We start from the raw sequence: 57,671 nt of genomic DNA, 5'->3' as shown, positions 1-57,671 counted from the left end.
TTATCAAAAAGATGGCAGAATCGTTCCGCATCCGGATCGAAATGCGGCAGATCGGCATGCGCCAGGAAGCCGGCCGCCTTGGCGGCATCGGATCATGTGGCCGCGAGCTTTGCTGTTCTACCTGGTTAACAAATTTTAAAACCGTCTCTACCGCTGCTGCGCGGTATCAGAACCTGTCTTTAAATACCCTGAAGCTGGCCGGTCAATGCGGAAAACTAAAGTGTTGCCTCAACTATGAGCTCGACACCTACCTTGACGCGCTGAAAGATATTCCCGATAAAGTAGAGCCCCTGCAAACTGAGATCGGTGTAGCCAGGCATCAGAAGACCGATATTTTCAAAAAAATTATGTGGTTCAGTTATCCCAATGATGAAAACTGGATCCCGCTAAAGGTAAGCCGTGTTCGTGAGATCATGGATCTGAATAAAAAAGGCCAGAAACCGGCAAACCTGAAGGAAGAGGCGGTGCAGTTGGCCGCACCGGCAGTGGTTGAGAAAACCTTCGATTACGAGAATGTAGTGGGCCAGGACAGCCTGACGCGGCTGGATGAAAAAAACCGCAACAAAAAGAAAAAAGGCAAGGCGCCTCAGGCAGGCCGCGACCAGCGCGGCAACCGGGGGCAGCAACAGCCCGGCCAGAAGCCGCAGGCGATCGCGAAGGGACAGGAACAGCCAGCAAAAGGAACTCAGCAGCCAAAGGCAGCCAGACCTCAGGCACGTAACCAGCAAAAGCCTAAAAATGAAGGTGCCGCACCGCAGCCGCTAAAAGACGCAACGGCGGCAGAAGGCCAACCACAAAAACCATCGAACAACAATCGCAACCGGAACAACAGGCGCCGTGGAAACAACCGAAAGCCCAATGCAGGAAACGACCAGCCGCCGCAAAGCGTTTAGCGGGACCGCAGCCATGGTGCTGCTCCTGTTTTGTTTATTGGCCGGCTGCAAGCCCGTGGTCAGAACAGATACCAACGAGGTGTTACCGGGCCGAAAATGGAGCTATACAAATAAGCTTAAGGTTAGTTTCAGCGTAACTGACGCATCGGTCCCCTACAACATGTGGTTCAGGTTCAGACATACCGCTTCGTACGCATACAGTGACCTGTATATACTCGTACACTATTATTACCCCGGCCAAGCGAAAAAAACCAAAAGGTACCATGTGGGGGTGGCGGGCGCTGACGGCATGTGGCTGGGCAGCGGGTCGGGAAATTTTTACACGCGCATGTTTACCCTGATGCGTGCAGGCCGTTTTCCGGCAAAGGGTAATTATACCATCGAGGTTGAACAGAATATGAAAGACAATCCATTGCGGGAAATAACCGACGCAGGGATCGTGATCGAACCGGCATCAGGGTCCTGATTAGCGGTTAATGAGGTGGTTGCGAATGGCAAACTCATATAATGATACCGTTGAATCCTGCAGGCCAAGTTTCCTCACAATGTTTTTGCGGTGGGTACGCACCGTCAGTTCAGAAAGAAAAAGTTTATCGGCAATCTCCTTTGACCGCATGTTGCTGCAAATCATGCTGATAATCTGAACCTCGCGTTTTGTAAGGTTGTAGCGTTTCAAAAATTCATCGACAAAAAACACCTGGCTGGCATCGTCCGGTTCCCGTTGCTCATCTTCAAAAAAGGTTTGGCCCTGTGCTACGGTCATTAATGCGGCTTTCAGGGTCGAGGGCGGCGAATTTTTAATAAGGTAGCCGTTCGCGCCAAGCGCCTTCACTTCGGCGATCAGTTCTGGGTTCTGGTAGTTGGAAAAAATCAGGGTTTTGACCGGCGGGTGAGCGTCGCGAATGGTGCGCAGCACGGTCAGTCCGTCCATTTCGGGCATGTTCAGGTCAAGCAGCACCACGTCAGGACGAACGCGGTCAAGAAGCACCAGCAGCTCTTTCCCGTTATTCACCGAGCCGATAATGTGCATGGACGACTCTTTTGCGAAGACGGATAATAAACCCTCGATGATCATCTGGTGGTCATCGGCAACGATCAGTGTAATGGCGGAGCTCATTTTTTTATATTCGGAATCTCAATGTTTACAATGATACCTCCCGGCGGCGGAGACAATATTTCGCATTGCCCGTTGTAGAACGATATCCTCGAAATGATACTGTCGAGGCCCTTGCCGTTTTTACGCGAATCAAGATGAAAACCACGGCCGTCATCCTCATAAAACAGCGTAATGGAATCTTCAAGTTCTACCAGTTGCAGCAGCGCATGTTTTGCCTGTGCGTGTTTCAGGGTGTTGTTCAGCAGTTCCTGTGAGATTCGGTACAAAGTAATTAAAATTTGCGATGATATGCTTGTGTTGGCGGCGAAACCAATAATGATGCACTCTACTTCGAGTTTACGGCTCAGGTTAATGGTACTAACCAGGTCTTCGATCGTTTTCGCAAAGCCGTACTTGTCTATGGCTACCGGTGTCAGCACATGGCTCAGGTTGCGGATGGTGTGCGCAACATCTTTGAGCACCTCTGAGGCTTTACCGAGCCTCGCACTGCTCATCGTGTCCAGCTCCTTGCTTTCCATCACAGTGCCAAGCTGGAGCGTAACTACAGAAAGCTGTGCCCCGACCTCGTCATGCAGCTGATCGGCAATGAGTCTCCGTTCGTTCTCCTGCGTTTCAATGATGCTTGCAGACAGGTTGCGTTGCTGCTCGTTGACAGAGATGAGCAACCTTTCGCGATCTGCACGGTACCGGTTCAACTGGAAAGCGAGACCGAACAGCAGAATCAGTGCCTCAAAGACGAAGCCGGTCTGCATACCGAAGTTTTGCCAGAAATTGCTCGTGATCATCGTGATGCCGGCGTGAACAAAAAATTCTGTCAGCACGAAAAAGAACAGTACGATAATGGACAGCAGAAAAAAAAGGGCTTGCCGGTTCCCTTCCCTGATTTTTTCGCCGATACTCAATACCGTCAGGAGAATGATAAGACCGATCAGCAATTGCAGGGCAATCAAAAATACGGTGCCGAACTCCAGGAAGCGGGGAACGAGCAGCGGGACGGCAAAAAGCAGGGCGAACGACAGAGAGATGATTTTGAGGCGATTGTTGAGGCGAAAATACCTGCTTTTCTCGTCCTGACCAATGAAATGCTGCATAAAAACAAGCAGAAAAGTACAGCAGAGCGCATTAAATAAAGGCCTGGCCAGGCTTGCAAATGCCGGGAAATCCGGCCAGAAATATTGAAAGCCATAACCTTTATTGGCCATAACCCAGGCATAAGAGCTGATGATGTAAAGAATGTAAAACAGATAGAGGCGGTCGCCAATGGTTATGTAGAGGAATAATGCGAACAGGACCATGAGCAGAATTGCGCCTACATAAATGCCGTTCAGCATGTTTTCGAGCGCGTGGTCCTCGTAATAGACCTGGGCAGGAACGAGCGCAGAAAAAATTTGCAGGGACTCTCCATGTTTGTCCAGGCGGGCGAGGTAGGTACCTGGGGTGTTGGCGTCAAAAACAAACTGCCGGTCTGGCGCCGGGCGCTGGCTGAAGGGAAAATAGTCGCCCGTAACCTTCCACTGTTTGAAAACGCCGTTCTGAGCGCAGTAAAAATCCAGGCGGTTGATGTGCGCGTTTCCGATGATCCAACGCTGGTCAACGTCTGCTTCTTGCACGTGGATGGCCAGCCAAAACACCGAATTTGTATAACCGGCATTGTAGTTTTTACCCTCTAGCAATTGGAACTGGCCCTGCTTGAACCTTTTCAGCGCTTCGGAGGGGCGCAGTTGACGGGCCTTGTCTTCCATCATAAAGACCTGCCTCGCCTGAGACAAGTTGGCGAGCAGCAGCAGGGCAAGGAAAATTAGCCATCGGCCAGCGGGCCTGGATACCTGGTTTTTCATGTTGAGGGCGTTACGCGGAACCGGGCCCGCAGTTCCCCGCAAATGACCGTTTGCCGGGAATTGCGCTCAAGTTACAATTTTGGCAGCAGCTGTTCAAGTTTCATGCCGCGCGAGCCCTTAAGCAGCACCAGTGACCCTTGAGGCGGCTCCTGCTCCAGGTAGGTTGCCGCTGCGGCAGGTTCATTGAAAAAAAGTCCTGCGAGTTCGCCCTGGTGTGCAGAAAACGCCGGCCCGATAAAGATGAGCTGCTCAAAACCAGCCTGTGCTGCCAGCCGCCCGATTTCGAGGTGTTTTTCAGCTGTGCTGTCACCAAGCTCGAACATATCGCCAAGAATGGCTGTCTTGTGCGGTGCCGAAAGGGCAGACAGATTGTCGATCGCGGCACGCATGCTGCTGGGATTTGCGTTGTAAAAATCGCAGATCACCGTGTTTCTGTCTGTTCTGGTAAGCTGAGAGCGGTTGTTTGTAGGTTCATAAGATGCCAGCCCCCGGTTAATGGCTTCGGGTTCCATTCCGAAATGCAGCCCAATGCAAACAGCCGCCAGGATGTTTTCGAAATTGTATGCGCCGGTAAGGCGCGTCTGGAGCTCGAATGCTGCACCCCCGTTTTTCCAGCGTACTTTCAGAAAAGGGTCGGCCGTGATCAATTCGCCGCTGGTAAAGGCATCGTTGTTTTTGCCATAAAAAACCAGGTTTTTAAGGCCGCTTTTTTCGGCCATTTGTATCAGATCAGGGTTATCCTGGTTAATAAAAGCACGGCCGCCGCTGGCTGCCAGGTAATCGTAGAGTTCTGCTTTCCCCTTTTTTACCCCTTCAAAACCACCGAAGCCTTCCAGGTGTGCCATGCCGACATTCGAGATCAGACCCGCCGTTGGCTGTGCAATGCTGCAGAGGGCGGCAATTTCCCGCTGGTGGTTTGCTCCCATTTCAATGATCGCGATCTCCGTTCCGGCAGGGATGGCTAGAATCGTAAGCGGAACCCCGATATGGTTGTTCAGGTTGCCTTCTGTAGCAAATACCGGGAATTTTTCTGCAAGTACAGCCCGCACCAGTTCTTTGGTGGTTGTTTTGCCGTTGCTTCCAGTCAGGCCGATAACAGTTATGCCGAGTTGTTGCCGGTGAAAGGCCGCCAGTTCCTGCAATGCGTTCAGCGTATCGGGTACGCGGATCAGTTGCGGATGTTCGGGAAGATCCTGTTTGTCGACCACAGCGAACGCAGCACCGCGGTTCAGGGCCTCTGTTGCAAAATCATTTGCATCGAAGTTTTCTCCGCGAAGCGCGAAAAAGAGGCTGCCATTTCCGATCTTTCTTGTATCAGTAGAAATCTTGGGGTATTCCAGGAAGCGTGCGTAAAGCGATTGAATGTCTGACATGGCGTTCTGTTATCCGGTAAAATTACGACGAAGCAAACGAAACAAAAAGCGGAAAAGCAGCAAGTCCTGCCGGGCGGTCTTATCGCCTGTGCCTGTTTTTGAAAATTGTTGATATCTTGTAGCGTTAATAGCCTTCATGAAAAAGCTTCTCTTCTTTTTTGCCCTCCTGCCGGCCTTGGCTTCAGCACAGCTGGTCAGTCCGGACACTTTCTTAGGATACGAACTCGGTACGCAGTTTACAGCGCATGCGCGGGTGGCTGCGTATTTCAGGCAGGTGTCTGCCGCGGCAAAAAATGTCAGGCTGGTCAGTTACGGCAAAAGTTACGAAGGCCGGGAACTGATAGCGGCGTTCATATCTTCGGAAGAGAACATAGCAAAGCTTGAAAAGATCAGGGAAAACAATTTGGCCATGACCGGGCTGGGCGAACAAACAGCACTCATGGCAGAGGCCCCTGCCATTTTATGGATGAGTTATAATGTGCATGGAAACGAGGCCAATTCGACCGAAACGGCCATGAAGGTCTTGTATGACCTGGCTTCCGGCAGGGAGAATATTTCGAAATGGCTCAGAAATACCGTGGTGGTGATCGACCCATGTCTGAATCCTGATGGCCGTGAACGTTATATTTCCTGGTACACCAGTGTAGCCGGGGCCCGGCCAAATCCTGATCCGGCAGCGCGGGAACATGCTGAACCCTGGCCGGGCGGACGAACCAACCATTATTATTTCGACCTGAACCGCGACTGGGCCTGGCAGACCCAGCAGGAAACGGCAGCACGATTAAGGTTGTACAACCAGTGGATGCCGCAGGTGCATGTCGATTTTCATGAGCAGAGTTACAATGAGCCGTACTATTTTGCTCCCGCTGCGGAGCCCGTGCACCGCGACATTACGCCCTGGCAACGCAGTTTCCAGGTAGTTGCGGGTAAAAACAATGCCAGGTATTTTGATGCCAACGGGTGGCAGTACTTTACCAAAGAACGTTTTGACCTCCTGTACCCCTCTTATGGCGATACCTACCCGTTGTATAATGGGGCGATCGGCATGACATACGAACAGGGTGGTATTGGCGCCGGGCTTACCGTGGTAACGGCAGACGGCGATACGCTGACGCTGAAAGACCGGATTGCCCATCACCATACCACGAGCCTGGCTACCCTGGAAACTGTTTCGCAGCACGCCCCCCGGCTGATCTCAGAGTTCAAAAAATATTTTGAGGCGGCTATGGCCCCTAAGACGGAATACCGCAGTTACCTCGTTAAAGGCGACGATCAGGTGCGGATCAGCGCGTTAACAGCGTTGCTGGACAAAAACCAGATCCGTTACAAATTTGGCGGGGACGCGTTTGTTCCGGGCTTCAGTTATGAGACAATGAAAATGGAGCGGGTTCGTGTGGGCCGAAATGACCTGATCATCAACTCCCGGCAGCCCAAGTCCGTTCTTGTGAATGTGTTGTTCGAACCGCAGACGTATGTTGCAGATTCCAATACCTATGACATTACTGCCTGGGCATTGCCCTATGCCTACGGAATGAAGGCCTATGCGCTGAAAGAACCGCTGACCGGGACCTTTGATGCTATGGAAGATGTTGCTGCCGGTGGCGCGGCGCCAGATGCGAGGGCCTATGCCTGGGTATTGAAGTGCCGGGGTTACGAGGACATGCGCCTGGTCGAAGCGCTGCAGCGGCAGGGCGTTAAATTCCGCATTGCCGATGATGATTTTGCCATCGCCGACCAATCGTTCGCCCGGGGTAGTCTCCTGGTTTACCGGAACGAAAACGAACGGTCTGTTTCGGGGCTCGTTAAAAGGCTTGAAGATGCGGCAAGGCAATACAAACGGGATTTTGTGAGCATTAGTTCAGGATTCGCTGCCCGCGGCCGTGACCTTGGTTCTTCGCCCTACCGCGTCATGCGCAGGCCGCGTATCGGCGTGGTTTCGGGGCCCGAGACCGCTGCGCAGGGCCTTGGCGAGATCTGGCATTTCCTGGAGCAGGAACTGGGCCTGCAGGCTACACTGGTAAACGGCAGCGTGCTGGCAGGCAATCTCGATCTGCACAAATTTAACACCCTGGTTATACCTGACGGCAATTACCGGAGCCTGCCGGCAGAAGCTTTGGGAAACTGGGTCGCTACCGGCGGGCGGCTCATTGTTATTGGCGGTGCAGCAGAAGCCCTGACAGGAAAAAAGCCTTTCGATCTGAAAATGAAGATGAGACCCGAAGAGAAAAACGCAGTCAGTCAGAGAAAATATAACGAAAAGGAAAATTTCTCTGAATCAATCCCCGGGGCGATTTACCGGGTACATATGGACAAAACGCATCCCCTGTCTTTCGGTATGACCGGCGGGCTGTACTACTCGGTCAAGACAGATGATATGATTTTTGAATACCTCAAAGAGGGATACAATGTCGGTTCGGTTGATGAAACCAGTTTCAGAGCCGGAATGGCCGGATCGAAGGTGAGGGCGCGCCTAAAAGACGGCGCATTGCTGAGCGTGCAGCCGCTCGGCAAGGGACAGGTTGTTTATATGGCAGATGACCCGGTATTCCGGTCTTTTTGGTATAGCGGGAAGCAGCTGCTGGTGAACGCGCTTTTTTTTTAATAGTCTGAACGCGAGGCTTTAAATTAAGCCAGCCTGTCAGGGAAGTTTTAGATAGTTAAACCGTCCATCGGTGCAAAATTTTTTCAAATCATTTTGAACCTGTTGTATAATTAGCTAAATTTACGCTTCTATTTTTGCCTCTCATTTTTCTGGTTGCCGCTCTTGCAATCTGATTTCGCTCCAGTTCGTGTTACTAACTTAGATTACTGCAAATGGGAGAATATATACTTTGCTCGCGTGATTCGGCTTTAATTGCTTGCTGCTTTGTGAGCATTCGGTCCAGGGCATGCAGGAGCATTGAGAGTGTTGACGGGTGACGTCGATTTCTCGTCTTAAACGGTCGACATCTTAAGGCCTGATCGTTAAAGCTGTAAACTGACTGCAAATTGTATTTGTCAGTATCCATGCGGCCAGGTACAAATATTATTATTTCATAAAAACTGTCCGTTTAAAAACTGGAAAGCCGTATGTCTTTAGTAAGCAGTTACTAAAATCTATTTGTCAGTTATTATCACGCTTAATAGGGTCAAAATCTTCATCTGTTTATCGCTCCTCATTAAACCCAATTAATTTCAATTTTCTATGAAAAAACTTTTACAAAGTTTGTTCTTGCTTTTGTTTCTGGGCTCAGCAGCACTTGCACAAGAACGGACCATCACAGGAACGGTTGTGTCAAGTGAAGACAATATGCCTGTTCCGGGCGTTACTGTTCGCCTTAAAGATGCAAAGACGGGCACATCGACCGGGGCATCAGGAAATTTTTCGCTGCGCGTACCGGCGGGATCTGTTACCCTGGAGTTCACTTCTATCGGTTTTGTAACGCAGACGGTGACAACGGCCGGTAATTCAGTTTCAGTTTCTTTGAAACTCGATGCCCAGACACTGAGCGATGTGGTTGTTACGACCGCCCTAGGTATTAAAAGGTCGGCGGCTTCTACAAGCTATTCGAATCAAACCGTTGATAACAAGACGCTGACCGAAGGAAAGGTTGTGAACCTGGCCACCGGTCTTCAGTCTAAAGTTGCGGGCTTGCAGATCAACCTGGTAAATAATGGCGTAAACCCATCGACCAGGGTTGTGTTGAGGGGTAACCGGTCTATTACCGGAAACAACCAGGCCTTAATTGTGGTGGATGGAGTTCCTGTGCCCAACAGTGTATTGTCTTCATTGAATCCAAATGATGTTGCTGAGGTGAACGTCCTGAAAGGCGCGAACGCGGCCTCCCTTTACGGCTCTGAAGGTGTGAATGGGGTGTTGATTATCACTACAAAAAAAGGAAGCAAGGGCAGAACATCTGTTAATTTCAGTAGCACAACTTCGCTTGAAAGCGTTGCCTACATGCCGAAGATGCAGGATCAGTTTGGAGCCGGCTATGATCTTGATACCTACGTGCCTTATGAAAACACATCATGGGGGCCAGCATTCGATGGCTCGATGAAAGTTGTCGGACCTACGCTTGAGAATGGCGCCGAATGGATTTTGCCCTACTCCGCAATACCGAATGAGAAAAGAAACTTCTGGGATACGGGTACAACCTTTCAGAACGATCTTTCGTTTTCGGGAGGAGATGAAAAATCTACTTTCTATTTCTCCCTTCAGGATGTTAAAATTAAAGGTATAACGCCGAAAGACGAAAACCGGAGAACAAGTGTGAGATTCAATGCAGACCGCAAGTTTGGCAAGCTGAGTGCCGCAGTTAACATGAATTACACCATTGCAAATCCGGAGATGACAGCGTCGAGTGTTTACAATAATTTATTGAACATTCCGCAAAATATTCCTATTACTCAACTTCAGGATTGGAGAAATAATCAATTCGCAGCGCCAAACGGCTATTTTTCGGGTTACTTTGTCAATCCATATTGGGAAATTGACAACAACCGCCGCAACACCCGCGACGAAACGGTGAACGGGAACGTTGAATTCAGGTATGATTTTGCCCCATGGCTGAATGCAACGTACAGGTTAGGAGCCTTTAATAACAACAGCAATTATAAACAGTACTATGCGAAGGTTTCTTATACCAATGCATATGACCGGCCATCAGCGAATCCTGGAAGTGTTACTGACCGTTCTGATAATTACCGCAGGCTAAACTCTGACCTTCTCTTGCAGGCGAATAAAACCTTCGGTGATTTCAAACTCGATCTGCTGGTAGGCAATAACGTTCGTTCTGAATACACAAAATTTGTCTCGCAAACGGCCAATGCCCTGGTTGTTCCAGAACTTTACAACATTTCCAATCGTGTAGGAGAAGCGACTGTTGCCTCTGAGTTTATAGAAAAGCGACAGGTTGCGTTATTTGGTGAGTTCAATGCCAATTATAAGGACTTTCTTTACTTGACCCTGACCGGAAGACAGGAATGGGTTTCGGTGCTAAGCAAACAGAACAGAAGTTACTTCTATCCTGCGGCTGGTTTGTCGTTTGTCTTCACGAAAGGTATTCCTGCACTGCAGAATAATAATCTGCTTTCATTCGGTAAGATATTTGTCTCCGCGAACAAAACAGCGAATGTGAACTTATCTCCATATGCATTGCAGACCCCGTTCAATGTTGGAGGCGGATTCCCTTATGGGAACTTGCCTGGGTACACAGTCGGCGACCGGTTTGCCAACCCAAATCTTCAGCCTGAATTTGTGCGGGCAGTTGAAGCAGGTGTGCAACTCGGATTTTTTAGAGATCGTCTGAACCTGGAAGCGGTGTACGGAATTTCGGAATCAGAAGGGCAGATCCTGCCGATTTCCACCTCCTATGCAACAGGATACAGTTCTGCTTATGTTAATGCTGGTCTTGTAAGAAACAAAAGCCTTGAGCTAAGTCTTCGGGCCACGCCTATCCGGTCATCGGCTGTTGAGTGGACTGTTGGTCTAAACTTTACGCACCTGGATAATGAAGTCGTTGATCTCTATCAGGGTCTGACCGAGATACCTCTTGGGGGATACGCGAATTCGGCCTATATCTACGCTGTAAAAGGTCAGCCATATCCGGTTCTCAAAACAACTGCTTATCAAAGAGATCCTGCGGGCCGGATTGTCGTTAACGGAACGACAGGATACCCAATCAGGGCAACTGGGCTGTTGGAACAGGGTCAGACAAACGCACCAACAAACCTCGGTTTTAATACAAGCGTAAGCTGGAAAGGATTTACGCTGGCAGGTCAGCTTGATTACAGGACCGGTAACGTGTTTTATAATATCCTCGGAAATACAAACAACTTCACCGGCCTGTCTTATGAGAGTGCTCAATATGGCCGTCAGCCGTTTGTTGTTCCAAATTCGGTGATCGAAACCTCTCCGGGTGTTTATCAACCAAATACCAGCGTAAAAACTCAGGACGGAGGGTTCGATTATTGGTATGGCCAGTACAATAACATCCAGGAAAACTATGTAACCGATGCAAGCTTCCTGAAATTGCGCGAGCTTTCGCTCACGTATCAGCTTCCGGCAAAATGGCTTGCCGGCCAAAAGGTCGTAAAACGGGCAAGTCTTGGCGTTGTAGGAAGAAACCTTTTCACATGGTTGCCTAAAGAAAACATCTATACCGATCCCGAGTTCAACTTTACAGACGGAAACGCAGTTGGTATTTCAGATTATATCGCACCGCCGACAAGGATTTATGGCTTTAACTTAAATGTAACGTTCTAGCAAAGAAAATAATGAAAAGATTATCCAGATATGTTGTACTGGCACTTTTTGGTGCTGCTACACTAACAGGTTGTGAAAAAAACTTCCTGGACGTGAATGACAATCCCAATCAAACGATATCAGCAACCCCCCAGCTTTTGCTGTCAGGTGCGCTAAACAGGACAACCAGCAACCTGACCCTGAACTTCAATCAGCTGGGGAACCTATGGGCTGGCTATTGGGCGCCGCCCACTGATTTTCTGTATTACATAGATGAGAAGCAGTATAATGTGACTTCGTCATTTAATGTAGCCAGTTGGGAAACCACTTTTGATATTCTAAATGACTACCAGGAACTTGAACGTATCTCTACCGAAGCAAACCTCCCGGTGTATGCGGGAATAGCAAAAATAATGAAGGCTTACGGTTTCCAACATCTTGTTGATGCCTATAACAATGTCCCGTTTTCAGAAGCCCTGCAGGCAACCGCCGTTATACGACCAAAGTATGAACCTGGGCAAACTGTTTATGAAGGCAGCCTTGCCCTGATAGACGCAGGTATGCAGTCGATTAAATCAGCCGGCGCTTCAGCAGTCAGGCCTGGTAATGACGACATCTTTTTTGGCGGAAACACAACAAAATGGTTAAAGTTTGCAAACACCTTGAAATTGAGAATGCTGATCAGGCAGTCTGAGGTTCCGGGCAGGCAAGCATATATTACTGCAGAAATAGCTAAGATCGTTGCAGAAGGATCCGGGTTTATCGGGGCCGGTGAATCCGTATTGTCAAACCCCGGGTATCTCAACTCATCCGGTAAGTTGAATCCTTTTTGGGAACGCTACTATGCTAATTCGGCTGGATCCCTTACAGATTATTACAGGGCGACCCGGCCAACGGTTTTCGTAATCAATAAATATGAGAGCAACGCAGATCCGCGTGAAGCCCGTATGTACGCTACTGTGTCTGGCGCTTATAAAGGCGTTGAACTTGGCAGGAATAGCGGTGACGCAGATGCGATTAATTATAAAGCCAATGTGACATCTCCCCTGCTGCCCGGGGGGGGAGTCCTCAAATCTGGTACACAACCAACGATGATCTTGTCTTCTTTCGAAAGCCTTTTTCTGCAGGCAGAAGCTGTACAGCGCGGGTGGCTTACCGGCGATGCACAAGCGCTTTATAATGCTGGCGTAGCCGAGTCATTCGCATTTTTAGGAGTTGCTAATGCCGCCGCTTCAGCGGCAACTTATATCGCCCAGCCCAAGCAGAATGTGAATTTTCCGACCTCTACGAATAAAATTCAGGCTATAATATTCCAAAAATGGTTGTCACTCAACAGCATTAATGGCTGGGAAGCCTGGAATGATTTCAGGCGTACCGGATACCCTGCCGATAATCCGCTGTCGGTCGATGCCGTAACACCGAAACATCCGGTCAGATTGTTTTATCCTAACTCAGAACTAGGTACGAATGGTGAGGAGGTCGCTAAACAGGGCGCGTTGGATCCTTTTAACTCCAGGGTGTTTTGGGATGTCAACTAGCAGAAACATGTTCAACCAGTAACGGATTTTCATCTGGCTTTTTAAGCCTTTTTCTAAGTGATACCAGCCACCTCATAAGTTATTTATGAGGTGGTTTTTTTATGACTGGATATTGAGTTGTAAAGGTGAATTTTAAAACTTTTAGGAAATTTAGGATTGGGGTTAATATCGTGTGAACGAGTGTTTTATCAACAATGTTCGTCCTGGCACGATATTCATATTTCGCAGCATGTGTAAAAAAGCGTTCTTTCCACTCTGTTATTTTGTTTAAAGAAAAAATTCAATTACTGTAATAGCCTGTTAAATTTAACTTGATTATTTATGCATCGGGCTGAGATTATGGTTAATCTGTGTCCCATCTAATTGATTTTAAGCGCTGTCCCGGCAGTTTCGCGTTGTTTTTCGTATTTAGGTAGGCCAATAGCGGATTAATAGTGAAAAACCGTTCAGGTTTCGGGTTGAAATGTTGGTAATTATCATTTGTTTGTTGCTTATATGATGAATAATGGGCTATCTAGCAGATAATTCATGAAATATTAGTGCTTAGTCTATGATTTGATAAATTTTTTTGCCGGAATTTTACAAGTGTATATTTTAAAATTACTAAAAATCGCCGGGATTCTAACGGTCATACGCACTTACTTGTTATCTTTAATGTTAATTTTTGTTGTTTAAGGCCATTGTTTGTCTTGTGCTGACATGTCAATGTGATTGGAAAATTAAATTTAGAAAAGTTACAGTTTTTCCTTGCTATTTTCTAAAGCTTCGCATAATTTAGGAAATCATTTTTAATCAACTAACCTAATTTCTTACTCAATGAAAAAACTTCTACAAAGTTTGTTCATATTCCTGCTTTTTGCCCAAACGGCACTTGCACAGGAACGAACAATCTCTGGAACAGTTATCTCTCAGGAAGATAACCTTCCATTACCCGGTGTAACAGTCAGAGTTAAAGGCGCCCAGGGCGGAACTGTTACAGGTGCCGACGGCAAATATTCTTTACGTGTAGGTCCGGGCGCGAGCAGTCTGGAATTTTCTTCAATTGGTTATGTTTCACAAAGTAAGGCCCTTGGGTCTTCAGGGGTAATCAATGTGACCATGGCTCCTGATGCAATGTCTCTTAACGAAGTAGTGGTGACAGCGCTGGGTGAACGGCGTGAGTCGCGCGCTCTTGGTTATGCAGCTACAGAAGTAAAAGGGGAAAGCCTTACGATTGCCAAGAATACAGATATCAGTACGGCGATTGTAGGCAAGGTAGCAGGTGTTCAGCTGAACGGATCGCCAAGTTCTTCGTTTGACAATGCATCGATCATTGTGCGAGGCATAAACGGCTTTACTGTTGGTTCGCCTTTGTTCGTCATCGACGGAACGCCGAGTTCGCAGGAGAACGTCAACCTGGACAACATCGAGAGCATTACGGTTCTGAAAGGCGCGGCAGCTACCGCATTGTATGGGCAGCGGGGCTACAATGGCGTCGTAATTGTGACGAGCAAAAAGGGATCGCGCAGCGGAGGTACTTCTGTTGAAATCAATTCAGGTATTTCTTTCGAAAAGGTTTCATTGTTGCCAGACTACCAGAATGAATATGCCGGGGGCTATTCTGCCGAATGGCAGACCTTTAAGTATGACCCTGCTGTGCATCCCGCGAGTTATGCAGCATTTAATGGTCAAAGAATTTTGGATTATGCCGCCGACGCCAGTTTTGGGCCGAAAATCGATGGGGGCTTATACCGACCCTACTACAGCTGGTACCCTGGCCCGGATTTCGGGAAACAGGTTCCCTTAACAGCTCAGCCTGATAACGTTAAGCAGTTTTTGCGCACAGGCGGGACTTATAACAACAGCATTGCATTCAACACCGGCGGCTCAAATTACAGTCTCCGGGTGGGCTATACCAACCAGACCCGATCGCTGATTCAGGATAATGCAAACAGATCCATGAACATTTTGAATGTTAATGCCACGGTAGACATCAGCAAGCGCTTCACGTTAAATACAGATTTCCAATTTGCTAAAGAAAGCCGTATCGGGCAGCCTTACGAAACTTACCGGAATGACGGACTTAATATTGTTCAGGGTTTCAACCAGTGGTTTCAAAGGCAACTGGACATGAACTACATGCGTGATAATCAGGTTCTGGCAGATGGAACGGTTACCACCTGGAATATTTTCGGGCCGAATGGTACCGCTCCTGGCGACATTACTGCTCCCCAGTACTGGGATAACCCTTTCTGGGTTGCAAACAACAATTACAGGACCCAGCGTAATAACAGGTTTGTAGGTAACATCGGACTAAAATATGACTTTGGAGCCGGGTTTGCCTTGCAAGGGTTTATTCGCGGGAACTTAAACAACGAAATTGGAGACGAGCGTATGGCGACCGGTGGTTTACAGCTCGATTATTTCAGGGACCGCAACTGGACAGATAATGAGTTCAACTATGAACTGAACCTGACCTATAACAAAACATTCGGAGACTTTGCGCTTAACGCGTTAGCTGCGGGAAACCTGCGCCATGACAGACGAGAGCGGCTGAATATGGCAACAGAGGGCGGCTTAAGTTTTCCTAACTACTTTAATATTGCAGCATCATTAGCACGACCTACTGTATCTAATGATTATTATGAGAAAGAGATCCGAAGTGTGTTTGGAAAAGTATCACTTGCCTATAAAAACTACCTGTACCTGGACGTTACCGGCAGGAATGACTGGTCTTCAGTATTTGCGCCAGATCTTAATTCTTATTTCTATCCGTCTGTATCCCTGTCTTATATTGCATCAGAATTCTTTCCAGAAAGTGTAAAAGAGGTGTTGACTTTTACTAAATTGAGGGCGGCCTATGCTCAAGTGGGTTCAGACGTGGATCCCTACCGCATCAACCTGCAGTACAATACAAGCCCTGCGTATGGTACCAATCCCGCACTGGCAATAGGAAATGAATTCCGGACCGGCAGGCTCGTACCGGCGCTGACTGGCTCGCTTGAATTAGGTGCGGAGCTGAAGTTTTTGAAAAACAGGATCGGACTTGACTTTGCCTGGTTCCAGAACAAGAATAAAAATCAAATCATCAGTCCAACACAAAACGGCGCGACCGGCTATACCTCGAGTTTGATAAACGCAGGTGAATTGACGAACAGGGGCGTCGAGATTTCGCTGACGGCAACACCTGTACAGTCTAAAAGTGTTACCTGGGACATTACATTGAACTACGGAAAAAGCAAAACCATTGTTGACAAGATCACTGATAAACAAACAAACGTAATCTACCAAACCTCTACGTTTTTTGGCAACACACTGAACCTGCGCGAAGGTCAGGAATGGGGTTATATCCTGGGCCGTACCTGGAATCGGGACGCAAATGGTAACGTGATCATTGCAGCCAGCGGTTTGCCCACATCTACAACCAACCAGTTCATTGGCTATGCGCGCCCCCGCTATCAGGGAGGTGCATTCAGCTCGCTTCGCGTAAAAGATTTTGATTTGGGATTTTCACTTGATTTTCAAAAAGGCGGCTTGTTTAATTCTACTACCCGAGCCTTTAACATGGGAAGCGGCCTTTCGCAGGAAACAGTTGGGGTAAATGACAAAGGCATTGATTGGCGGCTTCCTGTTTCACAAGGTGGTGGCTACAAGTTTGCTGGTGTGCTGGCTAACGGACAGCCGAATAACCGGTATGTCGAGGCAAGTACTGCTTTCTACAATGGTATGCAAACCGGATCTGGCGAACTATTCATGCTCGATGCATCTTATCTAAAACTGAGGGAAGTGAGATTAGGTTACAATGTGCCTTCTGCGCTCCTAAAGCGTACGGTAGCTTTGAAATCTGTAAATGTCGGCCTGATTGTGGGAAATGCGTGGTTAATCGCAGCTCCAGGGAAGAAATATGGTGTAGACCCGTCTGAGTTGGAAAACTTCTGGCAAGAAGGCGGTCAGCTCCCGTCATCAAGAACGTTTGGTCTGAATTTGAGGGTTGGACTTTAATCATTTTAGCTTTATGAAAAATATTAAAAAATATATACTTTTTGTGGTTGGTGCCGGTATTCTGGCATCAGGCTGTAAAAAGTTTGGAGAGTTTGGCGATACAAATGTTGACCAGACCAGGGTGGCCGACGCCGCGACGAAGGCGCTGTTAACCTATTCAATGCAAAGAACCCAAGCCACAAGCGGGGGAACAGTTCTTGGCCAGGATGGCAATATCTTTGCCCAGTACCTGTCTGAAGGACCGTACCTGACTGTGTCGCCTTTTAACGATGCGGGCAGTACATTGAACAGGTCTTACTGGGGGTTCTATTCAGAGATACTGAAGAACCTGAATCAAATCATTATTTTTAATAACCAGGGGGCTCCTGAAGCCGATCCTGCCTCGAATGGCTCGAAGAACAACCAGATTGCCGTTGCAAGAATTCTTAAAGCATATACATTCTGGCGTGTTACTGACATGTGGGGAGATATACCTTATACAGAGGCGTTAAAAGGCTCAGAAAATATTACACCTAAGTACGACAAACAGGAGGATATTTATAAGGACCTCTTCAAAGAACTCAAAGAAGCCGCCGCACAGATTGATGGCGGAGCCGGACCTGCCGGAGACATCATGTTCTCGGGTGATATGAATTCCTGGAAAAAATTTGCGGCAACACAACGGTTACTCATGGCGCTGCGGTTATCAAAAGTATACCCTGATGCCGGCGGTTTTGCTGCGCAGGAATTTGCTGCTGCGGTCGCTGCCGTGCCGCTTGCAGCGAACGAAACCCTGACTTATAAGTTTCTGGCAGGTGACCCGAACAATTATAATCCATGGTATAGCAATTACAGCATCGCGAACAGAAATGACTTTGCTGTGAGCAAGACCCTGGTCGACCTGATGAAGAGCAACGGAACGGGTACTGACCCGCGCCTCAGCGTTTACGCAGAGACCTTGCCAAACGGAAGTATTGTTGGCCTACAGTTCGGCCCTGCTATTCAAACCAATATACCGAATATTTATAGCCGTATCGGCAGCAGCCTTCGCGCTGCCGGTGCGCCTGCCTACATATTTACCGGATCGCAGGTGCAGTTTGCCATGGCAGAAGCGGCGAAACGCGGATGGATTGCGGGAGGAGATGCAGCCGCAAAAACATATTATGATGCAGCAATTGATGCGTCATTAGCTCAGTATAACGTCGCGGACCCTGCATTTAAAAACGCAACGGGAATTGCCTATAGCCCTGCTACAGGCTTACAGCAGATTGCTACGCAGCGGTGGGTTTCCCTCTATCTGAACGGCTGGGAAGGCTGGCATGAATTCAGAAGAACGGGTTATCCGGCACTGGTGCCTGGACCAAATTCACTGAATGGCAACGTGATTCCGCGTCGGGTCGGATACCCAACGACTGACCAGACAACTAACCTCGAAAATTACAATGCTGCGATTAAGCAGCAAGGTTGGGCAAACAACGGAATCAATAACCGGATGTGGTGGGACAAACCATAACCATCAATAATTTAAATCATAAGGGCTTCTTGGTATAGAAGCCCTTTTTATTGAATGCCAATTTTAAATTAGATGTACGCTAACATGAACATGAAAAAAGTAGGCTGCCCATTTCTGTTTCTGATGGTTTTATGCTTTCCATCGGCTTGGGCACAGCAGCTGTTGAATACGAACGTCTCGGCAGGCATGCCGTTGCGATCCCGCAATTATGTCGAACTCAAAGGGTCTCCGTATCGTTTAGAAGATTGGTCGGCAGGAACTGTCAGGCAAGAAGATGGACAGGTAAGTAAGCACATGCTGTTGCGCTATGATGAGGTTGCCGACCAATTGACCTTTCAAAATGAGAAAGGTGTGGAAATGAGTTTCCTTGTGCCGGTAACGGAATTTGAACTGAATAGCAAAGCTCCGGAAACGAAGTCGCTGTTTAGAAAGGGCTTCACCGGAGAACGTGATGTAAAGCCAACGGCATTTTTTGAAGTAGTCCATGATGGTAAACATAAACTGCTCAAGAAAAACTTTAAGTTTATCCAGGAAAGCAGAGCTTACAATTCTGCTGTGGTGACAAGGACAGCTAGCGATCGGGTGAAGTATTATGTGGGCACCGGAACAGAACTATCTGAATTTAAACGCGATGCAAAATCAATGACCATGCTGTTCGGCGAAAACTGGCCTCCTGTAAATGTTTTCATTCGGGAAAATAAACTCAACCCGAAAAAAGACGAAGACCTGAAACAAATATTCATGTTCGCAGATCAAAGATAGAGATGCTGTCTCCTTTAACGCGCTGGGCAAGAGCGCGAAAGCCTTCTTAATGAAAAAATGTATTTCAGAAATGATTGCTAATCTTTAATTGCGCTGACAATCATTTACCCAACTGTAAGCGATCTGAATACTCCTGATCCTCTGTTAAGCCTGATTTTAATATGAGATTAATTAGGTTAATGCGGCAGAAACACGCTTGATTACAAATTGTTGCATTTCAATTGTAATTAAAATGTCATAAAAGTGTGTTTCGCATACTTTCGATTGTAATGGGGGTGTTACTGAACTTCCGGAAACTTATATTCGCTACCGAATTATTGTTAACTAACCCAAATTATTATTTATGAAAAAACTTCTACAAAGTTTTTTTCTGTTATTTTTTGTGGCTTTCACAGCGGTAGCCCAACAAAAAACAGTAACAGGAACGGTTACAGCGGCTGATGATGGCCTTGCCCTCCCGGGTGTAACTGTGAAGATCAAGGGAACCACCAATGTAGTGCAAACAAATTCAGAAGGTAGGTACTCAGTCCGGGTTGCGGAAGGTACAGATCTGGAATTTTCATTCATTGGCTACCTTACTCTGACCAGACGAGTCGGAGCATCTTCCACACTTAACGTAACCTTGCAGCTAAATTCGTCTGAACTGTCAGACGTGGTTGTAACAGGGTATACCCAAACTTCGAAAGCGAGAACTGTAAGTTCGACATCGGTAGTTGGGGGTGATCAAATCCGCAACATTCCTCAACCTTCATTCACTTCTCGCCTGCAGGGTCAGGCACCAGGCGTGAATGTGCTTTCAGGAACAGGCCAGCCAGGATCAAATGCTTCCATTCGCATTCGTGGAAGGAACTCCATCCAGGGTGGCACGACGCCGCTTTATATTGTGGACGGCGTTGCAATCGATGAAGCGACATTTTCTACAATCAACCCGAACGATTTTGAGTCGATCACGATCTTGAAAGACGCAGCAGGTACTGCGCTGTATGGTTCACGGGGTGGCAACGGTGTTGTTGTTATCAAAACGAGAAGAGGAACCTCCGGACGCGTTGTTATCGGCTATAATGTTCAGGGTGGTGTTGACGTACGGACCAGGCCAAAGTTCGATATGATGAACACAGCTCAGTTACTTGCTCTTCAGGAGCAAGGCAAATCTGGCATTGGCTGGACGCTGTCACCTAACAATGCTGGTTCATCGCTGGCACCTGCTCGCCGGGCTGCCGTTCGTGACTCGATCAGCAAGATCAATACTGACTGGACAGATATCTTTTTTAGAGATGGAAAATTCCAGAGTCATGAAGTAACTGCATCAGGAGGCAACGATCAGACAAGATTTTACAGTAGCTTTAACTATTACTCTCAGGAAGGTATTGCACTTCGTTCGAGCCTTGACCGGTATACATATCGTTTAAACCTTGACCACACGTCAGGCAGGTTGACGTTAGGCCTGCAGAGCAACCTCGGCTGGTCAAAGTCAAACTTTATCGAATCTGAAGGCAGTGTTACATTGGCAAACCCATTTGCGTCAGTTTACCTGGCATCACCATGGGAAAATCCTTATGGACCGGATGGAAGAATTATTACCTCAAATAATACGACTAACGGGTTCGCGCCGTTTAATCCGTTTACGGCACAATATGGTTTGCTTGCAGACAGCCGTTTAGGTTCAAATGCACTCGATCGTTTATATAACTCGACATTAAAGACAGATCAAATTAAAACGACGGCGATTGCAAACGCGGCATACGAAATTTATGATGGCTTAAAGCTGACCACTACCTTAGGTTTGGATTACCGCCAAACCGTTCAAGAGAGAAGCATCTTCCCTGGATCGCACGCCGGTGTAGCAGTAACGAACGGAAACCAGGGATCGTTCTCTGATGCTGTAACCCGAGTGCTTAACCTTACATCTACTTCTGGTTTGACTTATGGAAAATCATGGGGCAAAAGCCAGATCAATGCCAACGCGCTTGTCGAAGCAGTTAGAAACAGGTTTAATACCTTCAATTTCACGGGCTACGGTATCAACCCCAAATTACTTAATACGCCAGCTGGCATAACGCCTGGTACAAATACCAACGCCATGATTCCTGCGGTAGGTGGCAGCAAAACCGAGTACGGCTTCACGTCTTATATCGGGCTTGTCAACTATACGTACGATCGCAAGTATACCATTCAGGGATCGTACCGTGTAGACGGTTCGTCGAAACTTCCACAGAAAAACCGGTGGCAGGATTTTTACTCGATCGGTGCAAACTGGAATGCTAAAGAGGAAGACTTCTTAAAAGACAGCAAGTTTGTAAATGCATTGACTTTGCGGGCTTCGTTTGGTGAAACGGCTACAGCGCAGAACCAGTCTAACTTCGGTTACCTGCCAACTTACGGAAATGTTTCTTACGCAGGTGTTTCAGGTATTGCTCCGGCTACCCCTGGCAATCCCGACTACAACTGGGAATACAAAACCGAACTCAATATCGGTGTCGACTTTGCCGGCTGGGATAACCGTATCCGTTCTTCAGTAGACGTGTATTCCAGCAAAACGAACAACCTCTTTATAGCGCAAAAGCTGTCAAAAACCTCAGGGTTTGATGAATTAGCCATCAATGCGGGTAATATGCAGAACAAGGGTATCGAGGCAAATGTTGCGGTTGATGTACTCGCAACTTCAAATTTTGTTTGGACCTTGAACGCGAACATCGCTTACAACAAGAACGAAATCACCAACCTTGGTCAGGCAACTGAATATCCGTTAGGTACTTCCATCATCCGTGTGGGACTTCCTTTCGGATCGCACTATATTCCTGGATTTGCAGGTGTAGATCCGGCAAATGGCAATCCATTGTATTACAATGTTGATCCTGCGACGAAAGAAATGAATGGTACGACCACTTCTGTTTTCAACCAGAATGCCCAAAGTGTAGCACAATGGGGAACCTATGTGCCTCCTACGACCGGAGCATTCGGAACCAGCCTGCGCTACAAAGGGTTTGGTCTGAGCACACTGTTTGCATTCTTTGAAGGATTCTCGATGTTCAACAACGAGTCATTCTTCCTGGCAAGTACGTCTCAGTTCTCGGCATATAACCAGCAGACCAGAATGGTAAATGCGTGGACGCCAACCAACACCATTACAGATATTCCCCGCTTAGGTGCACCAAGAGAATTTACTTCTTTTGACATCGAGGATGCATCGTTTATACGTTGGAGAAACCTAACGCTCAGTTACGATCTTCCTGCAAAACTACTTAGCAATGTGAAATTCCTGAGTGGAGTAAGGGTGTATGCGATGGGCCAAAATCTTGCAACCTGGACAAAATGGACCGGATTTGATCCGGAAAATGATAACAACATCGCCCAATTTAAATACCCCGCCCCGCGGAACTTTTCTTTCGGCATTGATGTTAAGTTTTAATAGATAGAGACATGAGAAAGACATTTAATAAATATATAGCGGCACTTCTTCTGGGGACCTTACTGGTATCTTGTGAAAAGAACATTGAACTGACCCCTACCGATACCATTTCGAATGAAACCGCCATCAAAACGTATGATGACTTAGACAGAGCTGTGATCGGCGTCTACTCTAGTTTGAATTACCAACAGGCTTTTTACACCAGTACAATTATGGCAGACGAGAACCGCTGGGGTCTCGATAATTCTACCCGTAATTATGGTCTTGGTCACCGTTGGGTTTTCGACAGCAGTAACGGCGATGTAACCGCCGCATGGGCAAGCCTTTATACGACAATTGACCGTATAAACCGTGCGCTTGAGTCTGCTGACGCGGTGACTACTGCCAATGCAACGCAAGAAGCTGGTAAGGGGCGGTTAAAAGGTGAATTACTTGCAGTTCGTGGATTCGCACTGGCAGAACTGCTTCGTTGGTTCGCTCCTACTTATGAATCTACCGCGCTTGGCGTCGTTGTAATTACGAAGTCAGAAATTCTTGGCAAACCTCAGCGTAATACCTTTGCTGAAACAATGACGCAAATCAATGCAGACCTTAGCCAGGCAGACGCATTGATACCGGCATCGTTTACAGACCTCTTCAGGATTACCAAGCCAGCTGTTGCTGCTATTCGTGCGCGGGCAGCGTTATACGCCAAAGACTGGGCTGGTGCTCGCACCTATGCCGCTCAGGCAATAGCTGCTAAGGGTACGCTCGCAACCGGCACGAACTACGCGAACATTTGGAAAGATTCTAATACTTCTGAAAATTACTTTCAGTTGAGAAGAAACTCAAATGCGGGATCGGTTCGCACCTATTGGACAGATGACAATACTGACGTATTTTTCTCGCCGTCCTATAAATTGATGGACACTTATGATAAAACGAATGATGTTCGGTACAACGCATTTATCTTGAATGACACATCTGTGCCATCAACGCGTGAGAATTGGAAAGTAAACAAATATTCCGGTCAGGATGCGACCAATCGTTTCAACAACATCAAAGTTTTCAGAGTGTCAGAAATGTATCTGATTCTGGCTGAAGCAAACGCAGAACTGAACGATCTTTCCGCAGGAGCTACTGCGCTAAACGCCGTACGTAGCGCACGCATTGCTGGCTATACTCCTCAGGCATTCGCAAGTAAAGAGGCCCTTATAGATGGCATCATGCTCGAGAGATTTAAGGAGCTTGCTTTCGAAGGTCATCGCTTCTTCGACTTAAGAAGAAGGCAATTACCTGTTGTAAGAGATGATCGTGATATCGCAGTTGGTACATCTGTGCCAAAAACACTGCCAACAACGGGCCGTAACTATATTCTGCCTATTCCTGCTGCAGAAGTATTTGCAAATCCTGGAATTCAGCAAAATCCTGGATACTAGGCTGAATAAAATATTAGATAAAAACCCGGGCTAGTTCCGGGTTTTTTTTATATTTATGAAAATCTATATTACATGAAGTTTTCTCACATTTTTTATCTTTTGTTTACTGTTCTGTTCTCAAATGTTGCGTTAGGGCAAATTATTCGGATTCCAGACCAAAATGGCAAAGCAGTCGCAACTAAAAGTTATGATAACATTAAGGGCTCTGCTTTTCTGACAAAGGATTGGACCACAGGCACTGTAACTCTGGCAGATGGGACAACGTATCAGGATGTCCAGTTGAAATATGATCAGGTCGAAGACAAAATCCGGTTCAAGAGAAATGACAAAGAGTTGGAGTTTACTGTTCCCGTCAAGCAGTTTTCAATAAGTGGGAATCAAAAGGCGCATGTATTTACAAGTGGTTTCCCTGCAGTCAATACCAATAGTGCGGCTTCTTTTTACGAAGTTTTGGTAGATGGGCAGGTAAAATTGCTTAAGCGTACAAAGAAGGTTGTAATTGAGACAAAAGGCTATAATGAATTCTTAGAGAAAAGATTTGATTCCAATGTCGAATACTTCATTTTGGATCAAAATAAGATATATGAGATCAAACCTAGTAAAAAAGGCGTAAGCCAGGCGGTAGCTGATCAAGGTCTGAAAGCAGGGGAGTTACTGAAAACCCAGCCTGTCAAAAATGAAGCAGATCTTACAGCGCTCATACAAAAGCTCAATGCAGGATAGTCCGCATGATTCCCGTCTGAGCGCCTTTGAACGTTTAAAGTAAAAATACGTTTCAATATTAATCCCGGTGTTATGAAATTCAAAAGGTTATCGTTATTTTTTATTGCGTCAATCAGCCTGGCTACAGGCTCCTATGCACAGTCGTTGCGCCAGCAGGTGCTTAGGCCAGACGAGAATTTTGTTCCCCTAGTAGCTCAAGTGAAATTTGACAACATTAAAGGATCTGCTTTTTTTGGTGAAGATTGGTCTATGGGCAATGTTGAACTGGGAGACAAAAAGGTCTATACGAATGTCTCATTGCGCTACGATCAGGTAAGAGATATAGTATATATAAAGCAAGGAGCGCAGGTTCTGGAAGTAAAAGGCGTCAGAAGTTTTATGGTTAATGACGGAAAATCCAAGCGTTATTTTCAGAATGGCGAATTAGCCTTAGGTGATCGCATGGCGCCTGGCTTTTATGAAACGCTGCTCACGAAAGGTGAGATGAAACTTGTTAAAAGAACCGTTAAACGCGAAATTACGACTGCAGGTTACAATGCCTTGCTCGAGAAGCGATTTGATACGGAGGTTGCATATACACTGGTAGATGGAGGCAAACGCTTCTCTTTTAAGGCTAATGAGAGGTCATTGCTGAAAGCCGTCAAGAAACAGGGCCTGAAGCTCGCAAGCAATCTGGACAAAGAAGAGATCAAAGAAGAAGCCGATTTGATCAGAATCCTAAACGCTTCCTGATCAGATACAATGGTAAGTAAATAAAATCACCAAGGTTTGAATTGCAGGCAGGTGAACGAGAGCCTCTGAAAACAATATAGCCTCATTTCGTATTCGAAATGAGGCTATTAATTTTAGCTCAGTAATTAAAGCGGCAACTTATGATTTTTGTAATAAGCATCCTGCCAGCTTAAACAATTACTTCTTATCCACACTATATTTACCCGGGCCAATAAAAATCAGGCCTATAAACACAATCGCGCTTTCAATGGCATGAGACGCGCCATTCATTCCGTCACCGTTACTCAGGTGCATCGCCGCCGCAATGATCATGGTAAAAGCGAGTGCAATCGCGGCGGGCCTGAAAAACAAGCCGATCAGCAGCAAAAAGCCGCCAATGCCCTCTGCGATGGCCGCCAGTAAGCCCCAAAAGGTCGGCGCAAAGTCAATGCCTACCACTTTCATGGCTCCGCCAACCTGTGCCCACATTTCCGGGCCACCCATTAATTTGGGCAAGCCATGAACCATGAACATGATGCCAATCCCGGCGCGCAGCAAAAGAAGCCCGGTGTTGCGGTATTTTCCTAAAGAATCAAAAATTGCCATATTTCTTAAATTAAGGTTAAGGTAATTTGCTGTTCGTGTACGTTCAAATATACTTCTTTGCCGACAAACAAAGCGCGGTTGTCTGAAATATGTCCACATGGAAACCCATAACATACCGGAAAATCATATTTCGACACGATTTCAGCGATCAGCTCATCTGCCTCCTGCCCGAAGGGAATGCTTTCAGGTTCAATTTCGTTAAATGCACCTACCAGTAATCCTTGCAGGTTTTTCAGTTTTCCCGCGCGGTCCAACATGCGCAGCATGCGGTCAATTGAATATTCGTGTTCGCCCACATCTTCGATAAAGAGGATTTTTCCGTCGAAATCCATCTCAGACGCCGATCCCGTCATCATGGCCAGCAAAGTCAGGTTGCCCCCAGCCAGCACACCGGCAGCTTGCCCGCTTCGGCCAGGCCGCTCTGCGTGATATGCATAATGAAGCGGCTCACCAAAGAGCGCTTTCCTCAGACTTTCCAGGGCTTCGGGCGTGGAGTCATCGAAGGTATAGGGCATCTGCGCATGTAAACTTGCAATGTCGTATTTGGCCAGGATGTGTGAAAGAAAAACTGTGATGTCGCTAAAGCCGACAACCCATTTTGGCTGCGCGCAAAACTTGCTGAAATCAATGCCGTCGATGATCCGCATGCAGCCATAGCCGCCGCGCCCGGCAATGACTGCTTTGATTTCGGGATCGTCCAGGAATTGCTGCATCTCTGCACCACGTTCTGCGTCAGTTCCCGCGAACTGGTGGTGTGCTCCGGTCAGCGTATTGCCGCGAATTACTTCGAGTCCCCATGACTCCAGGATCTGCAGGGCTGGTTCGATATCTTTCGGCAGTTTTTTGGCCGGGCAGGTGATGGCAATTTTATCTCCCTTTTTCAGGAAAGGCGGTAGTAAAGGCATGAAATGCGGCTTGAGTGCCTCCCGAAGCGCGGAATAAGCCTTTCCGCCCATCAGGATCACAGGTGTAATTGTTATCTTTGGCAAAATAAAAAATAGTTTTGGATAAGCACAACATTAAGCGATATACCGTTACAGCGGCGCTCCCCTATACAAACGGCCCGGTTCATATTGGTCACCTTGCAGGCGTTTACCTGCCCGCCGACACGTATGTACGTTATCTCCGCTCGCAGGGCCGCGATGTAAAGTTCATCTGCGGGTCAGACGAAAACGGTGTCCCCATTACGCTCAAAGCAAAAAAAGAAGGCACGACTCCCCAGGAAATCGTTGACCGCTACCATAAGATCATCGGCGATTCATTCAAAGAATTTGGCGTATCGTTCGATATCTACCACCGCACTTCGTCGCTTACCCACCACCAGACCGCCGAAGATTTTTTCGAAAAACTTTATAATGACGGTGTCTTTACAGAAGAAATTACAGAGCAATACTTTGACGAATCGGCCGGGCAGTTCCTGGCCGACCGGTACATTACCGGTACCTGCCCCAAGTGCGGAAATGAAAATGCTTATGGCGACCAGTGTGAAAGCTGTGGCAGCAGCCTCAATGCAACTGACCTGATCAGCCCGAAATCAACACTATCAGGAAGCGCGCCGGTGCTTCGCAAAACAAAAAACTGGTTTCTGCCGCTTGATAAGTATGAGAACCGCCTGCGCGAATACATTGAGCAGCACAAAGAATGGAAACCCAACGTGTATGGCCAATGCCTTTCCTGGCTTAATGCAGGTCTTCAGCCGCGAGCCATGACGCGCGACCTGGACTGGGGAGTGAAGGTGCCCGTCAGGGATGCAGCTGGCAAAGTGCTGTATGTCTGGTTCGATGCGCCCATCGGCTACATTTCTGCTACCAAAGAGCTGTTCAATTATGCCAAACTGGATGTCTGGAACCCCAAGGCTGAAGAGTTTTATATCAACCAGAACGAGGTCGAAAAGGGAAACTGGGAACAATACTGGAAAGATCCGGCTACCAAACTTGTTCACTTCATCGGCAAAGACAATATCGTTTTCCATTGCATCATTTTTCCGGCCATGCTGATGGCACATGGAGAATATATCCTGGCCGATAATGTACCGGCGAACGAATTCCTGAACCTTGAGGGACAGAAAATCTCGACCTCGAAAAACTGGGCGGTCTGGCTGAACGAGTACCTTACTGATTTTGAAGGCAAACAGGACGTGCTCCGTTATGTGCTGACTGCAACTGCGCCGGAAACAAAAGACAATGATTTCACCTGGAAGGACTTCCAGGCCAGGAATAACAACGAGTTGGTGGCCATCCTAGGCAATTTCGTAAACCGGGTGGTGGTTCTTACTCACAAGTATTTTGACGGCAAGGTGCCAACGCTCATGGAAGTTACGGCAGAAGACCAGGCTGTTATTGAGGAGATGAAGGCTTTTCCTGACCGTGTTGCCGCATCGCTTGAAAATTACCGATTTCGCGAAGCACTGGCTGAGGTGATGAACCTGGCTCGGCTGGGAAACAAATACCTGGCAGACACCGAACCCTGGAAACTGATCAAAACCGACGAAGACCGCGTTCGCACCATCCTGAACCTCAGTCTGCAGATCGTGGCCAACCTGGAAATTCTGATTGAACCTTTCCTGCCGTTTACAGCTGAGAAGATCATGCGCATGCTGAACTATGGTGGTTATCAATGGAATGATGCGGGTTCGCATACGCTGCTCAGGCGCGGACACGACATTCACCAGCCAGAGCTGCTTTTCGAAAAAATTGAAGATGCGGCGGTCGATGCGCAGATTGAGAAGCTGAACAACAGCCGACAGGCCAATACACCGGCGGTGGTCGAGCCGGCAAAAGACAACATCAGCTTCGAGCAGTTTGCAGCACTGGATATCCGCGTAGCGACGATTATCGAGGCCGAGAAGGTACAAAAGACGAAGAAATTGCTTAAATTGAAACTCGACACAGGTATAGACCAGCGTACGGTTGTGTCAGGCATTGCAGAGCACTACGAACCGGCAGACATTATTGGCCGGCAGGTTAGCGTCATCGTCAACCTGGCGCCGCGCGAAATCAAAGGCATACAATCGCAGGGCATGATCCTGATGGCCGAAGACGACCAGGCTAAGCTGACTTTTGTGTCTCCGGCAGACAAGATGCCCGCCGGCAGCACCATACGCTAAAATGAGCCAGTTAAATAAACTTCTTCGTGCCGTGCTTGGCGCCGGGATCCTCGCAGGATTCCTGGACGCGCTTGCAGCCATTTTGCAGTACCTGGCCCTCGGCGGCCGTACCCCGGCAATAATCTTTAAATACATTGCCAGTGCACTAATGGGACCTGAAGCTTTTGCCGGTGGTACCGGGATGGTGGTCCTGGGTGTTTGCATCCATTTTGCGTTCGCCCTGTTTTTTGCCTGGGTATTTTTTGCCATTTATCCGAAAGTCTCCACAAGGAACTGGCCGGCTTTGCTCTGGGCTATCCTTTACGGATTAGCTGTATGGGCTTTCATGAACCTGGTCGCGCTGCCGCTTAGCCGGATAAGCGCTGTAAAACAAAGTTCCGAACAGTTGATTTTGTCTGTTTTAATTATCATTTTTGCAGTAGGATTGCCAATTGTGCTTTGCACACGCGCATTCTATAAAGCCAGGCACAACTAAGGAAACGAGGGAGTCCTGAATTTGGCCCTGTAGTTCAACGGATAGAATAGAAGTTTCCTAAACTTTAGATATGAGTTCGATTCTCGTCGGGGCTACCATGAAGGAGAGATGCATTGTCTCTCCTTTCTTGTTTTGATTTATCATTGCTTTACAGCAAACTGAAGTATGCGCCGGTGTTATAATTAAAATAACTTACAGCAAGGGTTTATTTTAGCTCAATATAAAGGCAATATGACTCCTATCCATTTGTTTTAATATACACATAACCTTTTTGAATCCTTTCCCTCGAATTGGATTAGATTTACCGAATTCCTATAAAAAGTTTTGTCGGCTTTATTTTTCCTCGTTTTATTCAATTTTTCTTTTGCACAATCCGTTTAAGGCGTTATTTATTACCAAACACATTTCTAACTTTTGGAGCGCATTTTAAATTGGATACTGAATCTTACACTAACCCATTCGAAGATCTTTATCTTAGACCAGGTTCTCCGGGCATCCAGGCATCTAGGACGGGTCGAATAGAGGACGCAAACGCGCTGCTTAACACGGTTCGGGAACGAAAATATTAAAAGCCAGAGAAAACAGCATGAAAAATGCTGGATAACGAGAAGCAATGCCGGGCGGCATTTATGGCGCTAAAATATCTGTATCCTGAAGCTGTCTTTCCTACTGTATATTTTGTAATCGGGAGATTTCATTCTGGTGACATTCAAACGCTAAGGATTAATCATCGGAGCGGAAATGATTCAATCATCAGCCGTTCCATTTATGGTTGCCATGAGCTTATACATTATCAACAAGACAGCATACCAAAGAAAAGCCTTAATCTTCTCGGCTTGTATCAATGAAGTGCTGATTTTATAGCAGAACTTATATCCGGAAGGGGTCCAAATAAGCAAACGCGTAGTTACGGTAATGCTAATGAAGCGAATTTGTGAAATGAGTTTAAAAAAGTTATGGACGATCGGGAAGATAGCCATGATGGGATGTACAATTATAACCTAAAAATGGATGTCTGCCAGATCTTGGCTACTGGATCGGATATAAAATAACAGAGGCTTATTATAAAAGCAAGCGATAAAAAAAGGCAATATCGGATATCCTCCACATAAAAAACTTTCAGAAATTCTTAAATGACAGTGGGTATGCATCAAAGTTTAGATAATTCAGTACCAGCTCAGGAAGCCATAAACTCCTGTAAGCCGGTAACGTCTTGGTATTACGCACGTACCTGCTTAATCTAATTAGTCACTTTAACCAGGTTAGAGGGTACCGCCCTTTAGCACCTTGCTTCCTCATCTCCGTCACCCTTGTCGTCAAAACGCCTTGCGAAAGTCGGGATTAGCCCGTACCATCCCGCTGCCGCGGCCTTACCTTTGTATTGTTGGCCGTAAGCCATGAACAAAAATCACTCACTTAAATTAAATACCATGACAACCAGCAACCAAAACCAGATCACCATCAGTGCTATCATTAACGCCCCAGTCGAAAAAGTTTGGCACGCATGGAGCGAACCAGTACACATCAAAAAGTGGAACAGCGCGTCTGACGACTGGCATACCCCGCATGCCGAAAATGACCTGCGCACCGGCGGTACGTTTTCATCGCGCATGGAAGCAAAAGACGGCAGCATGGGCTTCGATTTTTCCGGAAAGTACGACGCTGTTGAAGAAAACAAGCTGATCAGTTACACGATGGAAGACGGAAGATCCGTACAAATCACCTTTAATGAAACTGAAGGCCGGACCGAGGTGATTGAAAGTTTCGACCCCGAACAGCAGAATAGCCGTGAAATGCAGCAGGAAGGTTGGCAGGCCATTCTGGACAATTTTAAATTGTACGTGGAGCAGCTTTAATTTTCCAAAGGTATCCTTTCAGGCGCAACCAGGCTGACCTGGCTGATCCGCCCCGCTAAATCGTCGCTTTTGCCCCTTTGCCGGGCATTTGGGGCTGCCTACTTTTGATGTACCGGTTTATGGCCGAACGCTGCGCGTCCCCGTCATCTCGGTCATTTTTACACCTGAAACAAATTCACCTATGGAAACACAAGCCGTTAGTCCCCGACTTAATGCTTTGCTTGATCTTTACGACATGCAGACCGATTTTTTTAAGCGTGCGCTTGTCGAAATATCAGATGAGGATGCCCACAAACGATTGGATACGAAGGCCAACCACATTGCCTGGCTGGCCGGCAGCCTCGTTCAGCAGCGATTCGAGCTGGCCGGTATGTTCGGTGTTGCCGAACAGCCGGTGGCCAATGAGCTTTTCAAGAACAACCAGGGCATCAGGGACGACATAAGCTATCCCTCGCTGACTGTACTCAAAGACGATTGGAAAGCGATCAGTCCTAAACTTCGGGAGGCCTTGCTGAAAGCCAGCCAGGAAAAACTGGACAGCATATTCGAAATGATGCCGGGTTTTTCCATGACACACTATGAGCTTCTCACCTTCACAATTTACCGTGAAGCAAGCTGCATCGGACAGATTGCGCTCTGGCGGAGGCTGCTCGGCTACGATGCGCTAAAATACGATTAACCGATGCTGTTGAAAGATCGTGTAACCGTTGTATACGGCGCGTGCGGGTCTGTCGGTGGCGCAATAGCACGGGCATTTGCGGCAGAAGGTGCCGCATTACACCTCGCTGGAAAGCACCATGACAGGTTAGCATTGCTGGCAGCAGAACTCCGGGGCCGGGGAAACACGGTATATACCGGGGTGGTCGATGCCACAGATGGCCACGAAGTGAACGCGTACCTGCAGCGGGTTGTGAACCTCTCTGGTAGAATTGATATTTCCTTTAACCTGATCGGCTGGCAGGATGTTCAGGACGTCGCCTTGGCAGACATGGATGTTGAAGACTTTTTGCGTCCGATCCGGATTGCCATGCAAAGCCAGTTCTTGACCGCTGCAGCCGCCGCGCGCAGCATGCGGCGTCAGGGGTCAGGGGTGATTCTCTTCCTGACAGCTACTCCTGCCGGGAAGGCTTACGCGGGAGTAGGTGGCTTTGGTCCGGCCTGCAGTGCTGTCGAAGCCTTTTCCCGTAACCTGGCCGCTGAATTAGGGCCATCGGGCATCCGCGTCATCACCCTTCGTTCTGCGGGCTCTCCTGATTCAGCTGTTTTTCGCAACGCCATTGCCGCCGGGGGGTCCGAAATACAAGCAGCCCTGGACCGCATCGTGAACGATACCATGCTTAAGCGCATGCCGCTGCTTAGCGAGATTGCAGATGCAGCTGTGTTTGCCGCATCAGACCGCGCCTCGGCAATAACCGGTTCCACACTCAATCTGACCTGCGGAACAACCAGAGATTAACCTTATCACCCCTCACAAAAAAAGCCCGGAATTTTCCGGGCTTCGTGTTTCGCCTTATTTGTTCTCTCTCTTTCGCGTATTGTCGCGGTTCGATGTCTGGTCTGAACGCTGGCCGCCGCCATTCGTAATTCCAGTCATCTTCCTGTCCTGTTTCGGATTATGATACATCCGGTCTGAGGTACTGTTTCCTTGCTCATTTCCCGTATGTTTCGGGGCTGCTTGATTTTTCATAACGCTCTGATTTAGTGTTGATGATTGTCTGCTTTGATAACGCTGCGCAGCTGCCGTTGTTTTTAGTTTTTGCAAAAGGAAAGCATTCCGGGTAAATCGATCATCGTATTCTGTTGGTTTTAAGTGGTTTATCCATATATGCGTTTCAATTTCCAAAATATGCTGCACCATTGGAGCGTGATCGTTAAATTTGAGAGAATCAATATAAACTGTTTTTGAATGAAGGGCAATGTGGGGATAGGGCAACGCTGTTGTCTGTTGTTTTCATTTTTACTCCTGCTTTGTAATTTTTTGCAGGCTGCGCAGGTACCGGTGCAGGTAAACGATCAACGGCCGCAGCATATCATTTCCTATGGCGAGATCTGGCAGCTGGAAGATGCGACAGGAAAACTGGGCATCAACGATATGCTCAGGCCTGTCCATGGGGAACGGTTCCGGCCCTCAACTTCCTTTACGCCTAAAGCACACAACATCAACTCCTGGTATTGGTATAAATTTAAGATCCGTCACCATGCCGACTCAAAAAAGAACTGGATTCTTGAGTTTTTCGATCAGACGATAGACGACATTCAACTGTACGTGACCGACGGAAGCTCTGTTCTCAAATCGCGCCGGCTGGGCGATTCCTATCGTTTCACCCACCGCGACTACCGGCATAAAAACTTTACTGTAGAGCTTCCGAATGAGAAAACAGAAGAGCTGACCTATTACGTCCGCATCAAATCTTCACAATCGGCCAGCATCATCGTCGTATTGCGCAATGTCAAGTGGTTTGTGCAGTATGCGTTGGATGAATACCTGTTTTTCGGTCTGTTCTATGGAATGGTTATCGTATTCAGCCTTTACAACCTGATGATGTATGTAGCCGTGCGCCAGCGGCAGTACCTGTATTACGTGCTTTACAACCTGAGCATCGGCTTTTACGAAATGACGATAGACGGTGTTGCCTTTCAGTACCTCTGGCCCGATACGCCCTCGCTGAACCAATACTCATACGGCCTCGCGCTTTACCTGACCAGCGTCTTCGCCTTGTTGTTTACCCAGAACTTTTTATACCTGCGCTCAAAAGCACCGCGTTTTCACCTGGCGCTAACCGTCATCATTGTTCTGCGCAGCGCCTACTTCATAGCCAGCTTTTTTTATCCGGTTTTGTTTAACGCCAAATTTGTCGAGATCGTGCCGCTGGTTGCAGCCTTCTCTGCAGGCGTATATGTGCTGCAGCGGGGTTATAATCCCGCGCGTTTTTTCGTCGCCGGATATAGTTTTCTGCTGGCCGGTTTCATCATCAAAATACTCATTCTCCTGAACGTAAGCTGGCTGCCTTATGGTCCGCTTACACACTACAGCCTTAGTTTCTGTTTTGTCGCCGAGATGATCCTGGTGTCGTTTGCCATTGGCGACAACATTCGCCACCTCCGCAAAAAGAAAGACCTGGCACAGAAAAGAGTCATTGAACAGCTCCAGGTAAATGAAAAACTGACCAATACGCTGAATAAAGAACTGAGTTCGCTCGTTGAGCAACGAACGGGCGAAATTGTGGCTCAGGCCGAGATCATCAAAAGCCAGAACGCAACGCTTTCAGATATGAACAGCCGGCTGCTTGAACAGGCAGAAGAGATTTCGCGCATGAATGTGTTACTTGAAAAAGACAACCAGGAACTGCAGCAAAACATTGAAAAGGTTTCGCGGGCACGCGTCATGTCGCAAGACGTGGATTTTGAAGAGTTCAGTAAGATTTATCCTGACCGTGATACCTGTTTCAAGTACCTGGCCGAATTGAAATGGGCAAATGGGTACGAATGCAGGCGGTGTCACCATACACATTATCTGTCCGGGCAGCTGCCGCACAGCAGGCGGTGCTCAAAATGCCGCTATGAGGAGTCGGTTATTGCGCACACCATTTTTCAGAACAGCCGTATACCCATTAACAAAGCGTTTTACATGCTGTTCCTGGTTTACACGAGCAAGGGCAAAATTTCGTCCCACAAATTGTCCGAAATCCTGTCGATCAGGCAAAGCACCTGCTGGTCGTATGGCAGTAAGATGAAGAAAATCATGGAATCGAAAAAACGGTCGCTGAAGAATGCAGGCGATAAGGGCTGGAGCAAGCTTGTTTTTGAGGAAATGAGCGACTAACAAAGCCATGATGTCTTGTCATTAGACCGTATCAGTCTAACTGTCTGTGCGTGCAGCACTGGCTGATAATGAAGGCTTAAGGAAACCCGTCTAAGCGTATCATTTTTTGATTAACATTCTGTTTGTCAATGTTTTATTTGATTTTGGCTTTGACTTTCCAGTCATTCGTCGTTAACTTTGGCCGCAGGGTTCACATCAGGCGCTAAACGCCATTAGTAGATCCTCTGTATGGTTCAGGTCTTTAACCGAGGAGCCGCCCCGGCGCAGCCGTTCAAAAGAAATAATCAATTCAAGCAGATATGCCAGCTAAACTGATCCTGTGTTTGTGTATCGCCTGCATCTTTTCAGGCGTCCGGGCGCAATTTGTTTCCTTCTCAGGACCGGAACTCGACAAGCTAAAAAATCGCATGGCTGCCGATCAGCAGGCTGCGGTGCTGTATTCAAAGTGGAAGCGTACAGCCGAAGCGGCGTTGGCGTCAAAGCCGCAGCCAATCGAAAAAATCAGGTCGCAGGGCTTACTCATGGGAAACCCCGCGAAAACAGCAAGCCTGAATGCGGTGGCCGATGCGCCAAAAATGTATGCGCTTGCCCTTGTGTACCGGATCGAAAAGGACGAAAAGTACCTTAACAAGGCAACAGAATTTCTCTGTTCCTGGGCGCGCACAAACCAGGCGACCGGTAATCCTGTCGACGAAACCAAACTCGAGGAAGCTTTTCTCGCGTTCGATTTGATCCGACCGGCCGTCAAAAGGAAACAGCGTGACAGTATAGCCCGTTGGCTCAACAGCATCGCGGCTGCTGAATTGAGTGCTGCCTCGGCCAAGGAAGGACGGTCAACAGCAAAAAACAACTGGAATTCGCACCGCATTAAGATCATGGTGCAAACGACGCTGGCTACAGGCACGCGGCAATTCAAGGCGGCGATCGATAAAGCGATCAGGACACAGCTTGCCCTGAACCTGCAGGCAGATGGCTCGACCTTCGACTTCCATGAGCGCGACGCCTTGCATTACCACATTTATTCGCTTGAACCGTTGCTCAAGGCCTTGATAGCCTGGAGGCGTGCCGGCAACACAGATTACTTCCGGTATTCAACTCCGGGCGGCGCATCATTAAAAAAATCGGTTGATTTTCTTCTTCCGTTTTTTACAGGTCAGAAACAGCACATCGAATTTGCCAATAGCAAAGTCGGTTTCGACAAAGCCCGGGCTGGCAATGGCGAGAAGGGTTATGTGCCCGCAGCATTTGTACCCGGCCGGGCCATTCCGGTCTTTACATTGGCCGCTTATTTCGATGCAGCCTACACTGCGGTGTTAAACCACGCTGAACCCCGGCCAGCGGCGTACCTAGACTGGGAACTGCTGTCGTCTGAAGTTAAAGCCGGAAGAAAATGAAAATCTTGATTGCTATTGGCTTCCTCGTCTGTTTAGCACCTAAACAACTGCACAAGGATTCTTTATCTGCCCGGACCCGGGAGATGCTCAGGAGCCGGGTTATCAGGGAGGCGAAGGCCGCTTTGCGTCTTGAGCCGGTTACCATCACGGCCTATCCGGCGTCCAGAAGTACGGGTACCCGGCATGACTTTTATTCGGAAGGCGATTACTGGTGGCCTGATCCTGCCAATCTGCAGGGCCCCTACATTCAGCGCGATGGCCTGAGCAATCCAGCCAACTTTGTTGCGCACAGGCAGGTCTTGATCCGGTTCAGTAAACTGACCGGAGCACTGGCTTCAGCCTACCTGCTTACCGGCGAGGAACGGTATGCGGTGCAGGCGCTCCGGCACCTCAAAGCATGGCTTGTCGAACCAGCTACGCTTATGAACCCTTCATTGGCTTACGCACAGGCGGTAAAAGGGCGTTTTACCGGAAGAGGTATCGGCATTATCGATACCATTCATTTGATGGAGGTGGCCAGAGCGATCATGGTATTTGGCGGCTCAACGCTTTTTCAGAAAGAGATGGGCGCTTTAACCGGCTGGTTTGAACGTTACCTCCATTGGTTAAACACCCATCCGTACAGCAAAGACGAAATGAACGCAAAAAACAACCACGGCACCTGCTGGGTCATGCAGGTAGCCTGTTTTTCAAGGCTTACAGGCAACAAGCCGCTGCTCGACCTTTGCCGGCAGCGGTTCAGGGAAATTCTCCTGCCCGGTCAAATGGCAGCAGACGGCAGTTTTCCACTTGAAATAAAGCGTACCAAACCCTACGGGTATTCAATTTTCAACCTCGATGCAATGGTGATGTGCTGCCTGCTGTTGTCTGATGGTGAAAATGACCTGTGGAATTATGCATTGCCTGATGGCAGGAATATCCGCAGAGCGCTGAACTTTCTTGAGCCTTACCTGAGAAATAAGAACAGCTGGCCTTATCCCCGCGATGTCATGTATTGGGATGAATGGCCGGTGGCGTCGCCCGGATTGCTTTTTTCAGCAATCAAGTTTGAAAACAAGAGCTGGTTCGATACCTGGTCAGGCCTGAATCACCAACCAGCAAACGATGAAATTATCCGGAATCTGCCTGTACGCAACCCACTGCTGTGGCTGGACCTGGTAAATCCCTGATGCTGTATAGGCGTGCATGGGAATATGCTGCCGAAAATGCAAAATTCCTGAAGCGTATCGCTGCAATTCATGCGGCGGTCGCTAAGCACTGAACACCAGGGCTTACAAAAAAGAAACAGTTGCGGCTGAAGCGTATCAATTGTTTCATAAGATGCTGATGTAAAGATAATTAGCGCTGTAAATTTTTTCGGGTTGCTCAACAAAATGCTATTTTGCGAGTCTGACGGTCGACCGGGTGGATTGATCATCCTGCAAGGCCCGGGCTATTGGCTGGCAATTCAACTTATAACTTCCAACAATGAAAAGAGCTATCATTTGCATCATGCTGCTTGCGTCATTGACCGCAGGCGCACAGAGGGATGCGATTAAAAAACAGTTTACGGCATTCGAACCACAGGTCGGCCTGTTACTTCGGGAAGCGGCCCGGGTAGCGCAAAACGGACGAAACTTCCCGCGCACAACAGAGAAAGGCAAGTTGAAAAATGTCATCTCCCGCGACTGGACAAGCGGCTTCTTCCCCGGCATGCTCTGGCTGATGTATGAGGGAACAGCAAATAAAAAGTGGCTTGAGGCGGCCCGGGAGTATACCGAAAAGATGAAGACCGAACAGTTCAATAAGGGTACGCATGATCTTGGTTTTATGATGTATTGCAGCTTTGGAAATGGCCTGCGTCTGACTGCCGATACCGCGTACCGAAAAGTACTGATCCAGTCGGCACAGTCCCTGATCAGCCGGTTCAACGAAAAGACCGGTGTGATCCGGTCATGGGACCACCACCAGGATGTCTGGAAATTTCCGGTTATTATCGACAATATGATGAACCTGGAACTGTTGTTTGAGGCCACCCGTTTAACCGGCGATTCCACTTTTCATAAGATCGCAGTACGGCATGCTGATGTAACGCTGAAAAACCATTTCAGGCCGGACCACAGCTCTTTTCATGTGGTAGACTATGACCCGGAGACTGGCCATGTGCGTAAGAAAATGACGCACCAGGGGTATGCAGATGCATCTGCCTGGGCACGCGGCCAGGCATGGGGGCTATACGGATATGCTGTTTGCTACAGGTATACCCGCGACAAGAAATACCTCGTGCAGGCAGAACATATTGCCGGCTATATCATCAGGCACCCGAGGGCAACTGCCGATCTCATTCCTTACTGGGATTATGATGCACCCGGCGCCGGCCAGCCGAGAGATGCCTCTGCAGCAGCTATAACCAGCTCTGCGCTTTTTGAACTGTCAACACTCTCGGGCAAACCGGAATACCGCCAAAAAGCTCAACTGATCGTGGATAACCTGGGCAGGGGCTACCGCTCAGCACCCGGGCAAAATGCCGGGTTTATTCTGGAACACAGCACCGGCCACCTCCCGGCCGGGAGCGAAATCGATGTACCATTGGTTTATGCCGATTATTATTACCTGGAAGCATTGCTTCGCAGCAAAAAATGATAAAAAAGCCTGCTGCATCTGCAGCAGGCTAAAGCACGCATTCAGGTAATTAGAATTTGACACCAATGCCAACCTGGAAGACCTGGTTTTTAAACTCAGGTGTACGGCTGGTACCGTCTTCGTTATTTTTCTGGAAATCCAGTGCATAGCGTCCGTGGATGTCGAACTGTTGGTTGATGTCGTAACGGAAGCCGATGACACCACCAACCAGGCTTTTACGGAAGCGGTCTGAATCTTCGTCGATCTGCTGTTCAATCGTACCTAGGTCGTTTTCGTATTTATTGTTGGTAGACAACAGGAACGATACTTGTGGTCCGGCAATGAGGTTCAGGCCTCCGACCAGGTTAATCCTGGCCAGCAAAGGGGCATCAATAAAATGTGTGGTTTGGGTAAAGGTGCCGAAAGGAGCATCAGCCTTGTAGCCTTTTGTTGAGTACACTAGTTCGGGTGCAAAAGCCAGCCTGTCTACGATCGGGATGTCGAGTGTTACACCACCATTGAATCCAACCAGATAGTCTGTGTTGAAATTGTTGTTCCCATCATCTTTGATGATGTTAGAAATGTTTAATCCGGCTTTCAGCCCTAACCTGATTTTGCTGTCGCTCTGTGCGCTGGCTGCAACTGTTACAAACAACGCGGCAGCCAAAAAGAATAATTTTTTCATAATGGTTTTAAAGTATGTTACAGTGCGCTAAGTAATAAACATGCCAATGTATCCTGGCGTTGGCTGCGCAGACAAAAACCGGGTGTATAGGGTCGATTTGACCTTTGCTTCTGGTAAAGTCAGTTTGTCGGTCAGGCGCGGGTATGTATCAAATTTAATACAAAAAGCAAAGCCACGCGGGAAATCAAAGCCTTGGTTTACCTTCGTATCGTGATCTTTAAACTGCTTGTTCTGCCGTTTGTTTTATCGACACTGGTGTGTACCACTGCCATGTACCTGTTGCTGCGCAAACGCGGCTTGCCGCGTCTTACGTTCTGGCTTTCGGTGGTATCGCTGGGGTTTGGTCTTGGTTTTATCTTTTTTATCGGGATATACCTGGTTTTTAGCAAACAGTATTTTAGGCAAATCAACTAACAACAACAACACAAAATGACCATTAAAAAACCAGTTTTTCTTTTTGCGCTGGCCGTTCTCGCTTCAGGTAAGCTGGCTGCTCAGCAACCCAGCTTTTCGGCATTGCTTGACGCGCCGCCACGCTGGGTCGACTCTGTTTTTAACAAAATGAGCCGCCATGACCGCATTGCACAGCTCCTTTTTGTGCGGGCACATACCAACCTGAGCCAGGCTTACCAGGACTCTGTTGGCCGGGTCATTAAAAACGAACACCTGGGCGGTGTTGTTTTTTTTCAGGGCGGTCCTGTCAGGCAGGCCGCATTGACCAATAAGTATCAATCGGTTAGCCGTTATCCGTTACTGGTGACTTCAGACGGAGAGTGGGGCCTGGGCATGCGCCTGGACAGCACCATGTCTTATCCCTACCAAATGGCCCTGGGAGCCATCCAGGACAAAAGCCTGCTTCACAAGATGGGGCTCGAAGTGGCCAAAGATTTCAAACGCATCGGTATGCACATGAACCTTGCGCCCGTCGTCGATGTCAACAACAATGCGCGGAACCCGGTCATCAATTACCGTTCGTTCGGTGAAAACAAATATAACGTTGCCCAGAAAGCCGGCGAATATGTGCGCGGCATGCAGGATGGCGGGCTGATTACCAGCATTAAACACTTTCCCGGACATGGTGATACGGATGTTGATTCGCATTACGACCTGCCGCAGCTTAAGTTCAGCAAAGAGCGGCTCGACACGCTTGAAATGTACCCCTTCCGCGAGCTGATCAGGCAGGGTGTTTCGGGCGTGATGGTTGCGCACATGAATATCCCTTCATTAGACAATACGCCTAACCTGCCGTCTACCCTGTCAAAACCGATCATTACCGATGTCCTGAAAAAGGAGATGAATTTCAAAGGTATTGTCATTTCAGATGCTATGGACATGAAGGGAGTGGTTAAATATTTTAAGGATGGCGAGGCCGAAGTACGGGGTATCCTGGCCGGAAATGACATCCTAGAGTTGTCTGAGAACAGCGTACAGGCAGTAAAAATGATTCGTCGCGCGGTACGCAAGGGCCGCATATCAATGGATCAGATCGATTCAAGTGTAAAAAAGATCCTGACAGCAAAGTATTTTGCAGGCCTGCACCAGGCAGATACCGTTAACCTGAGTAACCTCTCCGCAGATCTGAACCGCAGTGAAAGTGTGGCGTTGCGCCAGCAACTTGCCGACGCGTCGATGACGCTGCTGCGCGGGCAACAGTATGTAAAGACCCTTTCGCCGCTGCGCAGAACTGTCCTGATCAGTATTGGCATGCCCGAGGTATGTGTTTTTCAAAAAGAATTGGCAGCCTATTACAAAAACTCAGTCCATTATGTGCTGAGCAGCACGGCAAATGCCAACGCCATTGCCAAAATTCTCCGGGAAACGAGCGGGTTTGACCAAATGATCATTGGCATACATGATAGCCGGACCAGGCCCGGAAACAATATGCCCCTGAGCGCAGATGTCAGGAATTTTATTCGCGAAATGGCTGGGAAAAGAGCGGCTTTTGCCTTTTTTGCAAATCCGTATAATCTGGCCGCAATTCCAGGCCTTGAAAACAGCTCGGCACTGCTGGTTGCTTACCAGAAAGAAGAATGGATGCAAAAGGCCGCAGCCGCTGTATTTAAAAATGAGCTGATCGCTACCGGAAGACTACCTGTTACGGTAAACAGCTTTTTCAAATATGGCGATCGCGACGAAAAAGTTGCGGCCGCTCCTGCCGATTAATTACCTGGAAGCTTTTGCGGGTGGATTGACGGCTTCGACAGTCCACCCCTTTAAAAACTCCATCACTTTTTTTACGCTGTGACCTTTTCCTTCTTCCAGGTAGGCCGAGTTCTGAATGTGCAGCACTTTGCCTTTGCCGTCAATGACTAGGAACACCGGAAACCCAAAGCGGCCCGGATGGCCCAATGAAGCCAGCAAAGCCTCGTTTTTGTTTTCCGGGCTATAGTTGATCAGTACCTTTTCAAAGTTCTGGTTCAGGAAGTTTTTAAGTTCGGGCGTTGCCTCGACCAGGTTGTGAAAAGCAATGCACCACACACACCAGTTCCCGCCAACCTGTACAAACACATGCTTGTTTGTTTGCGCTGCTTTCGCTACTGCGGCCTTCAGTTCGGCCCGTGCATCGGCCTTTGGGTTATAAATGTTTGGTTTGTCCTGGCTAAAGGCGCCGGTGCTCACAAAGAGCAGCAGAATGCATATGAGTTTTTTCATGGTCTGTTAAAGTTGCCTGAGGTAAAGTTACAGTAAAAAGCGGCATCGTCCTATACAGGCTTTGGGCTGCGCCGTATAGTTCTATCTTTGTTTGGCATGTATACTTCTTATCTGGATTTGCATACCCACCAGACGCTGCAGCCGGCGGGGGTACAACGGGTGTTTAACGTAGATGTGACGGCTGAGTCTGAAGAGCTGCCGGGCGGCTGGTTTTCATGCGGCATACATCCCTGGCATGCCGAGCTGACCTATGAAAGCAACCTGACAAAGCTGCGCGCCCTGGCCGCCATGCCCGAAGCCCGGCTTATCGGCGAATGCGGACTTGACAAGCTGCGCGGTCCCGCTATGAAAGTACAGCTACAGACGCTTGGGATGCACGTAAAGCTGGCCGAAGACATGGGGAAACCGCTGATCATTCATTGTGTGCGGGCATTTTCAGAATTACTCGACATGCGAAAGCGTTTAAAAATCAACGTTCCGGTCATTATTCATGGCTTTAATAAAAAACCGGAACTGGCCCGGCAGCTTGAGCGGCAAGGATTCATGCTTTCTGTGGGTTCGGCAGCCTGCAAGCCGGGATCGGGGGCGGCCGCCTATGCTGCGGCCGCCACGGGGCCTTTCTTTCTTGAAACTGACGATGCCGGCATGGGTATAGACGATGTGTATGCGGCGGTGGCCAATCTGAGAAAAATCAGTGTTGAAGCGCTCAAAGATCGTATTTTTGCAAATTGGAAAAAGTTTAATCTAATTGACGTTTAATAGATCATGTCTGATTTGAGCTGGCTGTCGCGATCAGCCTTACTGGTGGGTAATGAAGGTATTGCCGCCCTGCAAACAAAACACGTACTTGTGGTTGGCCTTGGCGGTGTAGGGTCTTTTGCTGCAGAATTTATTTGCCGCTCTGGTGTAGGCGAAATGACCATCGTAGATGGCGATGTCGTTGATCCCTCAAACCGCAACCGGCAGTTGCCTGCTCTGGCAACCAACCATGGCGAATCTAAAGCTGTCATTATGCGCGAGCGGCTGCTGGCCATCAACCCGGACCTGAAGCTGCATGTGGTCAATGATTTCCTTACGCCGCAAAAATGCCGCGAAATCCTGGCCGGGCGTTTTGATTATGTCATGGATTGCATTGACTCGATTACCCCCAAAGTGACGCTGCTCTCCACGGCCTTACAGCAACAGATTCCGATTGTCAGCTCAATGGGCGCGGGCGGCAAGCTTGACCCGACAAAGTTGCGCGTTACCTGGCTTACCGAAACCTGGCAATGTGTTTTTGCGCACTATGTACGCAAGCGGCTGAAAAGGCTGGGCGATGCTTCACGGATCAAAGCTGTTTTCTCCACAGAAGAGGTCATGAAAGACTCACTGATCATGACAGACGGTAACAATTTCAAACGTTCGGCTTACGGAACCATTTCTTACCTGCCTGCGGCATTTGGCGGCGCATGCGCCTCGGTGGTGATCCGCGATCTGCTGGGTTATCCTGTGGCCCTGGAACAGCGCCCGGAGCGCATTCGCAAAAAGAAACCTGTATTGAGAAAAAGGGAAACCGTAGACTAAAACGACAATAATTCAGGCAGACTCATTTCAAATGCAGCAGCAATTTTCCGTAAAGTCAAAATTCTCGGATCCCTGCGCCCCTTTTCGATGTCGATAAGTTGATGGTGTTCCATATCTGCGATCAGGGCGAATTTACGCAATCCGACTGCCCTTTCATTTCGCAGGTCGGTAATGCGCTTGCCCAGAGCTATCTTGAACAAATCTTCACTACCATCTTTCATGATCGAAAGATGCTACCCGGTAAAAAATATTTTGGTACATTTTATTGTACCAGTGATAAATATTTCTTTTCTTTGAAATACGGGTGAGCAGAAAAATAATGAAACATCCTTTCGGGACCGGAAATTGTCTTAAAAATCGAAAAGTTGTGCGGGCGTCACCCCGAGCACGCGGGCATAGGTTGCGACATGACTGATGCTTGTGTTGACCTGACCGAGTTCAGTGCGGGCAATGTGGCTCTGAGATACGTTACAGAGCAGAGAGAGCCGTTCCTGTGAGAGTTTTTTCTCCTCGCGGACCGCTTTCAGCTTTTTGCCGAAGGCTTCGATGAAGGGCTGGTCTTTCAAATACTGCACGCAGCAAATGAAAGGTTATAATGAAAAATTATTAATAGCAAATTTGGTATAAACTAAAATTTTATTTACTTTCGGTTAAGTATTATATAAGAGTAAAATATACTATTTTGCGCTGTCTTCGAAATATCGAGGCACGCGCACTTCGATTCTCGTCCTTGGAACCTAGGAAATTTCGATTGGAAACGGGAGGATAAGTGTAAGTGCTCACGTCTTAAGGCGTGGGCCTGCTTATTCGTTTCCAGGCTTCCTAGGGCCTCAAGGACGATAGGTGGGTTCCACGCCTTTTTTTGGCTCCCAGCTTAAAGACGAACGGCACGATCATGAAACAGCATATAATCACAGTCGGTTTATACACGCCCCAAGCCGTCCTGACCAGCAGCCCCAGGCCGCTGGCAGGATGGTTGAAAGGCAATTCAAGCCCGCGAAGTTCTTCGCTGCCGCTTGTCATTCTGATCAGTCTTGTTATCTGCGGGCCTGAATAGGCGCGTTTTCCTAATCCCCATTCAACCAAACGCCCGGCAGGCTGTGCCACCGGGACTGCAATTTTTCAAAAAGATTATGAAGGAAAAAACAACAAAGTCTGTTGTAAGGGAATTGTTATGCCCTTTCATCAGCCATCAGCGGCAGGTTTTTCTGTGTCTGATGCTCTTATTCAATACCGGGGCTTTAGGGCAGGTTCCGGCATCCGCCGGCCTTCGGGCTGGCGGTGCCGTTCCTGAAATCAAGCTGAAAAAAGGCGACCCGGTGCCTGACCTGTCTTTTGCCGGCGCCGGGCCGGGTGGCAGTTCGCTTAAACTGTCAGACCTGAAAGGAAAATTGGTCATCCTCGATTTCTGGGCAACCTGGTGTGGCGCCTGCATTTCAAAGATTCCCACCATGGAGAAACTCCAAAAACAGTTCGGCGACAGGATTTCTATTATTATGGTTACTTATGAAAAGCGCACTTACACGGAAAGTTTTCTTAAAAAACTGGGCAATGGGAAGCTTCCTGGCTTGCTTCGGGTAAGCGACGATACAACGCTGCAGCAGGTTTTTAAACACAGGACATTGCCGCATTATGCCCTGATCGATGCAACGGGACGCTACCTTCTCGAAACAGGTGGCGAAGCCATCACAGCAGCCAACATCAACGCACTTCTGTCCGGACGCGTGAAAGGCATCCAGACAAAAAAAGATACCACGACTGCATACACAAGCGACATGGTGCTTTTTGATAACGGTAACGGTGGGCCGCTGCCAAAAACGGCCTATCGTTCGGTATTTTCTGGTCACGTGCCGGGTTTGGGCGGATTCTACAGTGTGAGGCGCCTGGCCGATACTACGGTATCACGGCTTTCCATGACTAACCTGGCTTTACCCCGGCTGTTCGGATTTGTGTATGGAGCCAGAAAGGCAAACTTCGATTTGCGCAGATGTGTGTTTCTCAATAAAGACCTGTCCCGTTTTACTCCTGAAAACCCGGGGCCCGAGTGGTATGTCAACAATACCTATTGTTACGAGCTGATCGTTCCGAAATCGCTTGAACACAGAAAATTTCAAATTGCACAGAAGGATCTTGATATCCTGTTTCCAGATATCGTTGTCACCAGGGAATTGATGTGGCGCAAGTGCCTTGCGCTCGTTCGTACCTCACAGGAAGACAAGATCAAAAGCCAGGGCGGTAAACCGGAAGTTAGAGCAGACCTTTTTGCGTATGACATGACCAATCTGTCGATCAAAAGATTTGTAAATGAAATGGACCTGAAATTTCTCCAGGCGCAATCGTATGCTATCGTAGATCAAACAAACTACACCGATCCGGTCGATCTGAGCCTGCGGGCAAAGCTCGATGACCTGGAGGCGGTAAACCGGGAGCTTTCCCGCTATGACCTGAAGTTCGAGATGCGGGAGCAGCAAATCGAAATGCTGGTTTTCAGGGATCGCGAGGCTTCACGGCACCCGGAAAAAACTGCCGGGCAGCAAAACAGCAATTAACGGCAAGCCGGGCTGAAGACAGTTGTGCTCAGCTTTTCCAGGCTGTGTACCTGCTGCCGCCGGCAACAAAGCGTGGCGTCATCGCTACTGCTTGCTTTAGCGGGCATGCGCAGCGGGCCTTGGTCAAAACGGTGTATCTGACTTTCGCTGGCAGCCGCTGTGGCTGTTGCCAGGGGAAAGGCTGAGCCCGTGCAGTATGGCTGTCGGCCCGCCAAACGGATATGACAAATCGTGTCAATTGAGATAAAATATTAACCAAAGACAAAATGAGAACGCTTTTAATTTTCCTAATGCTGTGGTCGTCGGTGGCAATGGCACAATCACGCAGACTGTATGTCCTGGACAGTCTAACCAACAGGCCCATTGCGGGCGCGGTGGTCAGGATACAAGGCCAGACCCTCCATACCGATTCTGCAGGTGCAGCGGCGCTGTTCAGTTTTACCGGTCAGGCCGGTATCACTCACATATCGTATCATCCATTGCAAGTATTTATCGCCAAAAGCGAGTCAATGACGGTTCGTCTGATGCCGGTAGCGCATACGCTGGAAGAAGTGCCTGTTTATACCGGGTATCAGCAAACACAACGCGGACGGGTAACCGGTTCGGCGGTTTCCGTAGACCGGGAATTGCTCAACCGGCGGGTGTCGCCAGATCTGTTAAGCCGGCTGGAAGATGTGACTTCGGGTCTTGCGTTTAACAGGCGTACAACAAGCAGTCCGTTTAACGTTCGGGGTCAAAGTACCCTTTTTGGCAATGCCCGGCCACTGATTGTCATAGACCATTTTCCCTACGAGGGGAGCCTGGACAACATCAACCCTAACGACATAGAGACGGTAACAGTTCTGCGGGATGCTGCTGCGGCATCCATCTGGGGTGCCCGGGCCGGCAATGGCGTCATTGTCATTACCACCAGGAAGGGCCACGCTGATGGCAAGCTGAATGTAAGTTTAAACACGAATGTGACAACGGCAGATAAGCCTGATCTTTTTTATCAATCAAGAATGACAGTTAACGATTACATTGAGACAGAAAAAGTGCTTTTTGCACGTGGCTTTTACAGGAATGCAGAAACCTCTCCCAATCAGATGGCGCTTTCGCCGGTGGTGGAGCTGCTTATTGCTGCACGCGACGGCCGGATGAGCAGTGCGGATGCAATGGTAGCCATCGACGGGTTGAAAGCCTTCGACCTGCGTGCAGAGCAAGATCGTTGGATGAACCGGCGCACATTCAATACGCAAACATCCCTTAGCCTGAGCGGATCGCAGGGCCGGCAGCAGTATTTCATCTCAGGCGGCTTTGATGGTACACAAGCCAGCCTAAAGGGCAACAGCAATAAACGTTACACCTTTAGTGGCAACCATACGTACAGCTTCCCGTCTGATAAACTCCGGATCGAGACCGGCGTATTTTACAGCCAGATCAGGGCAGGTGCTGCTGCTGTCGGTTTAGCAAACCTTCAGCCCTATAGCCGGCTGGCCGATGATCAGGGCAATCCACTTGCGGTAACAAATGTGCTGCGGCGCTCATTTGAGGAAAATTCGCGGCTGAAAGGTCTTGAAGACTGGCGGTTCTTGCCGCTTCAGGAACTTGCTGATGCTGCCTCGATGCGCAATACGGTCGATTACCGGATTAATTTAGGGGCTGTATACAAGCTTCTGCCAGGTCTGCAGGCCGAGGTCAGGTACAGCTACGGCCAGACTTTTGACGAGTTGAGCGAGCTACGCAATGCCAGCAGCTATTTTGCCAGAAATCTAGTGAATACCTACAGCACGATCAATTCAGATGGCAGCATCACACGTGCCATTCCAAAAGGCGGAATACGCGACCTGACGCGAACAAAAACCACCAGTGGGAACATTCGCGGTCAACTCAACTACAGCAGGACGTTTGCTTCAAACCATGTGCTTGATGTGCTCGCCGGCGCAGAGGCGAAAGAACTGATCGTTATGGGAAGCCGCAACCGCATGTACGGATACCGCGAGGACCTTGGTACAGGAGGAGTGGTGAATTATACCGGGAATTATAAATCTTTCATCAACCCGGCCTCCACACTAAGTGTTCCTTATGTTGATTTTGAAAGCAATAAAACAGACCGGTATCTCTCCTATTATTCGCTTGCTAACTATGCCTTCAAAAACCGTTACTTTTTTTCGGTCAGTGCCCGCTTGGACCAAAGTAACCTCGTGGGTGTAAAGACCAACCAGAAAGGTGTGCCCTTATACAGCTTCGGTGCCAGCTGGCGCCTCAGCAGCGAAAAATTTTATGATTTGAACGCATTACCCCATTTGCAGTTGCGGGCCAGTTACGGCTACAACGGCAACATTTCGAAAACCTATTCCGGGCTCATTACGCTCAGCACCAACAATGGGGCCGATTCGCCGACCAAACTACCGTATTCTACGATCGAAAACCCACCCAATCCTGGTCTGCGCTGGGAACGCGTTCGTGTCATCAATGCCGGACTCGAGTTTGCAACTGCGGCACGAAGGTTAAGCGGCAACATTGAGATCTATTTCAAAAAGAATACGGACTTACTGGGTGTGGCGCCTTTTCCTCCAACCTCGGGTATCTCCATTTTTAAAGGCAATGTAGGCACATCCAAAAACTACGGAATGGATGTCAGCCTGACTTCACAAAATCTGACCGGCGCGTTTCAGTGGAATTCTACCTTGCTGTTCAGTTTAAGCCGGGATAAGGTATTGGACTACATCAGCAACTTTACTGTAGGTTCAGGTTCGATGTCTCCCCGCAAAGGTTTTTCCCTGTATGCCCTGGGGGCGCATCGCTGGGCCGGCCTCAATCCTGAAACAGGCGATCCGCTAGGATTTCTCAATGGTGAGGTAAGCCAGAACTACAACCAGATCATCAGCAAAGCAACTGCTGAGAACACGGTATACTTTGGTTCAGGTCTTCCTACTGTTTTTGGTGCGTTTAGAAACGATTTCAGCTACCGCCGGCTATCGCTTTCTGTGAACATCAGTTACCGGCTCGGATATTTCTACCATAGGGAGTCGGTGATTTATGGGAACAATATGGGACTGGGAACACATGGCGACTTTGCGTCTCGATGGCAGCGCCCCGGTGATGAACGCTACACCCAGATTCCATCTGCTCCACCTGCAAATGTTTCCGGTCGGGATGAATTTTACCGGTACTCTGAAGCGCTGGTTGAAAAAGGTGACCACATCAGGCTGCAGGATGTTCAGTTGCGCTACCAGCTGGACCGAAGTGTCGCCAGCTGGTTGCCCGTAGGAGCGTTGCGCATATATGGATATATGAACAATTTAGGTGTGCTTTGGGTGGCAAACAAGCAGGGGGTCGACCCGGATTACAGAACAGGGCCACCGCCCCGCTCTATAGCTTTTGGTATTCAGGCAGATTTTTAAACCAACGAACATGAAAACGAATAAACTTTTTTTTCAGGGGATGGTCTGTATTCTCCTGCTTTCCTTCACGCCGGCCTGTAAAAAGGGATTCCTGGATGCAAAACCGGACCGCGAACGGTTGGTGCCCACGACCCTTGCCGATTACCAGGGCATGCTGGATAACTTTCGCGTATTTGTATCGAACAGTGCAATAGGCCTTAACGAGATCAGTTCTGACGATCTTTTAATAACAGATGCAGGCATTCAAAGCCTGGGGCTGGATGAATCAGGCGCCTATCTTTGGGAACGGGATATGGAGCCTGCTGCTGGCGACTGGACCTACCTGTATACACAGGTTTTTTACTGCAATGTGGTGCTGGAAGGACTGGAAACGCTGCCCGACAGTGAGCAGAATACGCCCGCCTTTAATCAGTTGCGTGGCACAGCGCTTTTCCTGCGGAGCAATGCTTTTTTCTACCTGCTGCAGGGTTTCAGCAAGCCTTATGATACCGTAAGCTCGGAAACAGATTTGGGGATTCCATTAAAAATCACTTCAGATGTCGGCGAGCGCAAGGAACGTGCAACAGTACAGGAGTGTTATGATCACATTATAACGGACTTAACGCAGTCGGTAACGCTGTTACCGGTATCTACCACTTATAAGTCGCGGCCCGGACAAGCAGCAGGAAACGCTTTGCTGGCACGAATTTACCTGTCGATGGGCGATTTTCCAAACGCGTTAAAAGCCGCAGATGCAGCGCTCAGCCTGAACAATGCCTTACTGGACTACAATCAGTTGGCAGACAATACAAGTCGCTCTTTTCCCAATCCCTTTTCAGGCAATAACCCGGAGATTTTGTTTTATTCAGAGATGCCTACCTATAGTTTCTTTGTCTCGAACCTGGTAGGCGTCAACCCAGCGCTCTATTCCATGTACGAACCCTCAGACCGCCGAAGTAAATTGTTCTTTTTGAACAGGAACGGCATCATGACGTTTAAGGGAAGTTACAGTGGTGCGCTGCAGCTTTTTACCGGGCCAGCAACAAATGAACTGTACCTGATCAAGGCAGAGTGCCTGGCCCGAATAGGAAAACACGCTGAAGCGCTAGCAGCGTTGAACACATTGCTTCAAAAACGCCATGACGCCAGATTTACCGGACTTGCTATCTCAGATCCAAAAACGCTATTAACCGCTATTTTGCAGGAACGACGAAAGGAATTAGTAGGCCGCGGACTACGGTGGTACGATTTGCGCCGGCTGAACAAAGAGCCCGAATTTGCACAGACGCTTAGCCGGGTGGCTAATGGCAAGACACTGACCTTGCCGCCAAATGACAGCCGGTATGTTTTCTTGATACCGCAATCAGAACTGACTTACAATCCAATTCCGCAAAATGAACGGTAAAAAGGCCGGGAGAATCCTCCCGGCCTTTTTTTATTGCAACTTGCCAATTTGCACCTCATCTGCAGCAGGGTTCTCGCTGATCAGATTGCTCTTCGATGTTGGCGGGGTATCGAAAACCGCTGAGCAAAGACGCTGTGGATCAGATACACAAGTCTGGCTCGACGGCGCGCTGGTTTGCCATTGGTTATCATAAAAATAATACCGGGTCGCTGCACTGGTAAATGCACTTTGTGTAAATACCAGGGCCAATGCGGCAGCAATGCCTAAGATGCCGCCATTGATTTTTTTTGAATTTTTCATGATTAGGGATGCTTTATTGCGTTTGAAAAAGCAACAAAAAGTTGAAGTTAAGTATTGTTTAATGGGTATAATCCGGGCCTTGATGCCAGGCCTGCTAACGTTAGCCGCTCATAACTGCCTCCTTTCCCCGGCCCGCCAACACCAGGCCGATTACAGACAGGACGGTGCCTGCCAGATTCAAAAACAAATGACCGCTCCAGCTGAGGTTACGCACCACTCCAATGCAGTTGCAGGGTGTGTCCCTGAATACACCGGCGTATACCAGGCCTGCATAAAGCGCCGTAAGCGCAAACAGTAAGGCGGAAAGCAAGGCACCGGGCCGCTGACCGGAATGAAAAGCCAGTAATAAAACGATCACCAGGTTGCCAGCCGGTAATATCCAGCTCAAGCCGGGTATCCAGGCCGCCGGGAAAACCTGACTTTCCAGGTGCTTTATATAGTCAGTCCGGTTGATGATACTGTCAGCAAAGGTATAAGCCCAATAAGCACCAAGTGCGAACAGTACAACGGAGACGATAGCAGATTGATAGGATCTCATGTTGTAAAGTTCGCACCAAAAATGCGGCTGACGACCTGCTGCAGCCTGATAATGACCTGCCAGCTGGCGGAAAGCCTACCGCCCGCCGGCGGCTAATTGCGGCGTTTAGCCCGCAGTAGGGTCGTCTCTGAAATGCGGAGATAGGCACAGATCAGCCGATTTGGCAGCCGGAACCAGGTGTCGGGAAAACTTTGGCGAAACGCTTCAAAGCGTGCCGGCGGTTTCATTAACAGCATTCGGCTGTGCGCCTGTTGTCGTTCCTGCCTTCGATGAAAAAAGTGCCGCAGTACCAACTCGGTGTCGGGTTGTTCCTGCCAGATCCGTTTTGCATCTGGCATCGATAAACAAATCAGCTCCGTTGGTTCGATGGCTTTCAAAAAGGAGGCAGCCTGGCTGCGAAAGCCAAACAGAGCGGAGAACGAGAACAGCAGATCGCCGGGAATGGCGAAATCGATCAGGACGTCATCGCCGTGATCGGCTTCCTGCCAGCAAGCAAGCAGGCCCGACTCGACAAATGATACCTGTTTACGGAAGATCGAAGAATCCAGGTAATCTTTTTGTTCTCCGTAACGTCTGCGCGAGAGCACGGGCTCAATCGCATGATAAAAACCAGCAGACACACCAGTGCCCGCCAGTAAATGCTGGAATTTAAAATATGACATGGGACGATAAAAATTTATAATAAATATAACTATATTCATTAAAGCAAGGGGTTTTTATTTTTAAAGCCCTTATGTTAAATTTGAGGTTAAATTCAGATGCCTGGGGCCCTTAGTTGCTGGGGTACTTGCCAGACTGTCTACGGCCGCCTATTTTTGCGTTGGGGGCTAAGTTTATCAAGATGAGATATCAACTGCACGCATTGGCTCCGCTCACAAAAATTCTCTGGCTTGACGGTATCCTCGGTGCCGGTACGGCCCTGCCGGCATTGTTCATCTACGGGTATGCAAGCCGTTTTCTGGGGTTACCGGTAAGCGTAGTGCTCATTATTGCTGTCGTAACCCTGGCGTATGCTGCATTCGCGCTGTCACTCGCCCGCAGACAGGCGCCTCCCGCAGTGCTGGTACGCTTCCTCATTTATGCCAACTGGGTTTGGACCGGCATCAGCGTGCTCTGGCTGATCTTCTTCATTCATGTAGTTACCTTGTACGGCGCGGCATTTCTTGTGCTCCAGGTACTTGTGGTGGCTGGCCTTGCGCTGGTCGAAAGCCGGTATCTGCGCCTGACCGGTGGCATGCAAGCCAGGAAAACCTGACATGCGGCAGACCGGGAATCGCATTGCCGCCACTGATTTTTATATAATTTAGCAACATGGAACTATCTGCCGAAGAATTGCAGCGTTATAACCGCCAGATCAGAATGGATGGCTTTGGGACTGCAGCGCAGCTCAAGCTGAAACAAGGTTCGGTACTTGTGGTCGGTGCCGGTGGGCTCGGCTGTCCGGCATTGCTGTACCTTGCTGCTTCCGGTGTGGGGCGTCTGGGTATTGCCGATAATGACCGGGTAAGTTTGTCTAACCTGCAGCGGCAGGTGCTTTTCGATACAGCAGATATTGGCCACGCCAAAGCAGAAGTAGCGGCCGGTAAACTACGAAAAAAGAATCCGGGAATAAATATTGAGACCATCGATGCCCGCATAACGGCAGACAATGTGCTTCACTTCGTGCAGCAATATGATGTCATTATTGACGGAACAGATAACTTTGAGTCGGGTTATCTGCTGAACGATGCATGCATAATTTCTGGCAGGCCGCTTATTTATGGCTCTTTGCACCAATACGAAGGGCAGCTCAGTACCTTCAATCACCAGGGCGGCCCTACATTGCGCTGTCTTTTTCCTGAGCCTCCCGATGATGCAGCAAACTGCAGCATTACAGGCGTACTGTCTGTGCTGCCAGGCCTGATTGGCACCTGGCAGGCAGCTGAAGCGATCAAGGTCCTGACCGGGATCGGTAAACCGCTGAGTGGCGAACTGCTTGTTTTCAACGGCCTGGATAACCGGATTAACCGGCTGCGATTCGCGGCCGATCCTGCAAATAAAAAGATAACCGGTTTGCGGCCTGCTCAATCCGGTCTGAACGTCGATGTGGCACGGTTACCGGAACAAATTGCAGCAGGAGCGGTACAGGTCATTGATGTGCGCGAACCATGGGAGTTTGAGGAGTTCAATATCGGGGGCATCAATATTCCGCTGTCTATGCTGAACATGCAGCCCGAGGGGATCGACCCTGTGCGTGATACCGTGGTGGTTTGCCAGTCAGGCCTGCGTTCAGCACGTGCCGTGCTGATGCTGCAGGAATATTTTCCGCAGATGCATGTTTCCAGCCTGCAAGGGGGCTTGCAGGTTTACCAGGAACGTTAAGCTTGCTTCCGGCAATCAGCAGCTTCCGATTCGTTAAGCCTTCCGGTCGCTGTGCCCCAGGTCCATACCCGGATTTATGTGATCGCGTACGAGTTGCTTTAACTCCTTGATTTCAGGAAAGCGCCGCGCTGAGCTGCGGTCAAAAATAAGTGTATCATTTATAGAAACCCTGAACACCCCGCTGTTGTCGCTTGGTACAAGTGTTACCCCATGAATGGACCCGGTGAATGTGCTCAGCAGTTCCTGCGCCATATAAGCAGACCGCAGCATCCAGCCACATTTGGGGCAGTAGGTGATCGAGATGGTTGGTTTCATCAGGTAAAGTTAGGCTTTTTCAGTCGCAGCGGTTACATTCAGAGTGGTGAATCTTGGGAATACCAACCGAAGTGGCATGGTTAACGACAACGTTTTCCGGGAAAGTGTAACTTAGTAAGAAATCCCGTACAGCCATGAAAAAGTTGTTTTGTATTGCCCTGCTCTGTCTTTCTCTTTCAAGTGCAAAAGCGCAAAAGCCCATTGTTGTGATCCAGACCGATTTCGGCCTGAAAGACGGGGCTGTCCCAGCCATGAAAGGCGTGGCTGCCGGCGTATCTGCCGACCTCAGGATCTACGATCTGACACATGAAATTCCAGCCTATAATGTCTGGGAGGCGAGCTACCGCTTATATCAAACCATTGAGTACTGGCCCAAGGGAACCGTTTTTGTTTCTGTTGTTGACCCCGGCGTTGGCACTGCCCGGAAGTCGGTCGTTTTACAGACCAAAACCGGCCACTTTATTGTAACGCCCGACAACGGGACGCTGACCCTGGTTGCAGATGCATTCGGTATTGCCGCCTTGCGGGAGATTGACGAAGCGGTTAACCGCCGTCTCGGATCGGGTTCGTCATACACTTTTCACGGGCGTGATGTTTACGCGTATACCGCAGCCCGGCTGGCTTCAGGCCTGATTTCATTTACAGAAGTGGGAGCCAGGCTGCCTGACACCGTTGTCCGGTTACCCTATCAAAAAGCAGAACTGGAAAACGGAATGCTATATGGTAGTATTCCGATACTTGACATTCAATACGGCAACGTGTGGACGAACATCGATGCCGAACTGCTGAAACAGGCAGGAATCCGCTACGGAGATCACATTAAAGTGCGTATACTCAGCAAGGGTAAAACAGTCTATAGGGGCATGGTTCCCTTTGTTGAAACCTTTGGCGCAGCCAGAGAAGGGGCCCCACTGGCCTATCTGAATAGCCTCATGCAGCTGGCTTTCGCCCTGAATAGGGGCAGCTTTGCCGACTCGTTCCATATAAAAAGCGGACAGGACTGGCAGGTAATTATAGAAAAAGAAAGGAAGTGAAAACTACGTGTTGTTTAAAAAATATAAAATTCAATATTATTTAAGTCTCTCTGCCGGTGTAATTTAGGTTTCCGTTGAGGTTTATGCCAAAGGCCTCAACCCAAAACAGCTAAATCAATCATCCCAATGAAGCAAGAAGAAACGTTAAGTGCGCATGACTTTGCGCGGCTCGAACAAAAACTGAACGACTGTGTGGAACTTTTATCAGACCTGCTCGGCTCGCGGGCTGCCGGTAACCAAACGACAGTGCAAATCCTCAAGGTAGATGATGTTGAGCGCCTTTACGGACTAAGCCCATACCTTCAGCGGGAAGCCAGGCGAAGCGGGAAATTAAAATACATCGTATCGGGCCGTCGCGAAATTACCTATAGCCGGTCAGCACTTGAAGCTTTCCTGCGAAGCCGTACGCTCAATTAGCCGAAAGACCCGGCTGGATTCGCAGGACAGGGCCTTGTTTTGCATCGGTCTTAACGGTACCCCGACCGTTGTTATGTGGGGTCAATGGGGTACGCGTTCATGGGAATGCGAACATTTTTTTCTCCGTTTCGTAATTGTGCAATCAGTGTCCTGATATTTTTACGCATCGTTTCCTCGGCCTTGACCTTGTAAAGGTATTTGATTACATCCCGCTTCCGGGCTGCCGTAAGCGCATAAAATTCGGCTGTCAGTTCTTCCTGCTCCAGGGCCGCTTCCAGTTGGGGGTGCATATCAGGAACGGTCTCCCGTTCTTTTTCCACCTGTTCAATGGAAAAAGACGCCACCCGCCCAAGTGCTGTTGCACCACCTTTCATCATGAGGTAATTTACAAACAAGCGGTAGGGCGCGTTTTTTACCGGCACAAGCGTTTTCCGAAAAGCAAAACCATTGATCTTCCCGCTGATATGGATGTAACCTTTCTCCGGTTTCATCTGGCTGGTCACAGTTGGTGGAACGTCTACACACCAGTTGATCCCCGTCTGATAAATTTCTGCCTCAAAATGTTGTATCATTTTTTAATGGTAAATCGGTGAAAAAACGCTGCATCAAGCTGGTTTTTTACCCGTTATTTTTCCAGGAAATCAAGATCTGTATGGTGGGTTTCAGCAATGGTATAAATGGAATAAAAGCCCAGGACAAAACAGACCAGGCCCACGGCGGCTGCGGCATGCACTTCCAGAACAGCTGGCTTCAGAAGCCCATAAACAGTGGTCATGCCAACGACGGTACCCCTGACCATATTGGGCACCGTTGTGGCTGCCGTTGCGCGCAGGTTCGTGCCAAACTGCTCTGCACCGATGGTAACAAACATTGCCCAGTAACCAATGCCAAAGCCAAGCCACAAACACATACTATAAAGCAGCGAGGCATTGCCTATGCCACCATACAGGTAGATAATGGCGCCGATTAATGTGAAAGACATGAAAAGCATAACGGCTTTTTTTCTTGATTGCAGTTTGTAACTTACAACCCCGCTCAACAGGTCCCCTGCGGCCAGGCCCACATAACACCACATGACTGCCAGACCCGGTTTAATCGGCTCGGTAATCTGCAGCGCCTTCCCAATCTCATTGCTGAAGGTTGCA

Annotated in this window: 48 protein-coding genes and 1 tRNA gene (2 of these 49 only partly in view); 33 read left to right on the top strand and 16 right to left on the bottom strand. The window is 48.6% G+C overall.

Going from position 1 to position 57,671, the window contains the following annotated elements; genetic code table 11:
• Positions 1-893, top strand: partial view of a PSP1 domain-containing protein gene (locus C7T94_RS02510; protein WP_107213319.1) — the 3' portion only. 547 nt of this gene lie to the left of the window's left edge; 893 of the gene's 1,440 nt are visible here — the last part of the coding sequence; its start codon lies beyond the left edge, outside the window; it ends in the stop codon at positions 891-893.
• On the top strand, positions 859-1,359 hold the full coding sequence (locus tag C7T94_RS02505) for a gliding motility lipoprotein GldH (RefSeq protein WP_107213317.1): 501 nt from the start codon (positions 859-861) through the stop codon (positions 1,357-1,359). Before C7T94_RS02510 ends, C7T94_RS02505 begins: the two co-directional genes overlap by 35 nt.
• On the opposite strand, the gene C7T94_RS02500 is transcribed toward C7T94_RS02505, so the two are convergent.
• From C7T94_RS02500 to C7T94_RS02490, 3 genes are all read right to left on the bottom strand, one after another.
• Entirely contained in the window at positions 1,360-2,010 is a 651-nt protein-coding gene (locus C7T94_RS02500) for a response regulator (RefSeq protein ID WP_107213315.1), read from the bottom strand.
• Positions 2,007-3,848: a sensor histidine kinase gene (locus tag C7T94_RS02495; RefSeq protein WP_162618518.1), complete on the bottom strand. Its 1,842-nt coding sequence runs from the start codon at positions 3,846-3,848 to the stop codon at positions 2,007-2,009. Before C7T94_RS02495 ends, C7T94_RS02500 begins: the two co-directional genes overlap by 4 nt.
• Positions 3,849-3,919: 71 nt before the next feature.
• Positions 3,920-5,221, bottom strand: coding sequence for a UDP-N-acetylmuramoyl-tripeptide--D-alanyl-D-alanine ligase (locus C7T94_RS02490; RefSeq protein WP_107213312.1), 1,302 nt, complete (start codon positions 5,219-5,221; stop codon positions 3,920-3,922).
• A 136-nt stretch (positions 5,222-5,357) separates the two neighbouring features.
• Here C7T94_RS02490 and C7T94_RS02485 point away from each other — a divergent pair, with 136 nt between their 5' ends.
• The 10 genes from C7T94_RS02485 to C7T94_RS02440 all read left to right on the top strand — a co-directional run bounded on the left by C7T94_RS02485 (position 5,358) and on the right by C7T94_RS02440 (position 25,502).
• Complete coding sequence (locus tag C7T94_RS02485; RefSeq protein WP_107213310.1) at positions 5,358-7,823, top strand: M14 family metallopeptidase; 2,466 nt, start codon at positions 5,358-5,360, stop codon at positions 7,821-7,823.
• A gap of 582 nt (positions 7,824-8,405) precedes the next feature.
• Positions 8,406-11,468 (top strand): SusC/RagA family TonB-linked outer membrane protein, encoded by a 3,063-nt coding sequence (locus C7T94_RS02480; protein ID WP_107213308.1) that lies wholly within the window; start codon positions 8,406-8,408, stop codon positions 11,466-11,468.
• An 11-nt stretch (positions 11,469-11,479) separates the two neighbouring features.
• Positions 11,480-12,985, top strand: coding sequence for a SusD/RagB family nutrient-binding outer membrane lipoprotein (locus tag C7T94_RS02475; protein WP_107213306.1), 1,506 nt, complete (start codon positions 11,480-11,482; stop codon positions 12,983-12,985).
• Positions 12,986-13,801: 816 nt separating this feature from the next.
• Positions 13,802-16,966: a SusC/RagA family TonB-linked outer membrane protein gene (locus C7T94_RS02470; protein ID WP_107213304.1), complete on the top strand. Its 3,165-nt coding sequence runs from the start codon at positions 13,802-13,804 to the stop codon at positions 16,964-16,966.
• Between the two features lie 13 nt (positions 16,967-16,979).
• Positions 16,980-18,458, top strand: coding sequence for a SusD/RagB family nutrient-binding outer membrane lipoprotein (locus tag C7T94_RS02465; RefSeq protein WP_107213302.1), 1,479 nt, complete (start codon positions 16,980-16,982; stop codon positions 18,456-18,458).
• 90 nt (positions 18,459-18,548) lie between these two features.
• Entirely contained in the window at positions 18,549-19,220 is a 672-nt protein-coding gene (locus C7T94_RS02460; RefSeq protein WP_204353196.1) for a hypothetical protein, read from the top strand.
• Between the two features lie 343 nt (positions 19,221-19,563).
• On the top strand, positions 19,564-22,629 hold the full coding sequence (locus C7T94_RS02455; protein WP_107213299.1) for a SusC/RagA family TonB-linked outer membrane protein: 3,066 nt from the start codon (positions 19,564-19,566) through the stop codon (positions 22,627-22,629).
• Positions 22,630-22,640: 11 nt separating this feature from the next.
• Positions 22,641-24,047, top strand: a complete 1,407-nt coding sequence (locus C7T94_RS02450) for a RagB/SusD family nutrient uptake outer membrane protein (protein ID WP_107213297.1) — start codon at positions 22,641-22,643, stop codon at positions 24,045-24,047.
• Positions 24,048-24,119: 72 nt separating this feature from the next.
• Entirely contained in the window at positions 24,120-24,770 is a 651-nt protein-coding gene (locus C7T94_RS02445; RefSeq protein WP_107213295.1) for a hypothetical protein, read from the top strand.
• 72 nt (positions 24,771-24,842) lie between these two features.
• Entirely contained in the window at positions 24,843-25,502 is a 660-nt protein-coding gene (locus C7T94_RS02440; protein ID WP_107213293.1) for a hypothetical protein, read from the top strand.
• A gap of 177 nt (positions 25,503-25,679) precedes the next feature.
• On the opposite strand, the gene C7T94_RS02435 is transcribed toward C7T94_RS02440, so the two are convergent.
• Together C7T94_RS02435 and C7T94_RS02430 are read right to left on the bottom strand one after the other, a co-directional pair.
• Positions 25,680-26,087, bottom strand: coding sequence for a DoxX family protein (locus C7T94_RS02435; protein ID WP_107213291.1), 408 nt, complete (start codon positions 26,085-26,087; stop codon positions 25,680-25,682).
• A 5-nt stretch (positions 26,088-26,092) separates the two neighbouring features.
• The gene (locus C7T94_RS02430) at positions 26,093-27,076 is read right to left on the bottom strand and encodes a S66 peptidase family protein (RefSeq protein WP_317046899.1); all 984 of its coding nucleotides are present in this window, start codon (positions 27,074-27,076) and stop codon (positions 26,093-26,095) included.
• A gap of 14 nt (positions 27,077-27,090) precedes the next feature.
• Here C7T94_RS02430 and metG point away from each other — a divergent pair, with 14 nt between their 5' ends.
• The 6 genes from metG (at position 27,091) to C7T94_RS02395 (ending at position 32,980) form a co-directional block, all read left to right on the top strand.
• A complete protein-coding gene (metG, locus tag C7T94_RS02425; RefSeq protein WP_107213289.1) occupies positions 27,091-29,193 on the top strand; it encodes a methionine--tRNA ligase in 2,103 nt (700 codons plus the stop codon).
• 1 nt (position 29,194) lies between these two features.
• Positions 29,195-29,668 carry a hypothetical protein gene (locus tag C7T94_RS02420; protein WP_107213287.1) on the top strand — a complete coding sequence of 158 codons (474 nt, stop codon included), beginning with the start codon at positions 29,195-29,197 and terminating at the stop codon, positions 29,666-29,668.
• Between the two features lie 23 nt (positions 29,669-29,691).
• Positions 29,692-29,766, top strand: a tRNA-Arg gene (locus C7T94_RS02415).
• Positions 29,767-31,098: 1,332 nt separating this feature from the next.
• Entirely contained in the window at positions 31,099-31,524 is a 426-nt protein-coding gene (locus C7T94_RS02405) for an SRPBCC family protein (RefSeq protein ID WP_107214632.1), read from the top strand.
• A 181-nt stretch (positions 31,525-31,705) separates the two neighbouring features.
• Complete coding sequence (locus C7T94_RS02400) at positions 31,706-32,203, top strand: hypothetical protein (protein WP_107214631.1); 498 nt, start codon at positions 31,706-31,708, stop codon at positions 32,201-32,203.
• A gap of 3 nt (positions 32,204-32,206) precedes the next feature.
• Positions 32,207-32,980 (top strand): SDR family NAD(P)-dependent oxidoreductase, encoded by a 774-nt coding sequence (locus tag C7T94_RS02395; protein ID WP_107213283.1) that lies wholly within the window; start codon positions 32,207-32,209, stop codon positions 32,978-32,980.
• Between the two features lie 54 nt (positions 32,981-33,034).
• Here C7T94_RS02395 and C7T94_RS19470 read toward each other — a convergent pair whose 3' ends face one another.
• A complete protein-coding gene (locus C7T94_RS19470; protein WP_204353195.1) occupies positions 33,035-33,211 on the bottom strand; it encodes a hypothetical protein in 177 nt (58 codons plus the stop codon).
• A gap of 219 nt (positions 33,212-33,430) precedes the next feature.
• On the opposite strand from C7T94_RS19470, the gene C7T94_RS02385 reads away from it, so the two are divergent.
• From C7T94_RS02385 to C7T94_RS02370, 4 genes are all read left to right on the top strand, one after another.
• A complete protein-coding gene (locus C7T94_RS02385; protein ID WP_107213279.1) occupies positions 33,431-35,347 on the top strand; it encodes a 7TM diverse intracellular signaling domain-containing protein in 1,917 nt (638 codons plus the stop codon).
• Between the two features lie 299 nt (positions 35,348-35,646).
• Positions 35,647-36,741, top strand: a complete 1,095-nt coding sequence (locus C7T94_RS02380; protein WP_107213277.1) for an alginate lyase family protein — start codon at positions 35,647-35,649, stop codon at positions 36,739-36,741.
• On the top strand, positions 36,738-37,910 hold the full coding sequence (locus C7T94_RS02375) for an alginate lyase family protein (protein WP_107213274.1): 1,173 nt from the start codon (positions 36,738-36,740) through the stop codon (positions 37,908-37,910). The genes C7T94_RS02380 and C7T94_RS02375 overlap by 4 nt, the downstream gene beginning before the upstream one ends.
• Positions 37,911-38,208: 298 nt before the next feature.
• The gene (locus tag C7T94_RS02370; RefSeq protein WP_107213272.1) at positions 38,209-39,363 is read left to right on the top strand and encodes a glycoside hydrolase family 88 protein; all 1,155 of its coding nucleotides are present in this window, start codon (positions 38,209-38,211) and stop codon (positions 39,361-39,363) included.
• Positions 39,364-39,412: 49 nt separating this feature from the next.
• On the opposite strand, the gene C7T94_RS02365 is transcribed toward C7T94_RS02370, so the two are convergent.
• Complete coding sequence (locus C7T94_RS02365; protein ID WP_107213270.1) at positions 39,413-40,027, bottom strand: porin family protein; 615 nt, start codon at positions 40,025-40,027, stop codon at positions 39,413-39,415.
• Positions 40,028-40,237: 210 nt separating this feature from the next.
• Between C7T94_RS02365 and C7T94_RS02360 the strand changes: the two genes are divergently transcribed.
• Both C7T94_RS02360 and C7T94_RS02355 read left to right on the top strand, forming a co-directional pair.
• Positions 40,238-40,441, top strand: a complete 204-nt coding sequence (locus C7T94_RS02360) for a hypothetical protein (protein ID WP_162618517.1) — start codon at positions 40,238-40,240, stop codon at positions 40,439-40,441.
• A 15-nt stretch (positions 40,442-40,456) separates the two neighbouring features.
• The gene (locus C7T94_RS02355) at positions 40,457-42,190 is read left to right on the top strand and encodes a glycoside hydrolase family 3 protein (protein ID WP_107213266.1); all 1,734 of its coding nucleotides are present in this window, start codon (positions 40,457-40,459) and stop codon (positions 42,188-42,190) included.
• On the opposite strand, the gene C7T94_RS02350 is transcribed toward C7T94_RS02355, so the two are convergent.
• A complete protein-coding gene (locus C7T94_RS02350; RefSeq protein ID WP_107213264.1) occupies positions 42,191-42,679 on the bottom strand; it encodes a thioredoxin family protein in 489 nt (162 codons plus the stop codon).
• A 96-nt stretch (positions 42,680-42,775) separates the two neighbouring features.
• On the opposite strand from C7T94_RS02350, the gene C7T94_RS02345 reads away from it, so the two are divergent.
• Entirely contained in the window at positions 42,776-43,438 is a 663-nt protein-coding gene (locus tag C7T94_RS02345) for a TatD family hydrolase (RefSeq protein ID WP_107213263.1), read from the top strand.
• A 6-nt stretch (positions 43,439-43,444) separates the two neighbouring features.
• On the top strand, positions 43,445-44,242 hold the full coding sequence (locus tag C7T94_RS02340) for a tRNA threonylcarbamoyladenosine dehydratase (protein ID WP_107213261.1): 798 nt from the start codon (positions 43,445-43,447) through the stop codon (positions 44,240-44,242).
• Here C7T94_RS02340 and C7T94_RS02335 read toward each other — a convergent pair.
• Together C7T94_RS02335 and C7T94_RS02330 are read right to left on the bottom strand one after the other, a co-directional pair.
• Positions 44,239-44,463, bottom strand: coding sequence for a helix-turn-helix domain-containing protein (locus tag C7T94_RS02335; protein ID WP_107213259.1), 225 nt, complete (start codon positions 44,461-44,463; stop codon positions 44,239-44,241). The genes C7T94_RS02340 and C7T94_RS02335 overlap by 4 nt on opposite strands.
• 129 nt (positions 44,464-44,592) lie before the next feature.
• On the bottom strand, positions 44,593-44,817 hold the full coding sequence (locus C7T94_RS02330) for a helix-turn-helix domain-containing protein (RefSeq protein WP_204353194.1): 225 nt from the start codon (positions 44,815-44,817) through the stop codon (positions 44,593-44,595).
• A gap of 558 nt (positions 44,818-45,375) precedes the next feature.
• Here C7T94_RS02330 and C7T94_RS02320 point away from each other — a divergent pair.
• The 3 genes from C7T94_RS02320 to C7T94_RS02305 all read left to right on the top strand — a co-directional run bounded on the left by C7T94_RS02320 (position 45,376) and on the right by C7T94_RS02305 (position 51,561).
• Positions 45,376-46,791, top strand: coding sequence for a TlpA family protein disulfide reductase (locus tag C7T94_RS02320; protein ID WP_107213255.1), 1,416 nt, complete (start codon positions 45,376-45,378; stop codon positions 46,789-46,791).
• Positions 46,792-47,057: 266 nt separating this feature from the next.
• Positions 47,058-50,177, top strand: a complete 3,120-nt coding sequence (locus C7T94_RS02310) for a SusC/RagA family TonB-linked outer membrane protein (protein ID WP_107213252.1) — start codon at positions 47,058-47,060, stop codon at positions 50,175-50,177.
• Between the two features lie 10 nt (positions 50,178-50,187).
• Positions 50,188-51,561: a RagB/SusD family nutrient uptake outer membrane protein gene (locus C7T94_RS02305; protein ID WP_107213249.1), complete on the top strand. Its 1,374-nt coding sequence runs from the start codon at positions 50,188-50,190 to the stop codon at positions 51,559-51,561.
• Between the two features lie 30 nt (positions 51,562-51,591).
• On the opposite strand, the gene C7T94_RS02300 is transcribed toward C7T94_RS02305, so the two are convergent.
• From C7T94_RS02300 to C7T94_RS02290, 3 genes are all read right to left on the bottom strand, one after another.
• Positions 51,592-51,861: a hypothetical protein gene (locus C7T94_RS02300; RefSeq protein ID WP_107213247.1), complete on the bottom strand. Its 270-nt coding sequence runs from the start codon at positions 51,859-51,861 to the stop codon at positions 51,592-51,594.
• 100 nt (positions 51,862-51,961) lie between these two features.
• Complete coding sequence (locus tag C7T94_RS02295; RefSeq protein WP_107213245.1) at positions 51,962-52,399, bottom strand: MauE/DoxX family redox-associated membrane protein; 438 nt, start codon at positions 52,397-52,399, stop codon at positions 51,962-51,964.
• Between the two features lie 92 nt (positions 52,400-52,491).
• The gene (locus C7T94_RS02290; RefSeq protein ID WP_162618516.1) at positions 52,492-53,019 is read right to left on the bottom strand and encodes a Crp/Fnr family transcriptional regulator; all 528 of its coding nucleotides are present in this window, start codon (positions 53,017-53,019) and stop codon (positions 52,492-52,494) included.
• Positions 53,020-53,240: 221 nt separating this feature from the next.
• Between C7T94_RS02290 and C7T94_RS02285 the strand changes: the two genes are divergently transcribed.
• Positions 53,241-53,654, top strand: a complete 414-nt coding sequence (locus C7T94_RS02285) for a hypothetical protein (RefSeq protein ID WP_107213241.1) — start codon at positions 53,241-53,243, stop codon at positions 53,652-53,654.
• Positions 53,655-53,710: 56 nt separating this feature from the next.
• Positions 53,711-54,760 carry a HesA/MoeB/ThiF family protein gene (moeB, locus tag C7T94_RS02280; protein WP_107213239.1) on the top strand — a complete coding sequence of 350 codons (1,050 nt, stop codon included), beginning with the start codon at positions 53,711-53,713 and terminating at the stop codon, positions 54,758-54,760.
• Positions 54,761-54,793: 33 nt separating this feature from the next.
• Here moeB and C7T94_RS02275 read toward each other — a convergent pair whose 3' ends face one another.
• Entirely contained in the window at positions 54,794-55,075 is a 282-nt protein-coding gene (locus C7T94_RS02275) for an Rdx family protein (RefSeq protein WP_107213237.1), read from the bottom strand.
• A gap of 134 nt (positions 55,076-55,209) precedes the next feature.
• Between C7T94_RS02275 and C7T94_RS02270 the strand changes: the two genes are divergently transcribed.
• Positions 55,210-56,109: an SAM hydrolase/SAM-dependent halogenase family protein gene (locus C7T94_RS02270; protein ID WP_107213235.1), complete on the top strand. Its 900-nt coding sequence runs from the start codon at positions 55,210-55,212 to the stop codon at positions 56,107-56,109.
• A gap of 126 nt (positions 56,110-56,235) precedes the next feature.
• Positions 56,236-56,526 (top strand): DNA-binding protein, encoded by a 291-nt coding sequence (locus C7T94_RS02265; protein ID WP_107213233.1) that lies wholly within the window; start codon positions 56,236-56,238, stop codon positions 56,524-56,526.
• Positions 56,527-56,597: 71 nt separating this feature from the next.
• Here C7T94_RS02265 and C7T94_RS02260 read toward each other — a convergent pair whose 3' ends face one another.
• Positions 56,598-57,098, bottom strand: coding sequence for a YdeI/OmpD-associated family protein (locus tag C7T94_RS02260; RefSeq protein WP_107213231.1), 501 nt, complete (start codon positions 57,096-57,098; stop codon positions 56,598-56,600).
• 53 nt (positions 57,099-57,151) lie between these two features.
• On the bottom strand, positions 57,152-57,671 hold the end of the coding sequence (locus C7T94_RS02255; RefSeq protein ID WP_107213229.1) for an MFS transporter. The gene runs 722 nt beyond the window's last position; the window shows 520 of its 1,242 coding nt (coding positions 723-1,242); its start codon lies beyond the right edge, outside the window; its stop codon occupies positions 57,152-57,154.

The organism is Pedobacter yulinensis (genome assembly GCF_003029735.1).
Taxonomy (GTDB): domain Bacteria; phylum Bacteroidota; class Bacteroidia; order Sphingobacteriales; family Sphingobacteriaceae; genus Pedobacter; species Pedobacter yulinensis.
Note: the sequence above shows the minus strand (reverse complement) of the source record. Positions and strands in the feature narration are given on the sequence as shown.

What these genes read in the sequence shown, in the direction of transcription:
- C7T94_RS02505 (WP_107213317.1), top strand. Translation starts at nt 859, where the DNA reads ATGCAGGAAACGACCAGCCGCCGCAAAGCGTTTAGCGGGACCGCAGCC.
- C7T94_RS02500 (WP_107213315.1), bottom strand. Translation starts at nt 2,010, where the DNA reads ATGAGCTCCGCCATTACACTGATCGTTGCCGATGACCACCAGATGATC.
- C7T94_RS02495 (WP_162618518.1), bottom strand. Translation starts at nt 3,848, where the DNA reads ATGAAAAACCAGGTATCCAGGCCCGCTGGCCGATGGCTAATTTTCCTT.
- C7T94_RS02490 (WP_107213312.1), bottom strand. Translation starts at nt 5,221, where the DNA reads ATGTCAGACATTCAATCGCTTTACGCACGCTTCCTGGAATACCCCAAG.
- C7T94_RS02485 (WP_107213310.1), top strand. Translation starts at nt 5,358, where the DNA reads ATGAAAAAGCTTCTCTTCTTTTTTGCCCTCCTGCCGGCCTTGGCTTCA.
- C7T94_RS02480 (WP_107213308.1), top strand. Translation starts at nt 8,406, where the DNA reads ATGAAAAAACTTTTACAAAGTTTGTTCTTGCTTTTGTTTCTGGGCTCA.
- C7T94_RS02475 (WP_107213306.1), top strand. Translation starts at nt 11,480, where the DNA reads ATGAAAAGATTATCCAGATATGTTGTACTGGCACTTTTTGGTGCTGCT.
- C7T94_RS02470 (WP_107213304.1), top strand. Translation starts at nt 13,802, where the DNA reads ATGAAAAAACTTCTACAAAGTTTGTTCATATTCCTGCTTTTTGCCCAA.
- C7T94_RS02465 (WP_107213302.1), top strand. Translation starts at nt 16,980, where the DNA reads ATGAAAAATATTAAAAAATATATACTTTTTGTGGTTGGTGCCGGTATT.
- C7T94_RS02460 (WP_204353196.1), top strand. Translation starts at nt 18,549, where the DNA reads ATGAAAAAAGTAGGCTGCCCATTTCTGTTTCTGATGGTTTTATGCTTT.
- C7T94_RS02455 (WP_107213299.1), top strand. Translation starts at nt 19,564, where the DNA reads ATGAAAAAACTTCTACAAAGTTTTTTTCTGTTATTTTTTGTGGCTTTC.
- C7T94_RS02450 (WP_107213297.1), top strand. Translation starts at nt 22,641, where the DNA reads ATGAGAAAGACATTTAATAAATATATAGCGGCACTTCTTCTGGGGACC.
- C7T94_RS02445 (WP_107213295.1), top strand. Translation starts at nt 24,120, where the DNA reads ATGAAGTTTTCTCACATTTTTTATCTTTTGTTTACTGTTCTGTTCTCA.
- C7T94_RS02440 (WP_107213293.1), top strand. Translation starts at nt 24,843, where the DNA reads ATGAAATTCAAAAGGTTATCGTTATTTTTTATTGCGTCAATCAGCCTG.
- C7T94_RS02435 (WP_107213291.1), bottom strand. Translation starts at nt 26,087, where the DNA reads ATGGCAATTTTTGATTCTTTAGGAAAATACCGCAACACCGGGCTTCTT.
- C7T94_RS02420 (WP_107213287.1), top strand. Translation starts at nt 29,195, where the DNA reads ATGAGCCAGTTAAATAAACTTCTTCGTGCCGTGCTTGGCGCCGGGATC.
- C7T94_RS02405 (WP_107214632.1), top strand. Translation starts at nt 31,099, where the DNA reads ATGACAACCAGCAACCAAAACCAGATCACCATCAGTGCTATCATTAAC.
- C7T94_RS02400 (WP_107214631.1), top strand. Translation starts at nt 31,706, where the DNA reads ATGGAAACACAAGCCGTTAGTCCCCGACTTAATGCTTTGCTTGATCTT.
- C7T94_RS02395 (WP_107213283.1), top strand. Translation starts at nt 32,207, where the DNA reads ATGCTGTTGAAAGATCGTGTAACCGTTGTATACGGCGCGTGCGGGTCT.
- C7T94_RS19470 (WP_204353195.1), bottom strand. Translation starts at nt 33,211, where the DNA reads ATGAAAAATCAAGCAGCCCCGAAACATACGGGAAATGAGCAAGGAAAC.
- C7T94_RS02385 (WP_107213279.1), top strand. Translation starts at nt 33,431, where the DNA reads ATGAAGGGCAATGTGGGGATAGGGCAACGCTGTTGTCTGTTGTTTTCA.
- C7T94_RS02380 (WP_107213277.1), top strand. Translation starts at nt 35,647, where the DNA reads ATGCCAGCTAAACTGATCCTGTGTTTGTGTATCGCCTGCATCTTTTCA.
- C7T94_RS02375 (WP_107213274.1), top strand. Translation starts at nt 36,738, where the DNA reads ATGAAAATCTTGATTGCTATTGGCTTCCTCGTCTGTTTAGCACCTAAA.
- C7T94_RS02370 (WP_107213272.1), top strand. Translation starts at nt 38,209, where the DNA reads ATGAAAAGAGCTATCATTTGCATCATGCTGCTTGCGTCATTGACCGCA.
- C7T94_RS02365 (WP_107213270.1), bottom strand. Translation starts at nt 40,027, where the DNA reads ATGAAAAAATTATTCTTTTTGGCTGCCGCGTTGTTTGTAACAGTTGCA.
- C7T94_RS02355 (WP_107213266.1), top strand. Translation starts at nt 40,457, where the DNA reads ATGACCATTAAAAAACCAGTTTTTCTTTTTGCGCTGGCCGTTCTCGCT.
- C7T94_RS02350 (WP_107213264.1), bottom strand. Translation starts at nt 42,679, where the DNA reads ATGAAAAAACTCATATGCATTCTGCTGCTCTTTGTGAGCACCGGCGCC.
- C7T94_RS02345 (WP_107213263.1), top strand. Translation starts at nt 42,776, where the DNA reads ATGTATACTTCTTATCTGGATTTGCATACCCACCAGACGCTGCAGCCG.
- C7T94_RS02340 (WP_107213261.1), top strand. Translation starts at nt 43,445, where the DNA reads ATGTCTGATTTGAGCTGGCTGTCGCGATCAGCCTTACTGGTGGGTAAT.
- C7T94_RS02335 (WP_107213259.1), bottom strand. Translation starts at nt 44,463, where the DNA reads ATGAAAGATGGTAGTGAAGATTTGTTCAAGATAGCTCTGGGCAAGCGC.
- C7T94_RS02320 (WP_107213255.1), top strand. Translation starts at nt 45,376, where the DNA reads ATGAAGGAAAAAACAACAAAGTCTGTTGTAAGGGAATTGTTATGCCCT.
- C7T94_RS02310 (WP_107213252.1), top strand. Translation starts at nt 47,058, where the DNA reads ATGAGAACGCTTTTAATTTTCCTAATGCTGTGGTCGTCGGTGGCAATG.
- C7T94_RS02305 (WP_107213249.1), top strand. Translation starts at nt 50,188, where the DNA reads ATGAAAACGAATAAACTTTTTTTTCAGGGGATGGTCTGTATTCTCCTG.
- C7T94_RS02300 (WP_107213247.1), bottom strand. Translation starts at nt 51,861, where the DNA reads ATGAAAAATTCAAAAAAAATCAATGGCGGCATCTTAGGCATTGCTGCC.
- C7T94_RS02295 (WP_107213245.1), bottom strand. Translation starts at nt 52,399, where the DNA reads ATGAGATCCTATCAATCTGCTATCGTCTCCGTTGTACTGTTCGCACTT.
- C7T94_RS02285 (WP_107213241.1), top strand. Translation starts at nt 53,241, where the DNA reads ATGAGATATCAACTGCACGCATTGGCTCCGCTCACAAAAATTCTCTGG.
- moeB (WP_107213239.1), top strand. Translation starts at nt 53,711, where the DNA reads ATGGAACTATCTGCCGAAGAATTGCAGCGTTATAACCGCCAGATCAGA.
- C7T94_RS02275 (WP_107213237.1), bottom strand. Translation starts at nt 55,075, where the DNA reads ATGAAACCAACCATCTCGATCACCTACTGCCCCAAATGTGGCTGGATG.
- C7T94_RS02270 (WP_107213235.1), top strand. Translation starts at nt 55,210, where the DNA reads ATGAAAAAGTTGTTTTGTATTGCCCTGCTCTGTCTTTCTCTTTCAAGT.
- C7T94_RS02265 (WP_107213233.1), top strand. Translation starts at nt 56,236, where the DNA reads ATGAAGCAAGAAGAAACGTTAAGTGCGCATGACTTTGCGCGGCTCGAA.
- C7T94_RS02260 (WP_107213231.1), bottom strand. Translation starts at nt 57,098, where the DNA reads ATGATACAACATTTTGAGGCAGAAATTTATCAGACGGGGATCAACTGG.